Consider the following 56,557-nt stretch of genomic DNA (forward strand, 5'->3'; position numbering starts at 1 on the left):
CCACGTCGCGCTCGTCGATGTTGTTGATCTGGTCCTTGATCTGCCCCATGCCGGGGAGCATGCCGAGCAGCTTGGAGATGGAGCCCATCTTGCGGACCTGCTCCATCTGGGCCAGGAAGTCGTCGAGCGTGAACTCCTTCGGCCCCTTCTGGAGCTTGGCCGCCATCTTCTCGGCCTCGGCCTGGCTGAAGGTCTTCTCGGCCTGCTCGATGAGGGTGAGCATGTCACCCATGTCGAGGATCCGGCCCGCCATGCGGTCGGGGTGGAAGGCGTCGAACTCGTCCAGCTTCTCGCCGTTCGAGGCGAACATGATCTGCTTGCCGGTGACGTGCGCGATGGAGAGCGCGGCACCGCCCCGCGCGTCGCCGTCGAGCTTGGAGAGCACGACGCCGTCGAAGCCGACGCCGTCGCGGAAGGCCTCCGCGGTGTTGACCGCGTCCTGGCCGATCATGGCGTCGACGACGAAGAGGATCTCGTCGGGGCTGACGGCGTCGCGGATGTCCGCGGCCTGCTGCATCAGCTCGGCGTCGATGCCGAGGCGGCCGGCGGTGTCGACGATGACGATGTCGTACTGCTTGGTGCGGGCGTACTCGATGGAGTCCTTGGCCACCTGCACCGGGTCGCCGACACCGTTGCCGGGGGCGGGGGCGTAGACCGCGACGCCGGCCCGCTCGGCGACGACGCTGAGCTGGTTGACGGCGTTGGGGCGCTGGAGGTCGCAGGCGACGAGCAGCGGGGAGTGGCCCTGGCCCTTGAGCCAGAGGCCGAGCTTTCCGGCGAGGGTGGTCTTACCGGCACCCTGGAGGCCGGCGAGCATGATCACGGTGGGCGCGGTCTTGGCGAAGCGCAGCCGCCGGGTCTCGCCGCCGAGGATCGAGACGAGCTCGTCGTTGACGATCTTGAGGACCTGCTGGCCCGGGTTCAGGGCCTTGGAGACCTCTTCGCCGCGGGCGCGCTCCTTGACGTTCGCGATGAAGGAGCGGACGACGGGAAGGGCGACGTCGGCCTCAAGGAGGGCGATACGGATTTCCCGCGCCGCAGCGTCGATGTCCTGCTCGGAGAGGCGGCCCTTGCCCCGGAGGGACTTGAAGGTCGCGCTGAGGCGGTCGGAAAGCGTATCGAACACGGTGGTCGCGATTCCTCGGGTCGGGGGCGTGTGGTCGCCCCCCAGGGTATCGGGCCCTCCCCCTGTCCGGGGACCCGCCCGTTCCCGGTCTGCGGGGTTCCGCCTCAGGAGGCGCCGGAGGGGCTGGTTTCAGCCCCTCCGGCGGCGGGAGCGCCTGCTCCGCTCAGCGCAGGGCGGCCTCCAGAGCGGCGGCCAGGGCCGCTGCGGCGGCCGGCGGCAGCGGTTTGCCGTCGGGGTCGACCACGTACAAAGAGTCCACCGCGTTGGCGCCCAGCGTCGAGACGTGCGCGCTGCGCACCCGCACCCCGCAGGACTCCAGCGCGCGCCCGATCCGGTGCAGCAGGCCCACCGCGTCCGGGGCCCGTACCTCCAGGACCGTCGCCAGCGAGGAGACCTCCGGCACCACCGTGATCCTGGGCGGCGGCGGGACCACCCCGCGCCGCCGCGGGTACGCCGCCTCGCGGTCGGCCAGCTTCGCCGGGACGTCCAGCGAGCCGTCCAGCGCCCGGATCAGGTCCGTGCGCAGGCGCGCCGCCTCCGGCAGCGCCCCGTACTCGGCCGCCACCCGCCACCGCAGGACCAGTACCTCGCCGGGCAGCTCGGCCAGTTCCAGCGAGCGCAGGTCCGCGGCCCGCACGGTGAGCCGGTGCAGGGCCAGGACTCCGGCCACCGCCGGGAGGACCCCGGGCTGGTCCGGGACCGCCACCACCAGCTCGACGCCGACGGCGTCGTCCTCCTCCTGGCGCGCGTGCAGCGCGAGGACCGGCTCCCCGGTGCGCAGCGCCTCCACCGCGAGGCGTTCCTGCTCGGTGGTCGCGATGGCCTGCTCGGTCGCGACCGGCGGCGTCCCGCGCAGGACCGAGGCGACCCGTGCCACCAGGTCCGCCACCAGCGAGCCCCGCCAGGTGCTCCACGCCGCCGGCCCGGTGGCCAGCGCGTCCGCCTCGGTCAGCGCGTGCAGGATCTCCAGGGTGCCGGGCGATCCCACGGCCTCGGCGACCGCGCGGACGGTGGCCGGGTCGTCGAGGTCGCGCCGCGTCGCGGTGTCGATCAGCAGCAGGTGGTGCCGTACGAGCACCCCCAGCACGGCGGCGTCCCGCTCGTCGAAGCCCACGCGTACCGCCACGTCGTGGGCGATGGTCTCCCCCGCGACCGAGTGGTCCCCGGGCCAGCCCTTGCCGATGTCGTGCAGCAGCGCGGCCATCAGCAGCAGGTCGGGCCGGCCGACCCGGCGGGTCAGCGCGGAGGCCCGTACCGCCGTCTCGACCAGGTGCCGGTCCACGGTCCAGGTGTGCACGGGATTGCGCTGCGGCCGGCACCGGACCCGTTCCCAGTCGGGCAGCAGCCGCGTGATCAGCCCCTCGGCCTCCATGGCCTCCCAGACGGCGACCGTCGGCTCCCCCGCCCCCAGCAGGGTCAGCAGCTGCTCCCGCGCCTCGGCGGGCCAGGGCACCGGCAGGGGCTTGGCCTGCGCCGCGATCCGCCGTACGGCGTGCAGCGAGACGGGCAGCCCGGCCTGTGCGGCCGCGGCCCCGAACCGCAGCGCGAGGACCGGATCCCGGTCGGGCCGGGCGGCCAGCGCCAGGACGGCCTCGCCGTCGGACTCCACGACCCCTTCGGCGAGCGGCGCCCGCTCGGCCGCCGCGGCCCCCCGCGTGCCCAGCAGCCCGCGCAGCCTCGGCCGGGCGGCGCGGGCCCGCAGGACCCGGCCGACCTCGCGCCAGGTGACGTCCCCGGCGTACGCGATGACCCGCGCGGCCTCGTACACCTCGCGCAGCAGCGCGTCCGCGTCGAGCAGGCCCAGCCGGGCGGCGACCTGGTCCTGTTCCTGGAGCGCGAGCCGGTCGGTGGCGCGGCCGGTCACCAGGTGCAGGGCGTCGCGCGCGTCGAGCAGCCGCCGCCGGGCCTCCGCCAGCCCCTCGCGCGGGGCGTCGGCCAGCCAGGACGCGGCGACGGCCCGCAGTGCGGTGGCGTCGCGGAGCCCGCCGCGGGCCTCTTTGAGGTCGGGTTCCAGCAGGAAGCGCAGCTCCCCGGCCCGCTCGGCCCGCTCCCGGCACAGCGCGTGCAGTTGCGGGAGCCGTTTGGGGGCCTGGTTTCGCCAGTCGGCCAGCACCGAGGTGCGCAGGCCCGCGAGCAGTCCGGCATCGCCCGCGACCGGCCGCGCGTCCAGCAGCCCCAGGTGCACCTTGAGGTCTTCACCGGCGGTCTTGCGGGCCTCGGCCGGGGTCCGCACCGAGTGGTCGAGGGCCACGCCCAGGTCCCACACGGGGTACCAGACGCGGTCGGCCAGTGCGCTCAGCGCCCGCGGCTCCGCCTTGCCGTCGTGGAGGAGCAGCAGGTCGAGGTCGCTGCGCGGGGAGAGCTCGGCGCGCCCGTAGCCGCCGACGGCCACGAGGGCGGCCCCCCGTACCCCGCTCTCCCGCAGGGCCGTGGTGAACAGGGCGTTCAGCCAGTCGTCGGTCAGCCCGGCCAGCGCGGAACGCCGCGAGGGCCCGGACCGCGACTCCTCCTGGAGGAGTCGCAGCCGGGCCGCGGCGTAGCCGCCGGGTCCCGGGGCGGACGGTTCGTCAAAATCGCCTGTCATGGTCTCTTCGACGTTCGTCACCCAGGAGCTCCCGTCGCCTAGAGCGCTTCCGCGCCGCGCTCGCCGGTGCGGACGCGGATGACCGCGTCCACGGGGACGCTCCACACCTTGCCGTCGCCGATCTTTCCGGTGCGGGCGCCCTGTACGAGGACGTCCATCACCGATTCGGCGTCGTCGTCCTCGACGACCACCTCGATGCGGATCTTCGGTACGAGGTCCACGGTGTACTCGGCGCCGCGGTAGACCTCCGTGTGGCCGCGCTGGCGGCCGTATCCGCTGGCCTCGGAGACGGTGAGCCCCTGGACTCCGAACCGCTGGAGGGCGTCCTTGATCTCGTCGAGCCGGTGCGGCTTGACGATCGCGGTGATCAGCTTCATGCGTCAACCTTCTTGCTCGCGGCGGCAGCGTGGACGGGTACGGCGGTGCTCCGGGAGGAGGCTCCGCCGCCGGCTCCGCTGAAGTCGTAGGCGGTCTCGGCGTGCTCGACCTGGTCGATGCCGGAGACCTCGTCGTCCTCGGTGACCCTCATCCCGATCGTCTTGTCCAGGAGGAAGGCGAGGACCGCGGACACGACGAGAGAGTAGGCGAGGACGGAGAAGACTCCGACGGCCTGCTTGCCGAGCTGTTCCAGGCCGCCGCCGTAGAAGAGGCCGGCCGCGTCGGACTGGACCCCGCCGGTGGCGAAGAAGCCGACGAGGAGCGAGCCGATGACTCCGCCGACGAGGTGGACGCCGACGACGTCGAGGGAGTCGTCGAAGTTGAACTTGTACTTGAGGCCGACGGCCATGGCGCAGACGAGGCCGGCGATGGCGCCGATGGCGATCGCGCCGAGCGGGGAGCAGGAGCCGCCGGAGGGGGTGATCGCGACGAGGCCGGCGACCGCGCCGGAGGCGGCGCCGAGGGTGGTGAAGGAGCCGTGGCGCAGCTTCTCGTAGCCGAGCCAGGCGAGCATGGCGGCGGCGGTGGCGACCTGGGTGTTGACGAACATGACCGCGCCCACGCCGTCGTCGTTGCCGAGCCAGGAGCCGGCGTTGAAGCCGAACCAGCCGAACCAGAGCAGGCCGGCGCCGAGCATCACGAGCGGGAGGCTGTGCGGGCGCATGGGGTCGCGCTTGAAGCCGACGCGCTTGCCGATGACCAGGATGACGCCGAGGGCCGCGGCGCCGGCGTTGATGTGGACGGCGGTGCCGCCCGCGAAGTCGATGACGCCGAGCTCGAAGAGCCAGCCGCCGGCGCCCCACACCCAGTGGGCGACGGGGAAGTAGACGACGGTGACCCACAGGGCGGTGAACAGGGCCCAGGCGCTGAACTTCACGCGGTCGGCCAGGGCGCCGCTGATCAGGGCGGGGGTGATGACGGCGAACATCAGCTGGAAGACGGCGAAGACGTAGACCGGGATGGTGTAGCCGTCCCACAGCTCGGTGATGCCGATGCCGCTGAGGCCGACGTAGTCGGAGGACCAGCCGATGAGGCTGCCGGAGTCGGTGCCGAAGGCGAGGCTGAAGCCGTAGAGGACCCACAGGATCGTGACGATCCCGAGGCTGATGAAGCTCATCATGAGCATGTTGAGGCTGCTCTTGACGCGGACCATGCCTCCGTAGAAGAAGGCCAGTCCCGGGGTCATCAGCATGACCAGGGCGGAGCAGATGAGCATGAACCCGGTGTTCGCGGCAGAGAGCGTCGGGGCGTCTGCCGCGAGGGTCGTGATGGCTGATGCCATCGGCGTCTCCTCGTCGTCGGTACGTTCGCGTGCGGGCGAACGTGGAAACCTGAGCGGCGCAAGGCGTAAGGCCGGGGGGTGGGGGCCTGGGGGCTGGCCGGTTATTGGCCCTGAGATTCGCGCAGGCCGGTTTCCGGCGGCACCGCTGGGTGTTTCGCGGCCGTGACGAAGAGGTCGGCTGTGTTACGCGTCCATGAACAGCGTCGGGACGTGAGCCGGCCGCGGCAGCACCCGGGTGACCTGGCTGGGGGAGCCTGATCGGGCTTCACGGGGTGACTGCCGCGGCCGGGGCCTTCGGGGGCGGCCGCGCGGGCCGTCAGACGGCCTGCGCGGCCTCGGGGAGCCGGGAGGCGAGCTGGTCGGTCAGCTGGACCACGTCGGCGACGTCGCCGTACTCACGGGCGGCGCTGTCGACGGTCTTGCGGATCCGCGTATTGACCCGTTCGGAGCGCACCTTTTCCGCCACCTTCAGCGCGCGGTCGACGAGGACGACGGCCTGCTCGGGCTCGCGGCGGAGCAGGTGCACGGTGGCCATGCCGATCAGGTTGAGGCTGTACGAGCGCTGGTGCTCCTCGTCCTTCTCGAAGAGGTCCACGGCCCGCTGCATCACGGGTTCGGCGAGGGAGGCGTACATGGGGCTGCGCCCGGCCACGTAGGCCAGGTCGCGGTACGAGTGGGAGTTCTCGCCGTTGAGCTCGGCCTCGGAGAAGAACCGGATCCAGTCGGGCTCGGGCTCGCCGCCGAAGTCGACGTCGGAGAACGTGTCCTCGGCCATCCGCACGGCCCGCTTGCAGCGGCTGGGCTGGCCCATGTTGGCGTAGGCGCGCGCCTCCATCGCATACAGCATGGCCTGGGTGCGCGGGCCGGCGCAGTCGCGGCTGCCGTACTGCGCGAGGTGGATGAGTTCCAGGGCGTCCTCGGGGCGGCCGAGGTGGATCATCTGTCGGCTCATGCCGGAGAGGATGTACGAGCCGAGCGGCTTGTCACCGCCCTCCTTGGCGGCGTGCAGCGCGAGGACGAAGTACTTCTGCGCGGTGGGGTGCAGGCCGATGTCGTAGCTCATCCAGCCGGCCAGTTCGGCGAGTTCCGCGGCGACCTTGAACAGCCTGCGCATGACGGGGGCCGGGTGGTTCTCCTGGAGCAGGTCGGTGACCTCGTGCAGCTGGCCCACGACGGCCTTGCGGCGCAGTCCGCCGCCGCACTGGGCGTCCCACTGGCGGAACATGACGGTGGTGGCTTCGAGGAGGCCGAGTTCCGGTTCGGAGAGCCGGGGCGGGCGGTGGCCGCTGAGGGCTCCGGGTGCGCCGGCCTCGCGGGGGCCCGGGTCGGCAGCGGCGACCGGGACCAGCCAGCGCTGCATGGGCTCGATGAGGGCGGGGCCGGCGGAGAGGGCGAGGGAGGTCCCCAGGAAGCCCCGGCGGGCCAGCATCAGGTCGCTGCGGGAGAACTCCCCGAGCAGCTCGACGGTCTGCGGCCCGGCCCAAGGCAGGTCGACGCCGGATACGGAGGGCGTCTGGTGGGCGGTGCGCAGCCCGAGCTGCTCGATGGCGACGACGGAGCCGAAGCGCTCGGAGAACAGCTCGGACAGGATCCGCGGGACGGGCTCGCGGGGCTGCTCGCCGTCGAGCCAGCGGCGCACCCGGGAGGTGTCGGTGCTGATGTGGTGGGCGCCCATCTGCCGGGCGCGCCGGTTCACCTGGCGCGCCAGCTCGCCCTTCGACCAGCCGCTGCGGACGAACCAGGAGGTCAGTTGTTCGTTGCGGGCCGCGGAGCCCGGGACCTCCGGCTCCACGCTCGTTCCGCTTGCGCCGTTGCCGCTCACTGGAACGCCCCCATCCATTCAGCCTCTTCACACGAAACCCTGGCTGGAGCGGCGAGCGCCGCCACGGACCTTCACAGGTCCTCCACACGTTGCCTCCGGCATAACCACGGACGGCCCGCCTTCGGGGTTTGGTGCACTGAAAGTAATCCTACGATCACCCCCTCCGCGAGGTCGATTCCAGAATCGCCACCATTCGCCACCCCTTTGAATGAACTAGCCACCCGCCAGGCGCGATTCACTTGACACCGAGGCGAAAACGATCGGATGGACGGGAGTGCAGCGGGGGCGCGCGCGGCGAGGAGTGCGCCGGGCAGCCCCTCCGGGCACCGGGCTCGCCCCCGGCCCCGCATCCCGTCCCGCCGACGTCGTAACCACCTGCGCGTCCGACCCGTTGGAGGGGGCATGGGCATGGGCTTCACGATCGGCGGCAGCCGCAGCACCAAGGAGTTCCGTTCCGGTACGCGTCGCCGCGGCCGGACGTCGGAGTGCACGGCCGTCGCGGAGTACACCGGACTGTGGGGCTGGGACGTGGTCCCCGGCGCCCGCGCCGCGGCACCCGCCCGCGGCTGCTCCTGCGGTCATACGAATTGCAGCGCGCCGGGGGCGCATCCGCTGCCCCTCGCTCCGACCGTCCCGGCCGGCGCCACCCTCGACGAGGTCACCGAGACCTGGAGCGGATACCCGGGCGCGGCGGTCCTGCTCCCCGTCGGCCGCACCTTCGACGTCATCGAGGTCTCGCAGGAAGCGGGGCGCCGGGCGCTGGTCCGCCTGGAGCGGATGGGCCTGCCGCTCGGGCCGGTCACCGCGACCCCGGACGGCCGGGCGCAGTTCTTCGTGGCCCCCGGCGCGGCCGCCGAACTGCCGCAGCTGCTGTACCGGATGGGCTGGGACGATGCCGACCTCGACCTGCGCGCCCTGGGGTCCGGCGCCTTCCTGACCGCCCCGCCCTCCGACCTCGCGGGCCTCGGCCCCGTCTGCTGGCTGCGCCCGCCGGCGCTGGACTCCGCGGGCGGCCCCCCGCAGGCCCGGCTGCTGCTGGGCACCCTCGCGTACATCTGCCACCGGCTGCGGCGCTAGGGGGTGTCCGACAGTGCCCCGCGTTCCGGCCGGAACGCGGGGCACTGTCGTGCGCACGAGCTGCGCGCGGGCTGCGTACGCAGCCGCGCTCAGTCGCCGATCAGGGCGTCCACGAACGCCTCCGGCTCGAAGGGCGCCAGGTCGTCGGCGCCCTCGCCGAGACCGACGAGCTTGACGGGGACGCCGAGCTCGCGCTGGACGGCGACGACGATGCCGCCCTTGGCGGTGCCGTCGAGCTTGGTCAGCACGATGCCGGTGATGTCCACGACCTCGGCGAAGACGCGGGCCTGGGTCAGCCCGTTCTGCCCGGTGGTGGCGTCGAGGACGAGCAGGATCTCGTCCAGCGGGCCGTGCTTCTCCACGACGCGCTTGACCTTGCCGAGCTCGTCCATGAGGCCGGTCTTGGTGTGGAGGCGGCCGGCGGTGTCGATGAGCACCACGTCGGCGCCCTCGGCGATGCCCTCCTTGACCGCGTCGTAGGCGATCGAGGCCGGGTCCCCGCCCTCGGGGCCGCGTACCGTACGGGCGCCCACGCGGTCGCCCCAGGTCTGGAGCTGGTCGGCGGCGGCGGCGCGGAAGGTGTCGGCGGCGCCGAGCACCACGGAGCGGCCGTCGGCGACGAGCACGCGGGCCAGCTTGCCGGTGGTGGTGGTCTTGCCGGTGCCGTTGACGCCGACGACCATCACGACGCCCGGGGTGTCGGCGCCGCTCTCGGTCTTCACGGCGCGGTCGAAGTCGGTGCCGACCAGGGTCAGCAGCTCCTCCTTGAGCAGGGTGCGCAGGTCCGCGGGGGTTCGGGTGCCGAGCACCTTGACCCGTTCGCGGAGCCGGTCCACGAGCTCCTGCGTCGGTACGACACCGACGTCGGCGATCAGGAGGGTCTCCTCGATCTCCTCCCAGGTGTCCTCGTCGAGGTGCTCGCGCGAGAGCAGCGTGAGCAGCCCCTTGCCGAGCGAGTTCTGCGAGCGGGCGAGGCGGGCGCGCAGCCGGACCAGGCGGCCGGCGGTGGGCTCGGGCACCTCGATCTCGGGGGCGGCCGGCGCCTCGGGCTCGGCGACGACGGGGGGTGCCTCGGGAGCCGCGGCCTCCGCGTCGGGGAGGACGACCTCCTCGATCGTGCGGCGGGGTTCTTCCGCCGTCTCTACGGCGTCCTCCCCCACCTGCGGTTCGGCGGGCGGGGCAGTGATGGTCGGCGTGCTCGGCGGCGCCGAGGGCGGCAGCTGCTTCTTCTTGCGGCTGCTGACCACGAGCCCGCTGATCGCGCCGACCGCGACCAGGGCGATGACTACGGCAAGGATGAGGATTTCCATAACGCGTCCAGTATCGGCCACGGCGGCCCCGGACCCCGGACTCCGGCGGTTCCGGCTGGGCCGTAAGGCTCTATTTGTGGACTTCGCGGCACATCTACGATGATGGGCGACTTACCCGTACGCCCTGCCCCCGGAGTACCGCATGCCTGCCGAGCCCGCCGACGGCGCGATACAGACGCCGCCCGCGACGTCCGCCCGGACGCCCGCCGAGACGCCCGCCGAGACGTCCGCCGACACCTCGGTCGAGACCCGCGGCCTGGAGCCCGTCCCGGACGGCGAGCGCACGGGCCGGGTCCGCGAGCTCGTGCCCACGTGGGTCGCCGCCAACATCAGCGTGCTGCTGCTGACCATGGGCGCCGGTCTGGTGATCTTCAACAAGCTCAACATCTGGCAGGTGCTCGTCGTCGCGATCGCCGCGCCCGTCGTCTCGTACGGGCTCGTCGGGCTGATCTCGATCGCCGGGAAGCGCGGCGGCGCCCCCGGCATGGCGCTCTCGCGGGCCGTGTTCGGCCAGCGCGGCAACCTCTTCCCCGGGGCCCTGATCTGGGTCGCCCGCTGGGGCTGGGAGACCATCAACGCGGTCAGCGGCGCCTTCGCCATGCTCACCGTGCTGGACCTGGTGTTCGGGGTGAAGAAGAACACCGCCCTGATCGTGGTCACCCTGGTGCTCTTCGTCGGCTGCACCTTCCTGGTGTCCGGCCTCGGCATCAGCGCCCTGCGCGTGTGCTCGACCTGGTCGACGTACCTCTTCGGCGCCTTCAGCGTGCTCGTGCTCGGCTATCTAATCGTGGAGAGCGACTGGTCCGCCGTCTTCGACAAGCCGGCCGGTTCGACCGCGATGATGATCGCGGGCATCGGCACCATCGCCGCCGGCGGCATCAGCTGGGTTCCCTCGGGCCCGGACTTCACCCGCTACCTGCCGCGGACGGCCTCCGCCAAGGGCATGGTCGGCGCGACGATCGGCGGCGCGGCCGTCGTGGTGATCCCGATGGTGCTGATGGGCGCCGTCATGGCGGTGGGCACCCCGGACCTGGCCACGGCGCAGGACCCGGTCTCCTTCATCGGCAATCTGCTCCCCGCCTGGATCGCGGTGCCGTACCTGCTGATCGCGCTCGTCGGCATGCTGCTGATCAACTCGATGTCCATGTACTCGGCCGGCTTCACGGCGCAGACCCTCGGCATCAAGGTCCCGCGCGCGGCGGCCGTCAGCGTCAACGCCGTCATCAGCCTCGTCTTCGGCTTCCTGCTGATGGTGGTCGCGACCAGCTTCTTCGGCTCGTTCATCTCCTTCCTGACCCTGCTGGCCGTGGCGTTCTCCGCGTGGATCGGCGTCTTCGGCGTGGACATGCTGCGCCGGACCTCGTACGACGGCGCGGCGCTGCTGGACACCACCCGCACCAGCGCCTACTGGTACCGCGGCGGCTACGCCTGGCAGGCCATGACCGCGTGGGGCGTGGCCCTGGTCGTGGGACTGCTCTTCACGAAGGTGGACTGGTTCGGCGGGCCGCTCGCCGGCACCTGGATCGGGCGGAACGGCCTGGGCTGGGCGGCCGGGATCGTCACCTCGGGCCTGCTGTACGCCGTACTGCCGCGCACCGCGGCTCCGGCTGCCCCCGCGGCGGGGGCGGCGGAGCCCGAGCTCGCGGGCGCCGCCGGATCCCTGTCCAACTGACGCCACGTCAGCTAACGTCCCCCTTCGCCCGCGCACCCACATCCGGCGAAGGGGGACTTCTCCATGCCCATCACCGTGGCCCGGTTCAATCTCGTCGACCCGAACGGCACCCCCGAGAGCCTCTCCGCCCGCTACAAGGCCGCGCTGGAGATGGCGCAGTACGCGGACGACCGCGGCATCGACACGGTCCAGACCGAGGAGCACCACGGCACGGCCAACAACTGGCTGCCCTCGCCGTTCGCCTTCGCGGGCGCCGTCTTCGGCGCCACCCGCCGGATCGCGGTCACCGTCTCGGCGATCATCGGTCCGCTGTACGACCCGCTGAAGGTGGCGGAGGACATCGCGGTCCTCGACCTGCTGAGCGGCGGCCGCCTCGTCACGGTCGCGGGCATCGGCTACCGGCCGCAGGAGTACGAGCAGCACGGCGTCGAGTGGGGCCGGCGCGGCCGGCTCCAGGACGAGCTGCTGGAGACCCTGCTGCGGGCGTGGACCGGTGAGCCGTTCGAGTACCGGGGCCGTACGGTACGGGTCACCCCGCGGCCCTTCACGCAGCCGCACCCGCTGCTCCTGGTCGGCGGCAGCTCCAAGGCGGCGGCCCGGCGCGCGGCCCGGCTCGGGCTGCCGTTCTTCCCCAGCGCGCACCTGCCGGAGCTGGAGGCGTACTACCAGGCGCAGCTCTCGGAACACGGGACGGAGGGGTTCTGCATGATGCCGGCGGCCGAGACCCCGCTGCTGCACATCGCCGAGGACCCGGACCGGGTGTGGGCCGAGTACGGCGAGCGCTTCCTTCACGAGGCGGGCATGTACGCCTCGTGGCAGTCGAAGGACATCCTCAGCGCCGTGCGGTCGGGCGCGCGCTCGGTGGCCGGGCTGCGCGCGGAGGGCGTGTACCGGGTGCTGACCCCGGACGAGGCCGTCGCGTACGCCCGGGGCGCGGGCGAGGCGGGGAACCTGGTGCTGCACCCGCTGTGCGGCGGGATGCCGCTGGACGAGGGCTGGCGCAGCCTGCACCTGCTCTGCGAACAGGTACTGCCCCGGCTCAAGGACTGAGCCGGGGCAGTATCGAGGAGAAGGGGCGTTGGCGGGGGTGGTTACCCCATCTCCTCCAGCGCCTTGCCCTTGGTCTCCGGCACCCATTTGAGGATGAAGGGGATCGAGAGCAGGGCGAAGAACGTGTAGATCATGTAGGCGCCGGACAGGTTCCAGTCGGAGAGCGACGGGAACGAGACGGTGATGACCCAGTTGGCGATCCACTGGGCGGCCGCGGCCACGCCGAGGGCGGCGGCGCGGATGCGGCCCGGGAACATCTCGCCGAGCAGGACCCAGACCACGACGCCCCAGGACAGGGCGAAGAAGAGCACGAAGAAGTTGGCGGCGACCAGGGCCGTGATGCCCTGCGCGTGGGGCAGGGAGATGTCGTCGCCGGTCCCGGACTTGAACGAGAACGCCCAGGCCGCCGTGCCGAGCGAGAGGGCCATGCCGACCGAGCCGATGAGGGCGAGCGGCTTGCGGCCGAGCCGGTCCACGAAGATCATCGCGATGACCGTACCGATGATGTTCACGACCGAGGTCTCGAAGGAGTACAGGAACGAGGAGCTCGCGTCGATGCCGACCGACTGCCACAGCGAGGAGCTGTAGTAGAAGATCACGTTGATGCCGACCAGCTGCTGGAAGACCGAGAGGCCGATGCCGATCCAGACGATGGGCAGGAAGCCGAAGCGGCCCCCGAGCAGGTCCTTGAAGGTGGACTTCACCTCGGAGCGCATGGAGTGGTCGATCTCGCGGACGCGGGCGTCGGCGTCGATGCCCGAGCCCTCCACCTCGCGCAGGACCTCCTTCGCCTTGTCCGTGCGGCCGACCGAGACCAGGAAGCGCGGGGACTCGGGGATGGCGAAGGAGAGCAGTCCGTAGAGCACGGCCGGCACGACCATCACGCCGAGCATCCACTGCCAGGCTTCCAGGCCGCCGATCTCGCCGCGCTGGTCGCCGTCGGCGAGGTTGAGGATGCCCCAGTTGACGAGCTGGGAGACCGCGATGCCGATGACGATCGCCGCCTGCTGGAAGGAGGCGAGGCGGCCGCGGTAGGCGGGCGGGGAGACCTCGGCGATGTAGGCGGGGCCGATGACCGAGGCCATGCCGATGCCGAAGCCGCCGATGACGCGCCACACCGCGAGGTCCCAGAGGGCGAACGGCAGGGCCGAGCCGATGGCGCTCGCGGTGAACAGGACGGAGGCGATCTGCATGCAGCGGATTCGGCCGATCCGGTCGGCCAGGCGGCCCGCGGTGGCGGCGCCGATGGCGCAGCCGATCAGGGCGGCGGCGATCACCTGGGCGAGTGCGGCCGATCCGACGTCGAAGCGGTCGCGGATGGCCTCCACCGCGCCGTTGATGACGGAGCTGTCGTAGCCGAAGAGGAAGCCGCCCATGGCCGCGGCCGCGGTGATGAAGATGACGTGGCCGAGGTGGTCGGGCTGGGCCGCGTTTCCACCGCCCGGCGCGGGTGCGTTCGCTGTGCTGGTCAAGGTGCGCTCCTGGGCCCGGCGGCGACGGCGGGCTGTGTGGGGGTTCCGTTGTTGCTTGCTCGTGTTCCTCTAGTGGCGCACAGCAAACTGCTTGCCACCACCTGAACGTCAACACGGCACAGCAGAGCCTATGGCTTCACTTTCTGAAGTCAATAGGGGAGATGAACCCGATTGTTCACAGAGATGACCCATAGGCTTTCAGGGAATGTGTTCACTAAGTGAAGCTAAAGGTCAACGAAGGCGCTGGCTGATGACCTTGGAGACGCCGTCGCCCTGCATGGAGACGCCGTAGAGGGCGTCGGCGACCTCCATCGTCCGCTTCTGGTGCGTGATCACGATCAGCTGCGAGCTCTCCTGGAGCTCCTCCATGATCCGGATCAGCCGCTGCAGGTTGGTGTCGTCGAGCGCGGCCTCGACCTCGTCCATCACGTAGAAGGGACTGGGACGGGCCTTGAAGATCGAGACCAGCAGGGCGACGGCGGTCAGCGAACGCTCGCCGCCGGAGAGCAGGGAGAGCCGCTTGACCTTCTTGCCGGGCGGCCGGGCCTCCACGTCCACGCCGGTGGTCAGCATGTTGTCGGGGTCGGTGAGGATCAGCCGGCCCTCGCCACCGGGGAACAACCGCGAGAACACCCCCTCGAACTCCCGGGCCGTGTCCCGGTAGGCCTCGGTGAACACCTGCTCCACGCGCTCGTCGACCTCCTTCACTACCTGAAGGAGGTCGGCCCGGGTCTTGCGCAGGTCCTCCAACTGCTCGCTCAGGAAGCGGTGGCGCTCCTCCAGCGCCGCGAACTCCTCCAGGGCGAGCGGGTTGACCTTGCCGAGCTGCTGGTACGCGCGCTCGGCCGCCCTGAGCCGCTTCTCCTGGTGAGCCCGTACGAAGGGGCCCGGCTCGGCGGCCTCGTCCGGAGCCTCCCCCTCGGCGGGCGGGCTCGGGGGCACCGGCTGGTCCGGCCCGTACTCGGCGACGAGGGCCGCCGCCGCCATCCCGAACTCCTCCAGGGCGCGCGACTCCACCTGCTCGATGCGCAGCCGCTTCTCGGCGCCGAGCACCTCGCCGCGGTGGACGGAGTCGGTCAGCTTGTCGAGCTCGCCCTTGAGGTCGCGGCCGCGGCTGCGGGCCTCGCCGAGTTCCCGTTCGCGCAGGCCCTTGGCGTACTCGGCGGCGGTGCGCTCCTGCTCGGCCCGGCCGAGCGAGACCTCCAGGTGCGCCAGGAGCTGGCGGGCCCCGTCGGCGACGGCGCGGGCGACCTCGGCCTCGTGGCGCAGCCGGGCGCGGCGGCGCTCGGCGCGGGCGCGGGCCTCGCGCTCGGCTCGGGCGCCGCGGTCGAGGGAGTCGGCCCGGCCGGCCAGCCCCTTGACCCGCTCCTCGTGGGTCCTGAGCTGCAGCCGGGCTTCCATCTCGGTCTGGCGGGCGTTGGCCCCGTCGGCGGCGAGCCGGTCCCGCACGGCGGTGTCCGGCTCCTCCTCCACCGGCATCTCCTCGGCGGTGGCCAGGCGTTCGGCGCACTCCTCGACCTCGGCCAGCGCCTGCTCCAGCGCGCCCTGGGCCTTGTCCGCGGCGGCGGCGCTGCGCTCGGCCTCGCCCGCGGCGCCCTTCGCCTGCCCGGCGAGGCGCCCCAGCTGCTGCGCCACCCCGGCCCGGGCCTGCTCCCCGGCCCGGCGCCGCTCGCCGACCTCCTCGACCCGCGCCACGAGCTCGCCGCGCAGCGCCTGGGCGCGGTCCCGCGCCGCGGCGCCGTCCGCGCACTCACCGTCCAGGCGCACCAGTTCCGCTTCGGCCTCGTCGACGGCGGCCTGCACCTCGATCAGACTCGGCGCCCCGGCGGAGCCGCCGTGCGCGAGGTGCGCGCCGAGCACGTCGCCCTCAAGGGTCACGGCGACGAGCCCGGGCCGCGCCGCGACGAAGCGCTCGGCCTCGTCGAGGCTCCCGACGACGACGTACTCCCGCAGCACCCACCCCGCGGCCCGCACGATCCCGGCGTCCCCCTGCACCAGCCCCGCGGCCGGCAAGGCGGGCTGACCGGGGTCGGGGGCCGGGCCCCGGTCGCGGGAAGGGGCGGGGTGGGGGAAGGCCGCCTCCGGCCCGGGGCCGTCGGCCGCGCGCTCCCCCGGGACCGGGGGCTCGGCCGACGCGCCCACCGGGGCCGCAACGTCCGCGCCGGTGGCGGCCTGTCCGGGGAAGGGCGCCCCGGCAGGCGAACCCGCCCGGGGCGGGGCGTTCGTGGCGTCGCCCGTGCCCCCGGTCCGTCCCGGGCGCGGATCCGCGGCCGAACGGCCCGCCGGATCCGCGGCGTCCGCGCCGGCGGCGCCCTGGACCGGGAACGGCGTCCCGGACGGCGAACCCGCCCGGGGCCGGGACTCGCCCTGGTCCGGGATCGGGATCCCCGCCGGCGGCGCAGCGATCAGGAGCGTGGCCCGGCCGGAGTCCGTGGTCCGCAGGTGCCTGATGGCCTCGGCCGCCGCCCCCGGCGAGGACACCGCCAGCGCGTCCGCCGCGGCGCCCAGCGCCGCCGCCACCGCGACCTCGTACCCCGGGGCCACCGACAGCCGTTCCGCCGCAGGCCCCAGCAGCCCCGCCAGCCGCTCCCGCGCGGCGAGCAGCGCTCCCGTGCCGTCCTTCCTCCGCAGCCCGAGCGCCAGCGCGTCGCGCCGCGCCGACACCGCGGCCCGGGACTTCTCCGCGGCCGCCGCCGCGTCCCGCGCCTGCGCCAGCGCGGCCTCCGCCGCCGCGAGCTCCGCCCGCGCCGCCGCGTACTCCTCGTCCGCCGCCGGGTCTTCGAGCCCGCCGACCTCCTCGGCCAGCGCCTCGTACTCCGCCTGCGCGGCGGCCGCCCGGGACCGGGCCGCGTCCCGGGCCGCCACCAGCCGGTCGATCTCCGCCTGCGCCGCCCCGGCCCGGGAACGGGCCGCTCCCAGCCGCCCCGTCAGCCGCGCCAGCCCCTCGCGCCGGTCGGCGATGGCCCGTGCCGCGTCCCGCAGCCGCCGCTCCTCGGCCGCCAGCGAGCGCTCCAGCTCCGCCCGGTGCTCGACGGTGTCCTCCAGCGCCCGCGAAGCCGCCTCCAGCGCGGCCGTCAGCTCCGCCTCCTGCTCGCGGATCCGCGCGGCCTCCCGCTCCATGTCCTGCGGATCGCGGCCCGGCCGCTCCTCCTCCGGCGCCGCCGAGGCGGACTTGACCCGCGCGTCGGCCAGGGACGCGGTCCCCCGTACCCGCTCGGCCAGCTGCGACAGCTCGTACCAGGTCTGCTGGGCCCGCTGGAGTCGCGGCGTCAACCGTCGCACCGTCTCCTCAAGCTCCGCCTCGCGCCGCAGGGCCTGGCCGAGCTGTGCCTCGGCCGTGTCCTTGCGCTCCTTCAGCGCCGCCTCGTCCGCGATCTCCGCGTCCAGCGCGCCCCGCAGCGTCACCAGGTCGTCGGCGAGCAGCCGCAGCCGCGCGTCGCGCAGGTCGGCCTGGATGACGGCGGCGCGCCGGGCCACCGCGGCCTGGCGCCCCAGCGGCTTCAGCTGGCGCCGCAGTTCCTCGTTGAGGTCCTGTACGCGCGCGAGGTTGGCCTGCATCGCGTCCAGCTTCCGCAACGCCTTCTCTTTGCGCTTGCGGTGCTTGAGTACGCCGGCCGCCTCCTCGATGAAGGCGCGCCGGCCCATCGGATCGGCGTGCAGGACGGAGTCCAGCTGGCCCTGGCCGACGATGACGTGCATCTCGCGGCCGATGCCGGAGTCGGAGAGCAGTTCCTGGATGTCGAGCAGCCGGCAGGTGTCCCCGTTGATCTGGTACTCGCTGCTGCCGCCGCGGAACATGATCCGCGTGATCGTGACCTCGGCGTACTCGATCGGCAGGGCGCCGTCGGAGTTGTCGATGGTCAGTGACACCTCGGCCCGTCCGAGCGGCGGCCGCCCGGTGGTGCCGGCGAAGATGACGTCCTCCATCTTGCCGCCGCGCAGGGACTTGGCCCCCTGCTCCCCCATGACCCAGGACAGCGCGTCCACCACGTTGGACTTGCCCGAGCCGTTGGGCCCCACGACGCACGTGATGCCGGGCTCGAAGCGCAGGGTGGTTGCGGAGGCGAAGGACTTGAAGCCGCGCAGGGTCAGGGACTTGAGGTGCACGCCGCCGGACTCTACCTTTCGCGTTCGGTTTCACCCATGAAGGTGCAGGGCACGACCGACGCCGAGGGAATCGTCCCCCACCCGGCCCAACAAGAAAGAAGGGACGCCGAAGCGTCCCTTGCAGATCTTGCGGGGCTGTAGTCGAGCGACGAATAGAGCGCGGATCAGGTGAGCGCAGGCTCCGCCTGGGGTACGTCGATGTCGATGCGGTCCAGCAGCGAGTCTCCGTGCTGAGCGGCGGCCGCGTTCAGCGCGTCGTTTTCGGACTGAATCCGTACGAGCTCGGACTCAAGGTCCTGGACGCGCTGCTGAAGCCGTCGCATCTCGGCGAGGAGTCGCGGGTCGGAACCGCCGACGTAACCGAGAAGCGCCTTTGCCATGATGGATGGTCCTCCACACTGAGTGACCGACCGAAGCGGTGTGGGTCGTGAGGGAATCGCACCCGCGGATGTCCGGCAGCGACTGTCAGTCACTGCGCTTACTGGTACCAGCACTGCCAAACAGCTCAGGTGCGCGGGGCTTCCAGCGTCTCACCAAAAAGTTTGACGGTCAACACGATCACGCCCCGTATCGGCGGGCAGCCCGGTTCCCCCAAGGGACGTGGAGATCGTCCGCTGCTTCGAGCCTTCCACGGAACGCCGCGTCCGGCAACGTACCGACAGCGGAACGTGCAGATCCGGCCGGGTGCGGACCGTCCCGAGGTGTGATCAGTACATGATCAGCCGATCGGTCAACGGATCGCGAAGCCGTCGTAGCCACCGCGCGGTGTGCCCCAGATCTCTGTCACTCCGTCGACCCTCCCGGGCGTGTCGGCGGAGCGCAGCCAGTCGAGCAGCCGGTGGCAATTCTCACGTTGACCTTCGGCCACCACCTGTACTCGCCCGTCGTCGAGGTTGAGGGCGAACCCGAGGACACCCCCGATCTCCAGCGCATTGGCCCTGGTGAACCAGCGGAAGCCCACTCCCTGTACACGACCGCGCACCCACGCGGTCATGCGGACATCTTCATTCATGCGTGCACGCTAACGGGGCGAGGAGTTTCGCCCCACATCGCCCCGGCGCCCCATCGCGTACAGTCCCGCACCAGTGAACTCACCCATTTGGGTGCGTAAGGGATGATCTTGAGCCGCAAGGAAGGCACGTCGCCGATGGGACGCCACCGACTCCACGCCGCGCCGGACCGCGACGGCAACCGCCGCACCCTCGTGCGCTCCGCCCTGCTGGGCGGCGCCGTGGCCGTGGCCCTCGGCACGGCGGCCGTGACCACCGGCATGGTGCCGGTCGGCAGCTCCTTCCCCTACGTGGGTGTCGACGCCGCCGACTCCACCGGGAAGACGCAGGCCGAGGCCTCGCCGAGCCCGAAGCCGGCGGCCCAGGAGCAGGGCGGCCTCGCCAACCTCTCGGGCCGCGCCTCCGCCGTCCCCGACGCGGGCACCCCCACGCCCTCGGCCTCTCCTTCCCCCTCGGCCTCCTCTTCCCCGCCGGCTTCACCGAGCCCCTCCGCCTCACCCGCGCCCGCCGCCTCCGCCACCGCCACCGCGTCCGCCTCCCCCGAGGTGCAGGCGAAGCCGCAGAAGAGCCTGGTGCCGGTGCCGGTCCCGGCGGCGCCCAAGACGGTCGCACCCAAGCCCAAGACGGTCGCCCCCAAGCCGAAGACGGCCGCCCCCACGACCGCCGCCCCCGAGCCGCCCGCCCCGCCGGCCCCGACGCCCGCCGACGGCCACTCCGCCGAGGAGGCCGCCGTGCTCACCCTGGTCAACCAGGAGCGCGCCCAGGCCGGCTGCGGTCCGGTCCGCGCGAACCCGCCGCTCGCGACGCTGGCCGCCGCCTTCAGCAAGGACATGGCCACCCGCGGCTTCTTCGACCACACCGACCCCGACGGGAACTCGCCCTGGGACCGCGCCACCAAGGCCGGCCTGTCCGGTCTCGGCGGCGAGAACATCGCCCGCGGCCAGGGGGATGCCCAGGCGGTCATGAACGCGTGGATGAACAGCCCCGGCCACAAGGCGAACATCCTCAACTGCGAGTTCCGCACCCTCGGCGTCGGCGTGTACGTCGCCGACGGCGGCCCCTGGTGGACCCAGGACTTCGGCTTCTAGCCACGGTCGCACCGGCTCGCGGAGCACTTACCAACCGAAAGCGCCCACTTCTGGTCAGCGCTGTACGGAGTTAAGCTGGTCGGCATGGAGACAGAGCTGCCCTTCGACGCCTTCGCGCGCGCGTGCCCGTCCCGGGAGACCCTGGAGCACGTCACGGGCCGCTGGGGCAGCCTCACCGTGGGCGCCCTGCGCGACGGCTCGTGCCGCTTCAACGAGCTGCGCCGCAAGGTCGACGGCGTGAGCGAGAAGATGCTCTCCCAGACGCTGCAGGCCCTGGAGCGCGACGGCATCGTCCACCGCGAGGCGCAGCCGACGAACCCGCCGCGCGTCGACTACGAGCTGACCCCGCTCGGCATCGAGATCGCCGACCGGCTGCTCGCGCTCATCCACTTCCTCGAAGGCAGCATGCCCCGGGTGATCGTCGCCCGGGAGTCCTACGACGCCACGCGCGGCGGCCGCTGACAGCGCGGGCAGAAGTAGCTGGACCGGTTCATCCACGGGCGGCGCCGCATCGGGGTGCCGCACCGCCGGCAGGGCTCGTCCTCGCGCCCGTAGGCGTCGAGCGAGCGGTCGAAGTAGCCGGACTCGCCGTTCACGTTGACGTACAGGCTGTCGAAACTGGTGCCGCCGACGTCGAGCGCCGCGTTCATCACGTCCCGCACGTGGCCGAGGAGTTCCGTGCTCCGGGGGCGCGTGAGCGTGGCAGTGGGGCGCTCGTAGTGCAGCCGCGCCCGCCACAGCGCCTCGTCGGCGTAGATGTTGCCGACCCCGCTGATCAGGGACTGGTCCAGCAGGGCCCGCTTGACGGTGGACCGCTTGGCGCGCAGCGCCGCGTGGTAGGCGGCCTCGTCGAAGTGGGGGTCCAGGGGGTCCCGCGCGATGTGCGCGATGACGTCGGGCAGCCCGTCGGGCGTGTTCTCGTGGAGCGAGAGTCCGCCGAAGGTGCGCTGGTCGACGAAGCGGAGCTCGGTCCCCGTGGCGTCCGCGAAGCGCACGCGGATGCGCAGGTGTTTCTCGTCGGCGGCGTCCTCGGGCTGCACGAGGAGCTGTCCGCTCATGCCGAGGTGCCCGAGCACCGAGAGGTCCCGCCCCTCCAGGGGCAGCCAGAGGTACTTGCCGCGCCGCTGCGGGACGCCGATCGTCTCGCCCGTCAGCCGGGCGGCGAAATCGGCCCCACCGGCCGGGTGGCGGCGTACCGCGCGCGGATGCAGGACCTCGACGGCCTCGATGGTCCGGCCGGCCACCCAGCGCTCCAAGCCCCGCCGTACGACTTCGACTTCGGGCAGCTCGGGCACGGCGGTCCTCCGGGGGCGATGCGGTTCTGGTGCGTCGTGGTCGCTCCCGCCGAGCGTACCGGCCTCCCCCGCCGGGTCCGGAAACGGGTCCGCCCGCCCCTGCACGGAGGCAGGGGCGGGCGGGAGATCCCGAAGGAAGGGCTCAGCCGTTCGGTGTCGGGCCGGCGGGCGTCGGCGACCCGCCGTCCTCGGCCGATGCCGGGACCACGGCATCGACAGCGGTGCCGGCCGGAGCCGTCACCGCCACCTTGGCGGCGGCGGATGCCGCGGCTTCCGCCGCGATCCGCTCGTCCGCCTTGGCCCGGATCCCGCGCCATGCGGACTCCGCGGCCTGCTGCTCCGCTTCCTTCTTGCTGCGGCCGGTGCCGGTGCCGTACGAGACACCACCGACGCGGGCGGCAGCGGTGAAGGTCTTCTCGTGGTCCGGACCGGTCTCGGTGACCAGGTACTCGGGCACGCCGAGCCCTTCGGCCGCCGTGAGCTCCTGGAGACTGGTCTTCCAGTCCAGGCCGGCCCCGAGGTTCGAGGACTTCTCGATGAGCGGGTCGAAGAGCCGGTGGACCAGCTCCGAGGCCGCGTCGAGGCCCTGGTCGAGGTAGACCGCGCCGATCACCGCTTCAAGGGTGTCGGCGAGGATGGAGGCCTTGTCCCGGCCACCCGTGCCCTCTTCACCGCGGCCGAGCCGGATGAAGGAGCCGAGGTCGAGGCCGCGCCCGACCTCCGCCAGTGCGCGAGAGTTGACCACCGCGGCCCGCAGTTTGGCCAGCTGGCCTTCGGGCAGGTCGGGGTGGGTCGTGTACAGCGTGTCCGTGACCACCAGGCCGAGCACGGAGTCCCCGAGGAACTCCAGGCGCTCGTTGGTGGGCAGACCGCCGTTCTCGTACGCGTACGAGCGGTGGGTCAGTGCACGCACCAGAAGGGCGGACTCGAGTCGATACCCGAGCCGCCCTTCCAGAAGCGTGTGGGACGAGGCCGCGTTGTTACTGTCTGCCTGCTTCTCAGCGTTGGACAGCTCAGACATTGCGCCTCTCACCAGCCGCTCAGACCTCGAGGACCTGGCGCTTGTTGTAGGTGCCGCAGCTCGGGCACGCGATGTGCTGGAGCTTCGGCTCCTGGCAACGCTCACACGAAACCAGGGTGGGGACCGCAGCCTTCCACTGCGACCGGCGGTGGCGCGTGTTGCTGCGCGACATCTTCCGCTTCGGAACAGCCACGGCTACTTCTCCTGCTTCTCGGCGGCGCCCTGAACTCCGTCAGAGGCAGTGCCGCTCATGTTGTCCTTCTCGTCGTCCTGATCGGTCACGACGAGTCCTTGCAATGCCGCCCAACGGATGTCGACGGCATCATGGTGGTGGTCCGGGTCGTCGTTCAGGCTGAGCCCGCAATCGGGGCACAGTCCGAGACAGTCCTCCCGGCACACCGGCTGCATGGGCAGTGCGAGCACCACCACATCACGCAGCACGGGTTCGAGGTCGAACAAGCCGTCCTCAAGGAAGAGCGCGTCCTCGTCATCCTCGGCGTCGTCGGCCGGCTCCGCTTTGGGGCGGATCCGGTCGTCGGCGTCAGGGTACGAGAACATCTCCTGGAAGTCCGCCTTGAGCTCGCGCTCGACGGACTCCAGACACCTTACGCACTCCCCTGTGGCCGATGCACGGGCGGTGCCTGTGACAAGCACCCCTTCCATGACCGACTCCAGGCGGAGGCTGAGCTTCACCGGGGCGCCTTCGGGCACTCCGATGACCCCGACGAGACCGAAGTCCGCCGGCGCCGCGATCTCACGGGACAGCCGCTGCATGGCACCAGGACGCCGACCCAGCTCGTGCGTGTCGAACACGAGGGGGTTGCGGTGGTCGAGGCGGGTATTCAGGGCCGTTCCTGCTTTCACAGATCGCTGAAGATCAAAGATTCCGCCACATACGGGCAGCATGGATCGCGGTGCATACGCGCGACCGAAGAGCCAGGATACCCGGCGCTTCGCTCTGAGCCCAATCCGGGTTCAGCGACCCTGCTCGTACTGGCGCAGCTGGTCCAGGTTGATCATGCTCGTGTCGAAGAAGCTGGTCTCGTCGAGCGCGGGCTGCTGCTGCCCGGCCTGCGGCTGCTGCTGCTGGTAGGCCGCGTACGGATCCGGCTGCTGCTCGTAGCCCAGCGCGGCGTACGGGTCCGGCTGCTGGACCTGCTGCTGGTAGGCGTAGGGGTCCTGGTAGCCGTAGGCGTCCTGCTGCCGGGTCTGCTGGTAGCCGTACGCGTCGTAGGCGGGCTCCTGGGCCTGCGCCGGGATCACGGGGGCCGCCGGGGCCATCGGAGCCGCCGGCTCCGCCAGGCCCGCCAGGAAGTCCGCGTCGCTCGCCGAGCGGGACTGCTGCGCCCCCGCGGCGTCCTGGGCGGCGATGTGCGCGCCGAGGTCGTCCGTGGGCACCCGGCCCAGCAGCTTCTGCCGGCCCCGGCCGACCGCCTCCAGGGTCTTGGAGAGCACTGCCTCGAAGGTCGCCAGCTTGGTGTCCACGTACGCGTCCGCCTGCTCGCGCTGCGTCTGCGGATCGTGGCTGCGCTCGGGCGCCTCGGCGTCCGGGTAGCCCTGCTCGTCGAGGCCGGGGCCGCGGCCCAGCAGCTTCTCGCGGCCGCGGTCGACCGAGCCGATGGTCTTGGTGAGCACGACCTCGAAGTTCGCGAGCTTGCTGTCGACGTAGTCGTCGGCCTCGGCCCGGATCTCCTCGGCCTCCCTGCGGGCGTCCGACAGGATCCGGTCCGCCTCGGCCTGCGAGCGGCGCGCGACCTCGGTGTCGGAGATCAGCGAACCGCGCTGGGCGTGCGCCGACTCGATGATCCGCTCCGCCTCCCGGCGGGCGTCCTCGACCATCTGCTCGCGGCCGCCGATGAGCTCCTGCGCCTGGGCGAGCGAGCCGGGCAGCGCCTGGCGCACCTCTTCGAGCTGTGCGAGCAGTTCTGCGCGGTTGATCACGCAGGAGGCCGACATGGGCATGGACCGGGCGCCGCCGACGGCCGCGACGATCTCGTCGAGCTTCTTCTGCACGTCCATGGGGGCTCGCACTCTCTCGGCCTCGGGCGGTTCCTGAGACGGACGGGACGACTGTACGGCCACCGGGCGGACGCCCGACAGCGGACTGACGGCCCGTCAGTCCGTCAGCGGTTGGCGAGCCGCTCGGTCAGCGCCGCGTGCACGTGCGGCGGCAGCAGGTGGGCGACGTCGCCGCCCCAGGTCGCGACCTCCTTGACCAGGGAGGACGACAGGAAGCTGTAGGTGGGGTTGGTCGGCACGAACAGCGTCTCGACGCCCGAGAGCCCTATGTTCATCTGGGCCATCTGGAGCTCGTAGTCGAAGTCGCTGACGGCGCGCAGGCCCTTGACGATGGCCGGGATGTCGCGCTGCTTGCAGAAGTCGACGAGCAGTCCGTGGAAGGACTCGACCTCGATGTTCCCGTAGTCGGCGGTCGCCTCGCGGATCAGCTCGATCCGCTCCTCGACGGTGAACAGCCCCTGCTTGGATTGGTTGATCATCACGGCGACGTGCACGACGTCGTAGAGCCGGGAGGCCCGGCCGATGATGTCGAGGTGTCCGTTGGTGATGGGGTCGAATGACCCGGGACAGACGGCTCGGCGCAACTTGGGTCCCTCGCTCTCCGATGCGGGCATCATGAGTCTTCGCAGGTGTTGGCGGCGCGGCCGTACCAAAGGGTGCCTTCGCCGTACTTGCGGGAGCGCAGCGGCTCGAAGCCCTCGGGCCAGGGGAAGGCTCCGCTCCTCGTGCTGCGCTCCACGGTGACGAGCGCATCGTCCGTGAGCCAGCCATTGGCGCGGAGTGTGAGCAGGATCTCGCCAAGATCGTCGTGGCCGACGGCGTACGGCGGGTCGAGGAAGACGGCGTCGTACGGGTCCGGACCGGCCGGGACCGCCACGATCTGCTCCGCCTTGCCCGCCCGGAACTCGGCGCCGGGCAGGCCCAGCGCCTTGATGTTGTCCCGGATCGCCTTGGCGGCCTTGGCTTCGGGCTCGACCAGCAGGGCGTGGGCCGCGCCGCGGGAGAGGGCCTCCAGGCCGACGGCGCCGGAGCCGGCGTACAGGTCGAGCACCCGGGCCCCCTCGATGCCGTGCAGCGACTCCCAGGTCGAGAACAGGCCTTCGCGCATCCGGTCCGAGGTCGGCCGGGTGCCGGTGCCCGGGGGCACGGTCAGCCGTCGCCCGCCGGCGCTGCCGGCGATCACGCGGGTCATCTGGGGTCCTTCGGTACGACGGTGAGGGCTACTGCGGAGTTCCACGATAGGTCGTGGCGCCCGGGACGGCCCCGGGCGGTACCGGGCGAGGGCGGCTCAGCCCTTCTCCAGGTACTGCTCCCGCTCGGTGTCGAGCAGGGCCTCCAGCGCGCTGCGCAGCCCCGGCAGCCCCTTCAGCTCGGGGTCTTCGGCGACCACGCGGGTGGCTTCCTCCCGCGCCTGGGCGATGACCTCCTCGTCCTCGATGACCGCGAGCATGCGCAGCGAGGAGCGCACGCCCGACTGGGCCTGGCCCAGCACGTCGCCCTCCCGGCGCTGTTCCAGGTCGATGCGGGAGAGCTCGAAGCCGTCCAGGGTGGCGGCGACGGCCGCGAGCCGGGCCCGGGCGGGGCTCGCCTCGTGCATCTCGCTGACCAGCAGGCACAGGCCGGGCGCGGAGCCCCGGCCGACGCGGCCGCGCAGCTGGTGGAGCTGGGAGACGCCGAACCGGTCCGCGTCCATGATCACCATGACGGTGGAGTTCGGGACGTTCACGCCGACCTCGATGACCGTGGTGGCGACCAGCACCTTGACCTCGCCCGCGGCGAAGCGGCGCATGACGTCGTCCTTGTCGGCCGGGTCCATCCGGCCGTGCAGCACCTCGACCGACAGCCCGGCGAGCGGCCCGCGCCGCAGCTGCTCGGCGATCTCCAGCACGGCCAGCGGCGGCCGCTTCTCGGCGTCGTCCTCGGCGGGGGCCTTCTTCTTCGGGTCGTCGTCCCCGTCGCCGATGCGGGGGCACACCACGTACGCCTGGTGCCCGTTCTCCACCTCCTCGCGCACCCGCTCCCAGGCCCGGCTCAGGAAGTGCGGTTTGTCCTTCGCCGGTACGACGTGGGTGGCGATCGGGGAGCGGCCGGCGGGCAGCTGGTCGAGGACCGAGGTCTCCAGGTCCCCGAAGACGGTCATCGCGACGGTGCGCGGGATCGGGGTCGCGGTCATGACCAGCAGGTGCGGGGGCTGCTTGCCCTTGGACCGCAGCGCGTCGCGCTGCTCGACGCCGAAGCGGTGCTGCTCGTCGACGACGACGAGGCCGAGGTCGTGGAACTGCACCTTGTCCTCGATGAGCGCGTGCGTGCCGATGACGATGCCGGCCTCCCCGGTGACCAGGTCGAGCAGGGCCTGGCGGCGCGCGGGCATTCCCATGGAGCCGGTGAGCAGGACGACCTTGGTGCCCCGGTCGGAGCCGCCGAGCATCCCCCCTTCGGCGAGTTCGCCCATCATCTCGGTGATGGAGCGGTGGTGCTGCTGGGCGAGCACCTCGGTGGGCGCGAGCATGGCGGCCTGCCCGCCGCAGTCCACGACGCCGAGCATGGCCCGCAGCGCGACCATCGTCTTCCCGCTGCCCACCTCTCCCTGGAGGAGGCGGTGCATGGGGTGGTCCGTGGCGAGGTCTTCGAAGATCTCGCGGGAGACGGTCTGCTGGCCGTCGGTGAGGGTGAAGGGGAGCTTGGCGTCGAAGGCGTCGAGCAGCCCGTCCGGGGCGGGGCGGCGGGGGACGGCCGGGAGCTGGGAGTCGGCGTGCCGGCGGCGGGCCAGGGCGACCTGGAGGACGAACGCCTCGTCCCACTTGAGACGCCCGCGGGCGTCCTCGATGTCGGCCTTGGCTGCGGGCCGGTGGATCTTCAGCAGGGCCTCGGTGAGCGGGACCAGTCCGCGGGCCTCGCGCAGGGCGTCCGGCAGCGGGTCCACGGCCTCCTGGGCGCTGGGCAGCACGGCGTCCACGCACTTGGCGATCTTCCAGGACTCCAGCTTGGCGCAGGCCGGGTAGATGGGGATGAGCCGGCCCGCGAAGGCGGTGGCCGCGTCCCGGTCGGAGGCGTCCGCGCCGAGCGGCTCGTACGCGGGGTGGGAGAGCTGGAGCTTGCGGTTGAACATGCCGACCTTGCCCGCGAACATGGCGCGGGTGCCCGGCAGCAGGTCCTTGTGCGGCTTGTGGACGCCCGCGCCGAAGAAGACCAGCTGGAGGCGGCCGCTGCCGTCGGTGATGGTCACCTCCAGGCGTTTGCCGCGGCCCCCGTTGAAGGTCAGGATCCGGGCGTCGGCGACCTGGGCGACGACCGTCACGTGCTCGTCGATCTGGTCGGCCAGCTCGGTCAGTGAGGTCAGCTCGCCGCGCTCGGCGTACCGCCGCGGATAGTGGTGCAGCAGGTCCAGGGCCGTGTGCAGGCCGAGCTGCTCGGCCAGCACCTTGGCGGTGGCGGGGCCGAGCGTCTTCTTGAGGTCTTCGTCGAGCGCGGGCACGCCTTCATTGCACACCATGGCGCCGACAACCCGGCTATTCGACCCCGATGAGGAGCGGTGCGCAGTACCGCCCGCCGCGGTAGGTGACCGTGTCCACCGCCAGGTGCCCGTGCTGCACGTACGCCTCCAGGCGCTCGGCGAGGGCGTCGGGCACTTCCGGCCCCAGGACCAGGGTGACGAGTTCGCCGCCGGAGCCGAGCATCCGCTCCAGGACCGCCTGGGCGGTCTCGTCGAGGCCGGAGCCGATGACGGCGACGTCCCCGTCGATGAGTCCGAGCACGTCCCCGGCCTGGCAGATGCCGGCGGAGGTGAACGACTGCCGTTCGGCGACGGCGAGTTCCCCGTAGCGGGTGGCGCCGGCGGCCGCGGTCATGGCGACCACGTCCTCGTCGAAGCTGCCCTCCGGGTCGTGGACGGCGAGGGCGGCCAGGCCCTGGACCGCGGAGCGGGTCGGGATCACGGCCACCCGTACGCCGTCGGCGCGGGCCTGCTCGGCGGCGGCGGCCGCGACCGCGCGCTGGTCGGCCCCGCCGGGCAGCAGCACCACCTCGCGGGCGTGGGCGCGCCGGATGGCGTCGACGAGCGCGGCGGCGTCCGGGGTCTCTCCGGGGCGGGCGAGCACCGTGGTCGCGCCCGCCTCGCCGCACAGGCCGGCCAGTCCCTCGCCCGGGACCACGGCGACGACGGCCCGCTGGACGCGCTCCCCCCGCGCCCGGCGGCGCTCGTCGCCGAAGTGGGTGATGCGGATCCGGTACGGCCGCCCGGCGACCACTCCTGCCTCCACGGCGGCGCCGGGGTCGTCGACGTGGACGTGCACGTTCCACAGTCCGTCGCCGCCGACCACGACCAGGGAGTCCCCGAGTCCGTCGAGGCGTTCGCGCAGCTCGGCCACGTCCGGCTCGGCGGCCTCCAGCAGGTAGATCACCTCGTACGCGGGTCCGCCCCCTTCCTCGGCGTCGCAGGGCCGCGGCGGCTGCGGTACGGGCACGGCCCGCCCGCGTACGGCCTCGGGGGCGGGCTGCCGGCCCGACAGCGCCTGCCACAGGGCCCCGAGTACGGCGACCAGCCCGCAGCCCCCGGCGTCGACCACCCCGGCCCGGCCCAGCTCGGGCAGCTGCCCAGGGGTGTCGGCGAGGGCCGCGCGGGCTCCGTCGTAGGCGGCCAGGGCCACGTCGGCGGCGCTCGCGGCGGCCGCCCCGGCCGCTTCCCCGGCGCGTGCCGCAGCGGCCGCGACGGTGAGCATCGTGCCCTCCACCGGGTGCGCGACGGCGCGGTACGCCTCCTCGGCGGCCCGGGTCAGCGCCTCGGCCAGCAGCCGGCCGGGCCCGCGCCCACCGGGCTCGTCTCCGAGCACCTCGGCCACGCCGCGCAGCAGCTGCGCCAGGATCGTCCCGGAGTTCCCGCGGGCGCCTATGAGGGCGCCGTGCGCGTAGGCCCGTACGGCCTCCGCCAACGAGGCGTCCGCTGTGGTCTCGCTCACGCCGGCGGGGGGCGTGCCGAGCACCTCGGCCAGGGCGCGGTCCGCCGATTCGGCGGTCAGGTAGAGGTTGGTTCCGGTGTCCGCGTCCGCGACCGGGTAGACGTTGATCGCGTCGATGTCCTCGCGGGCCCGGCCCAGTGCGGCCACGGCCAGCGAGCTCCAGGTGCGCACCGCCCGGGCGTCGAGCTCGTCGGCGGGCTGCGGCTGCGGCTCGTGCTGCACCGGGCGTTCCTCCTCGTGCGGGCCGGGGTTCACCGCAGGGTAACCAAGGACTGCCGGCTGTCAGGGGCCTCGGGCGGGATCGGCGGCGGTCATGGTAGTTTTCTTGGACGGACGCAGTCGTTGTATGCTGCTCCGGTTGCCCGATGAGAGTCGGGCCAATTCCCCCGGCAAACCACTCAGACTTCCTCAGACTTCTGATCCGGTGCGCCGGATTTCACTGTAAGTGCATCTGAAGTCTTTGGAGTGACCTGTGGCTGCCAACTGCGACGTTTGCGCCAAGGGGCCGAGCTTCGGCAACAACATCTCCCACTCGCACCGCCGCACCTCGCGTCGCTGGAACCCGAACATCCAGCGCGTTCGTGCCATGGTCAGTGGGACGCCGAAGCGCCTCAACGTCTGCACCTCGTGCATCAAGGCCGGCAAGGTCTCGCGCTGACGCCAACCGTCGTAGCGCAGCCCTTTCCGGTTGCCCAGAAGGCCGGTCCACCTGGTGGACCGGCCTTTTGCCTGCCTGGACCGACCGGGCGTGAAGAGGACCACCGCATCATGTGATGCGGTGGTCCTCTGCCGTTCCGGGGCCGTCAGCGGTTCCACTGCCAGGCGTGGTCCACGGGGCCGATGCCGCCGCCGAGCGCGAAGCCGGCCGCGAGGGCGCCGCTCACGTACTCCTTGGCCTCCATGGCGGCCTGCGGCACGTCCTGCCCCTTGGCGAGCCCCGCGGCCAGCGCGGAGGCGAGGGTGCAGCCGGTGCCGTGGGTGTGCCGGTTGCCGTGGCGCGGCGCCCGCAGCCACAGCAGCGTGTCCCCGTCGGTGAGCAGGTCGGCGGCCTGGTCCCCGTGGGCGGCCAGGTGCCCGCCCTTGATGAGCGCCCACTGGGAGCCGTACGCGAGCACGGCGTCGGCGGCCCGCCGCATGTCGTCCTCGCTCTCCACCACCACTCCCGTGAGCTGGGCCACTTCGTCGAGGTTCGGGGTGGCCACGGTGGCCCGCGGCAGCAGCTCCTTGCGTACGGCGTCCAGCGCCGAGGCGGCGAGCAGCGCGTCCCCGTGCTTGGAGACGCCGACCGGGTCCACGACGGCCGGGGCGGAGGTGGCGGCCAGCAGTTCGGCCACCGTTTCCACCAACGCGGTGGAGGCCAGCATCCCGGTCTTGACGGCGTGGACGCCGATGTCGTCCACGACGGCCCGGTACTGGGCCTTCACGGCCTCGGCGGGCAGCTCCCAGACCCCCTGCACCCCGAGGGAGTTCTGCGCGGTCACGGCCGTCACCACGCTCATCCCGTGCACGCCGAGTGCCAGCATCGTCTTGAGGTCGGCCTGGATCCCGGCGCCACCGCCGGAGTCGGATCCGGCGACGGTCAGGCACAGCGGTGGCGCGTCGGTCATCTGGTGGTCTCCTCGGTGGACGGGTCGGAGCCGAAGTGGTCCCAGCCGCCGGTGCTCGTCCAGGGGGCGCCGTCCACGGTCACCTGGGGCAGCGCGGACCGGTTCAGCACCTCCCCGATGACCTTCCACCGGGCCGGCAGTTTCACGTCGGGCGGGAAGGTCGCCACGATGGCGTGATCTTCCCCTCCGGTGAGCACCCACTGCAAGGGGTCGACCCCGACGGCCTGCCCGATGTCGTGCATCTGCGTCGGGATGTCGACGGCCGCCGAGCGCAGGTCGATGCGCACCTTGCTGGCCTCGGCGATGTGCCCGAGGTCGGCGATCAGGCCGTCGCTGACGTCGGTCATGGCGGTGGCGCCGAGTCCGGCGGCCGCGGGGCCGGCGTGGTACGGGGGTTCGGGGCGCCGGTGCGCCTCGACGAAGGCCCGCGGGGAGCGGAACCCGCGCGAGAGCACGGCGAATCCGGCCGCGGACCAGCCCAGCCAGCCCGTGACGGCCACGACGTCGCCGGGCTGGGCGCCGGAGCGCAGCACGGGCTCGTGGTTGCGCAGGTCGCCGAGGGCGGTGATGGCCACGGTGATGGTGTCCCCGCGGACGACGTCGCCGCCGACCACGGCCGCGCCGGCGACTTGGCACTCGTCTCGGATGCCGTCCATCAGCTCGGTCGGCCAGGTGACCGGCAGCTCGGCCGGGACGACGAGGCCGAGCAGCAGCGCCGTCGGCACGGCGCCCATGGCCGCGATGTCGGCGAGGTTCTGCGCGGCGGCCTTGCGGCCGACGTCGTACGCGGTGGACCAGTCGCGCCGGAAGTGCCTGCCTTCCAGCAGGATGTCGGTGCTCGCCACGACCCGCCGGTCGGGGGCCGACACGACCGCGGCGTCGTCGCCCGGTCCGAGCCGGACCGCCGGGGTGGTGGTGAGCCGTGAGGTGAGCTCTCGAATGAGCCCGAACTCCCCCAGCTCGCCCACAGTGCCCTTCATCGCTGTGCCCCTTCTTGCCCAGTCCGCTTGCGGTCGCGAGCCGTCACAGCTCTGGGTACCGTCAACAGATACGTCAACTTCTGCTCTCCGTACGCCCCGCCGTGCGTGGCGCCGGGCCCCCGGGTCTCCCCGTGGTGCTCGGCGACGCGGTACCGTGGCGTCCCTTTCCCCGGGCCCACTCGCATCCCCGGGCCCATCCGAAGGTTAGGGGAATCGATCCTCGTGGCCGCCCTGGAGGTTCCGTGGTACAGGCGTACATCCTTATCCAGACCGAGGTGGGCAAGGCGTCGTTCGTCGCCGAGTCCATCAGCCAGATCGCGGGGGTGATCCAGGCCGAGGACGTGACGGGGCCGTACGACGTGATCGTGCGCGCCCAGGCCGACACCGTCGACGAGCTCGGCCGCATGGTCGTCGCCAAGGTGCAGCAGGTGGAGGGCATCACCCGCACTCTGACCTGCCCGGTGGTCCATCTGTAGCCCCCGTCTACTCTTGGCCGGTGATGACCCTCCACCGCCGGCCCCTGCGTCTGCCCGCCCTGCCCGTACTGGTCGCGGTACTGGCCCTCGCGGGCTGTACCCCGGGTGATTCCGAGGCCCGGGTGGATCCGCCGCCCACGCCGCCCGCCGACGTCGCGGGGTTCTGTGCAGCGCTGCACGACGAACTCCCGGAGAAGGTGGCCGGCCTGGCGCGGGCGGAGACGGCGCCGGAGTCGGATCTGACCGCCGCGTGGGGCGGCTCGGCGATCGTACTGCGGTGCGGTGTCCCCAAGCCCCCCGAGATGGCTGATCCGAAGCAGGAGGGCGTCGAGGTCAACGGCGTCCGTTGGCTGCTGGAGAAGGTCCCCGACAGTGCCGGCGGGGGGTTCCGGTTCATCACCGGGATGCGCCTCGCGTACACCGAGGTCCGGGTCGACAAGGAGCATGCCACGGATGCGGGGATGCTCGTCGGGCTGTCCACGGCCGTGGCCAAGACCGTCCCGGAGGGCATCTCCTCCTACTGACGAGGGCCCTTCGCCCCTTCGCACACCGACCGCCCGCCGGGAATCCCGGCGGGCGGTCGGCGTGTACGGCGCTTCGGGCCGCGCGCTGTGCCGGCTAGCGCAGCCCGGTGGAGCGGTTCAGGGCCGCCTGGATCAGGCGGTCCACCAGCTCCGGGTACTCGACGCCCGACTCCTGCCACATCCGCGGGTACATGGAGATCGGGGTGAAGCCCGGCATCGTGTTGATCTCGTTGATGACGAACGTGCCGTCCTCGGTGAGGAAGAAGTCGGCGCGCACCAGGCCCTCGCAGGACGCGGCGTCGAACGCCTCGATCGCGAGCCGCTGCACCTCGGCGGTCTGCTCCGGGGTGAGCGGGGCGGGCACGATCCCGGAGGCGGAGTCGATGTACTTCGCCTCGAAGTCGTAGAAGTCGTGGCTGGAGACCGGGGGGATCTCGGCGGGCACGCTCGCGCGCGGACCGTCCTCGAACTCCAGCACCCCGCACTCGATCTCGCGGCCGCGCAGCAGCGCCTCGACGATGATCTTCGGGTCGTGGCGCTGGGCCTCGCGGATCGCGGCGTCCAGACCGGAGACGTCGTCGACCTTGGTGATGCCGATGGAGGAGCCGGCCCGGGCGGGCTTGATGAAGAGCGGCCAGCCGTGCTCGCCGGCGAAGTCCAGGATGCGCGCCTTGGCGGCGTCCCGGTCGGCGTCCCACTCGCGGGGCCGGATGGTCACGTACGGGCCGACGGGGAGGCCGAAGGAGGTGAAGACCCGCTTCATGTACTCCTTGTCCTGGCCGACGGCCGAGGCGAGGACGCCCGAGCCGACGTACGGGATGCCGGAGAGCTCCAGCAGGCCTTGCAGGGTGCCGTCCTCGCCGTACGGGCCGTGCAGCATCGGGAAGACCACGTCGACCTCGCCCAGGGCCTTGGGGACGGCTCCCGGCTCGGTGTAGACGACCTCGCGGTTGGCGGGGTCGACGGAGAGCACGACGGCGCCCTCCTCGGAGTCCGCCAGCTCCTCGACGCTCGGGAGCTTGCGGTCGGCGATGGCCATCCGCGCGGGCTCGTCGGCGGTCAGCGCCCACCGGCCGTCCGTGGTGATGCCGATGGGCAGCACCTCGTACTTGGAGCGGTCGATGGAGCGCAGCACGGCGCCCGCGGTGACGACCGAGATGGCGTGTTCCGAGCTGCGGCCGCCGAACACGACGGCCACGCGGGGCTTGCGGCCCTGCTGCTCAGGGGTCTGGGGGAGGTTCTCGCTGCTCATATCGCCACGACGATACCCGGTCGGGCGTCCGGAAAGGAGTCAGCGGCGTTCCGGTTTGGCGCTGCGTCCCATCAGTTCCTTCAGTGCGACCAGCGGCGGCTTGCCGTGGTGGACGATGTCGACGACGGTGTCGGTGATCGGCATGTCCACCCCGTGGCGGCGGGCCAGATCGGCCACCGACTGGCAGGACTTGACGCCCTCGGCGGTCTGCTTGGTGACCGCGATGGTCTCCTCCAGGGTCATGCCGCGGCCGAGGTTGGTGCCGAAGGTGTGGTTGCGGGAGAGCGGCGAGGAGCACGTGGCGACGAGGTCGCCGAGGCCGGCGAGGCCGGAGAAGGTGAGCGGGTCGGCGCCCATGGCCAGGCCCAGCCGGGTCGCTTCGGCGAGGCCCCGGGTGATGAGGGAGCCCTTGGTGTTGTCGCCCAGGCCCATGCCGTCCGCGATGCCGACGGCGAGGCCGATGACGTTCTTGACGGCGCCGCCCAGCTCGCAGCCGATGACGTCGGTGCTCGTGTACGGGCGGAAGTACGGGGTGTGGCAGGCGGCCTGGAGGCGCCGGGCCACGGCCTCGTCGGAGCAGGCGACGACGGCGGCGGCGGGCTGGCGGGCCGCGATCTCGCGGGCCAGGTTGGGGCCGGTGACGACGGCGACGCGCTCGGCGGGGACCTTGGCCACCTCTTCGATGACCTCGCTCATCCGCTTGGCGCTGCCGAGTTCGATGCCCTTCATCAGGGAGACGAGGACGGCGTCGGCGGGCAGCAGCGGGGCCCATTCGGCGAGGTTGCCGCGCAGGGTCTGGGAGGGGATGGCGAGGACCGCGAAGTCGGCGCCGGCCGCGGCCTCGGCCGGGTCGGTGGTGGCGCGCATGTTCGCGGGGAGTTCGACGTCCGGGAAGTAGTCCGGGTTGGTCCGGCCGGTGTTGATGGCGTCGACGACCTCGCCGCGGCGGCCCCACAGGGTCACCTCGCAGCCGGCGTCGGCGAGCACCATGCCGAAGGCCGTGCCCCAGGAGCCGGTTCCGAAGACGGCCGCCTTCACGGGACGTGTCACTTCTGGTCCTCCCCCGCGGCCCTGCGCCGCTGTTCCAGCCTGGCCTTGCGATGGTCGTACGGCTGCTCCGGCGCCTTCGCGCCGCGCAGCTCCTCCAGCAGCTCCGTGATGGCCGCCATGATGGTCTCGGTGACCTCCTTGAGCACGTCCGGGGTGGGTTCCCGGTCGTAGAACTCGGAGAGGTCCACGGGGGGTCCGGCCAGCACCTGGAGGGTCTTGCGCGGGAACAGGCGGACCTTGTTCTCCTTGGCGTACGGCGGCATGGCGAGGTTCGCGCCCCACTGGGCCACCGGAATGACGGGCGCCTTGGTCATCAGCGCGACGCGCGCCGCGCCGGTCTTGCCGGCCATCGGCCACATGTCCGGATCGCGGGTGAGGGTGCCTTCGGGATAAAAGGCCACGCATTCGCCGCGCTCGATCGCGTCCACGGCGGCCCGGAATGCGTCCAGGGCGTTGGTGGTCTCGCGGTAGACGGGGATCTGGCCGGAGCCGCGCAGGATCGCGCCGACAATCGGGACCTTGAAGAGGGCCGCCTTCGCGAGCAATCGGGGCACCCGGCCGGTGTTGTACTGGAAGTGCGCGTAGGAGAGCGGGTCCAGATACGAGTTGTGATTGACGGCCGTGATAAACCCGCCGTCGGCCGGAATGTGATCCATTCCCCGCCAGTCCCGCTTGAAGAGCACCACCAGCGGCGGTTTTGCGATGACCGCCGCCAGGCGGTACCAGAAGCCGATTCTGCGGCGGGACACTCGGACACCTTCCTCTAGGACCGGTGCGCGGCTGGGGCACCCCGTCGGCCGGACAAGTGTGGCCTCGGGTCCGGTCTCTGTCGAGAACACCGTACGCCCCGCCCGGAGCACCGGACCTCCGGGTCGTCCCGGCAGAGGCGACAATGGGCCGATGCATGACCAGGCCATGACCCGGCCATGGTCCACACGTGGACGGGTGCGCGCCGGAGGAAGGGGGGTCCGTCACGGACGCGGTCTGGAGTCTGGTGGTCCCGCTGAAGCCGCTGTCGGTGGCCAAGAGCCGTCTCGCCGCGGCCGTGGGGGCGTCCCGCCCCGGGCTCGCGCTCGCGTTCGCGCTGGACACGGTGGCGGCTGCGCTGGCCTGCGCGGCGGTCGCGGATGTGGTGGTCGTCACGGATGACGCCGAGGCCGGAAGGGAACTGTCGCGGCTGGGGGCGCGGATCGTGGCGGACGCCCCGGCCGCCGGGCTCAACGCGGCGCTCGTCCACGGGGCGCGGGAGGTGCGCGGGGCCCGGCCGGGGGCGGCGGTGGCCGCGATGAACGCGGATCTGCCCGCGCTGCGGCCGCCGGAATTGCAACGCGTGCTCGAAGCCGCGTCCGAATTTCCGCGGGCATTTCTCGCGGACGCGGCGGGAATCGGCACGACCTTGCTTTCCGCTGCTCCGGACGTGGAATTGGCACCCTCGTTCGGGGGCCCGTCACGCGCCCGGCATTCGGCCGCGGGAGCTGCGGAAATTACCCTCGTGGACGTCGAGAGCGTACGGCGGGACGTGGACACGGGAGCGGATCTGCGCACCGCCCTCGCCCTCGGTGTGGGCCGTCACACGGCCCGATACAGTGCCCGTATGCAGGCGACCGCGTACACGTACGACTCCCAGACCCGCAGCGGCAGCGTGCTGCTGGACGACGGCACCCCGGTGCCCTTCGGGGCCCCGGCCTTCGACGCGGGCGGCCTGCGGCTGCTGAGGCCCGGACAGCGGGTCCGGATCGAGACGGACGGCGAGGGGCCGGCGCTGCGGATCACGCTGGTCACCCTGCAGACCTTCTGACCCTCCCCACTGCGACGCCTCTGACCTGCAACGACAGTTCACACAGCACCGCGGGCCGGCTTCCCCAGGAGGGGGAAGCCGGCCCGGCGTGTGTGACTCGTGGCCCTACTTCTTGCGGGCCGTGGTCTTCTTCGCGGTGGTCTTGCGCGCCGTCGTCTTCTTGGCGGGCGCCGTCGTCTTCGCGGTGGCCTTCTTGGCCGCCGGAGCCGTCTTCTTCGCGGTGGCGGTGGTCTTCTTCGCCGTCGTCGCGGCCTTCTTGGCCGTGGCGGTGGCCTTCTTCGCCGTCGCGGTGGTCTTCTTCGCGGCGGTCTTGGCGACCACCTTCTTGGCGACGACCTTCTTGGCGGTGGTCTTCTTGGCGACCGCGGTCTTCGCCGCCGCCTTCTTGGCGGTGGTGGCCTTCTTGGCCGCGGCCTTCTTGACCGTCGCGGAAGCGCCGCCGGAGAGGCTGCCCTTGGGCGCCTTCTTCACCGACACCTCGCCGCCCTTGGGCAGCTTCTTGGTGCCCGCGACCAGGTCCTTGAAGCCCTGGCCCGCGCGGAAGCGGGGAACAGAGGTCTTCTTGACCCGGACGCGCTCACCCGTCTGCGGGTTGCGGGCGTAGCGGGCCGGGCGGTCGACCTTCTCGAACGAGCCGAAGCCCGTGACCGAGACCCGGTCGCCCGCGACCACAGCGCGGACCATCGCGTCCAGTACCGCGTCGACAGCGTCCGCGGCCTGCTGGCGGCCGCCCAGCTTGTCGGCAATCGCTTCTACGAGCTGCGCCTTGTTCACGTCTTCCCCTTCGGAGACTTCGCCAGAACGAATGTGTTCAAGCTTATTTCGCACGTTAGGCGGATATATACCGCAAATCAAACACGAAACGGGCTAATCACCCTAGTGCCGCAACGGTGTAGGTCGTTACGGAGTTCCTTCGCATCAGTCGCCTTCAGGGAATCGACCCTCGTCGAGGTCCTTCATCAACCTGTCCAGGCGCCTTGCCGCATCGGCGAGATCATGCTTCGCCGCGGCCGTGACGACCAACAGCTTCCGGGACAGCGCCATCCTTACGCCCTCCGGGACTTGCAGTGTGCGCACCCTTGTGTGTGCTTCTTTCAGCCGGTCCGCGACGAGTTCGTAGAGCTCAAGTTGACTGTCGCGTTCCATGCACAGATTGTGCCATCTGGGGCGAGTTGTCGCCTCACGGGGCCTCAACACACGGCTGTGCCCCCCGCCGGAGGGCGGGGGGCACAGTGTTGTCGATGTGATCACCCGGAGGTGAATAAGCGCTGATCAGGCTGGAATCAGACCCTAATCGTGCGCGGCTTGAAGCTCGGCCGGGCGCTTTCGTAGGTGTCGATGTCCGCTTCGTTCTGAAGGGTGAGGGAGATGTCGTCCAGACCCTCCAGCAGACGCCAGCGGGCGTTGTCGTCGAGTTCGAACTCCGCCTCGATTCCGGCCGCGCGGACCTGGCGCGCGACCAGGTCGACGGTCACCTCGGCGGTCGGGTCGGCCTCGGTCAGCGCCCACAGCCGGTCGACGGTCTCCTGCGGCAGGACCACCGTCAGCAGACCGTTCTTCAGCGAGTTGCCGCGGAAGATGTCGGCGAAGCGGGAGGAGATGACCGTCTTGAACCCGAAGTTCTGCAGGGCCCAGACGGCGTGCTCGCGGGAGGAGCCCGTGCCGAAGTCGGGACCGGCGATCAGCACGGTCGCGCCCTGGCGCTCGGGGCGGTTCGTGACGAACTCGGGGTCCTTGCGCCAGGCCTCGAAGAGCCCGTCCTCGAACCCGTCGCGGGTGATCTTCTTCAGCCAGTGGGCCGGGATGATCTGGTCGGTGTCGACGTTGGAACGGCGCAGCGGGACGGCCCGGCCGGTGTGGGTGGTGAAGGCTTCCATGGTTCAGACTCCGGCGGTCGCGTCGGCGGCGGACAGGTCGGCGGGCGAGGCCAGATGGCCCAGCACCGCGGTGGCGGCGGCCACCTGCGGGGAGACCAGGTGGGTGCGTCCGCCCTTGCCCTGCCGGCCCTCGAAGTTGCGGTTGGACGTGGACGCGGAGCGCTCACCGGGGGCCAGTTGGTCGGGGTTCATGCCCAGGCACATCGAGCAGCCCGCGTGCCGCCATTCGGCGCCGGCCTCCTTGAAGACCGTGTCCAGGCCCTCTTCCATGGCCTGCAGGGCGACCCGGACGGAGCCCGGGACGACCAGCATCCGTACGCCGTCGGCGACTTTGCGGCCCTCGATGATGGAGGCGACGGCACGCAGGTCCTCGATGCGGCCGTTGGTGCACGAACCTACGAAGACGGTGTCGACCTTGATGTCGCGCAGCGGCTGCCCGGCCGTCAACCCCATGTACTCCAGGGCCTTTTCGGCGGCGTACCGCTCCGAAGCGTCCTCGTACGAAGCAGGGTCGGGGACGTGGGACGACAGCGGCGCGCCCTGGCCCGGGTTGGTGCCCCAGGTGACGAACGGGGAGAGCGAGGCGCCGTCGATGACGACCTCGGCGTCGAAGACCGCGTCATCGTCGGTGCGCAGGGTCCGCCAGTAGGCGACCGCCGCGTCCCAGTCCTCGCCCTCGGGGGCGTGGTCGCGGCCCTTCAGGTAGTCGAAGGTGGTCGCGTCGGGGGCGATCATGCCCGCGCGGGCGCCGGCCTCGATCGACATGTTGCAGATGGTCATGCGGGCTTCCATCGAGAGCTTCTCGACGGCCTCGCCGCGGTATTCCAGGATGTAGCCTTGGCCGCCGCCGGTGCCGATCTTCGCGATGATCGCCAGGATCAGGTCCTTGGCGGTGACGCCCTCGGCCAGCTCGCCGGTGACGGTGATGGCCATCGTCTTGGGGCGGGCCAGCGGCAGCGTCTGGGTGGCCAGCACGTGCTCGACCTGGCTGGTGCCGATGCCGAAGGCCAGCGCGCCGAAGGCGCCGTGCGTGGAGGTGTGGGAGTCGCCGCAGACCACGGTGGTGCCCGGCTGGGTCAGGCCCAGCTGCGGTCCCACCACGTGGACGACGCCCTGCTCGACATCGCCCAGGGAGTGCAGGCGTACGCCGAACTCGGCGCAGTTCGCCCGCAGCGTCTCCAGCTGGGCCCGGGAGACCGGGTCGGCGATCGGCTTGTCGATGTCCAGGGTGGGGGTGTTGTGGTCCTCGGTGGCGATGGTGAGGTCCAGCCGCCGGACCTTGCGGCCGGCCTGGCGCAGGCCCTCGAAGGCCTGGGGGCTGGTCACCTCGTGCAGCAGGTGCAGATCAATGAAGAGGAGGTCGGGCTCGCCCTCGGCGCGCCGGACGACGTGGTCGTCCCAGACCTTCTCCGCGAGTGTCCTACCCATCGCTTTCCCTCCGGCTCACCGTCCCGGATCCAGTGGTTCGTGGACCCGTACATACAGACTCGCTGGTTCTTGGAAAAATTGAACTTGCGTTTCACAGTGTGAGACGCGAATATCGTTTCATGGACAACTCTAGCGGCGTCGGCGTTCTCGACAAGGCAGCTCTGGTATTGAGCGCACTGGAGTCCGGTCCGGCCACCCTCGCCGGGCTGGTCGCGGCGACAGGGCTCGCACGACCCACGGCACATCGCCTGGCCGTGGCACTGGAACACCACCGGATGGTGGCGAGGGACATGCAGGGCCGGTTCATCCTCGGACCGCGGCTGGCGGAGCTCGCCGCCGCGGCCGGCGAGGACCGCCTGCTGGCCACGGCGGGACCGGTACTCACCCACCTCCGTGACGTGACGGGCGAGAGCGCGCAGCTCTACCGCCGTCAGGGAGACATGCGCATCTGCGTGGCGGCCGCCGAGCGGCTGTCGGGCCTCCGGGACACCGTCCCGGTGGGCTCGACGCTCCCGATGAAGGCGGGCTCGGCAGCACAGATCCTGATGGCCTGGGAGGAGCCCGAGCGGCTCCACCGCGGGCTCCAGGGCGCGCGTTTCACGGCGACGGCCCTGTCGGGCGTACGTCGGCGCGGCTGGGCGCAGTCGATCGGCGAGCGGGAGCCCGGCGTGGCCTCCGTCTCGGCGCCGGTGCGCGGGCCGTCGAACCGCGTGGTGGCCGCCGTGTCGGTCTCCGGGCCGATCGAGCGCCTGACCCGCCACCCGGGCCGGATGCACGCCCAGGCCGTGATCGACGCGGCCGCCCGCCTGTCGGAGGCCCTGCGCCGCACCGGCTGATCCCCGCTTTCCCCCACCCCCGGGCCCGGGGGCGCGTACGACGCCGCACACGTCCGAACACGCGCCTCCGGGCCCGCACTTGTACGTGGGCACGCGGGGGCGGGCGGATGCGGGAACAGCGAAGAGGCCCTCCGCGATGAACGCGGAGGGCCTCTTCCGTGCGTACCCCCGACCGGATTCGAACCGGCGCTACCGCCTTGAGAGGGCGGCGTGCTAGGCCGCTACACAACGGGGGCTTGCTCTGTACTGCGCTGGGCTACCAGGACTCGAACCTAGAACAAAGGAACCAGAAACCTTCGTGTTGCCAATTACACCATAGCCCAATGTGGTCTATACCAGACCAGTACCCCCGACCGGATTCGAACCGGCGCTACCGCCTTGAGAGGGCGGCGTGCTAGGCCGCTACACAACGGGGGCCCTAGCGATCCTGCATCAAGACGTCCGGGAGCTACCCAATGGAGACCTTGCGGGAAGGATCTGTACCCCCGACCGGATTCGAACCGGCGCTACCGCCTTGAGAGGGCGGCGTGCTAGGCCGCTACACAACGGGGGCAAAGCACTGCGTCACTACTGCACTGCGCTGGGGTACCAGGACTCGAACCTAGAATAAGGGAACCAGAAACCCTCGTGTTGCCAATTACACTATACCCCACCGAAAGTCAACCCCTTGGGGGCTTTTCTTTCGAGTGGCGTCTCCGTCCGGCCTTTCGGCCCGCTCCGGCGGCGCAGAAAGAACATTACCGGATGCCTGACCGTGCTCCAAAACGGGTATCGGAGGCCAGCAGCTCCGGGAGCAGGGCGAGACCGGCGATCCGGTGCACTCCCCCGGGGCCCGGACCGCGCGCGCCGTCCCGGTCGAGCCAGACCGCGACCAGCCCGGCGTCGCGTGCCCCGCGTGCGTCGATCTCCGGCTGGTCGCCCACGTACGCGACCTCGCCCGGCGGCAGCCCGAGGGCCTCGCAGGCGGCGAGGAAGGCCTCGGCCTCCGGCTTGCTGACGCCCAGTTCCGCGGCGCAGAGCAGCACCTCGAAGCGATCGCGCAGCCCGAGGTGGCGCAGCTTGGGGTCCTGGTTGACCGTGGAGGAGTTGGAGAGCACCCCGTGCCGGTAACCGGCCGCGAGGGCGTCCAGTGCGGGCACGGCGTCGGGGAACAGCGTCCAGGCGGCCTTGTAGTGCACCACGTACCGGTCGAACCAGCCGTCGGCCTCGGCGGCGCTCATCCCGGGCTCCCCGAGGAAGTCCCGTACGCGGTCGCGGCGCTGCTCCTGGAAGGCCACTTCCCCGGCGGCGAAGCGGTCCCAGTGGCGGGTGGTGATCTCCCGCCACAGCGCGAGCGCCTCCGCGGGGGATCCGTACCGCTCCGCGATGCCCTCCTCGGCGAGCCGGCGCGCGAGGCCGGCGGTGTCCGCGCCCGTGTAGTCGAACAGGGTGTCGTCGATGTCCCACAGCACGGCGCGGATCGGCATGCCTGCGACGCTACGACATCGCGGGGCGCCGTCGGGAGGGTTTGCGGATCCCGGCGGCCCGAAATCCCCCCGCGCGGACGCGCGCACGCGCCCGGACGACGCCTCGGGGGGCGGCCGCCGGGGTTTCCCGGCCGCCGCCCCCCGAGAGGACGTACGGGTGGTGCCTACGCGGCGAGCTTCGCCAGCGCCGCGTCGATGCGGGACAGCGAGCGCTCCTTGCCCAGGATCTGGAGGGACTCGAAGAGGGGCAGCCCGACCGTACGGCCGGTGACGGCCACGCGGACCGGGGCCTGCGCCTTGCCGAGCTTGAGGCCGTGGGCCTCGCCGGCGGTCAGGACGGCCTGCTTGAGGGCCTCGGGGTCGCTCCAGTCGGCGGTGTCCAGGTGGGCGCGGGCGCTGGTCAGGAGGGCCGCGGGCTCGCCCTTCATCGCCTTGTCCCACGACGGCTGGTCCCAGACCGGCTCCTTCAGGAACAGGAAGTCGACGTTGGCCGTGATGTCGGACAGGACGGTGACGCGGGTCTGGGCGTACGGCGCGATGGCCGCCCAGGCCTCGGCGTCGAAGTCCTCGGGCGCCCAGTTGGCGTGCGGGGCCTGCAGCCAGGGGGTGCAGGCGTCCGCGAAGGCCTTCGGGTCGAGCAGGCGGATGTGGTCGCCGTTGATCGACTCGGCCTTCTTGAGGTCGAAGCGCGCCGGGTTGGCGTTCACGCCGTCGATGTCGAACTTCGCCACCATCTCCTCGATCGAGAAGACGTCCTGGTCCTTGGAGAAGGACCAGCCGAGGAGCGAGAGGTAGTTCAGCAGGCCCTCGGGGAGGAAGCCGCGCTCGCGGTAGAGGTTGAGCGAGCTCTCCGGGTCGCGCTTGGAAAGCTTCTTGTTGCCCTCGCCCATGACGTACGGCAGGTGGCCGAACTGCGGGACGCCGGTGGCGACGCCGATCTCCATCAGCGCCTTGTACAGCGCGATCTGGCGCGGGGTGGAGGAGAGCAGGTCCTCGCCGCGGAGCACGTGGGTGATCTGCATCAGTGCGTCGTCGACCGGGTTGACGAGCGTGTACAGCGGCGCGCCGTTGGCCCGCAGGATGCCGAAGTCCGGCACGTTCTCCGGGGTGAAGGTCAGCTCGCCGCGGACCAGGTCGGTGAAGGTGATCGGCTCGTCGGGCATCCGGAAGCGCACGATCGAGGGGCGGTGCTCCCCCTGGTACGCCTCCAGCTGCACCTGGGTGAGCTCGCGGCAGTGGCCGTCGTAGCCGGAGGGCTTGCCGGCGGCGCGGGCGGCGGCGCGGCGCGCGTCCAGCTCCTCGGTGGTGCAGTAGCAGTCGTACGCGTACCCGCCCTCACGCAGGCGCCGGGCCACGTCCGCGTAGATGTCCATGCGCTCGGACTGGCGGTACGGGGCGTGCGGGCCGCCGACCTCGGGGCCCTCGTCCCAGGTGAAGCCGAGCCAGCGCAGCGAGTCGAGCAGCTGCTCGTACGACTCCTCGGAGTCACGCGCCGCGTCGGTGTCCTCGATGCGGAAGACGAACGTACCGCCGTGGTGCCGGGCGAACGCCCAGTTGAAGAGGGCGGTCCGGACCAGGCCCACGTGGGGGTTGCCGGTCGGGGAGGGACAGAAACGGACGCGGTAGTTCGCGTTAGCCACGCTTGATCACCTTGTTGGTGAGAGTGCCGATGCCTTCGATGGTGACGGCGACCTCGTCGCCGACGTTGAGGGGGCCGACTCCGGCCGGGGTCCCCGTGAGGATGACGTCGCCGGGGAGCAGCGTCATGGCCTCGGTGATGTGGACGATCAGGTCCTCGATGGAGCGGACCATGTCGCTGGTGCGGCCGAGCTGGCGCTGTTCGCCGTTGACGGTGCACTGGATGGTCAGGTCGCCCGGGTCGAGGTCGGTCTCGATCCAGGGGCCGAGGGGGCAGGCGCTGTCGAAGCCCTTGGCCCGGGCCCACTGCTTCTCGCGCTGCTGGACGTCGCGCGCGGTGACGTCGTTCGCGCAGGTGTAGCCGAGGATCACGTCCTTGACGCGCTCCTTCGGGACCTCGCGGCACATGCGGCCGATGACCACGGCGAGCTCCGCCTCGTGGTGGAGGTCCTGGGAGAAGGAGGGGTACGTGATCGGGTCGCCCGGGCCGACCACCGAGGTGGAGGGCTTGAAGAAGGTGATCGGCGCGTCCGGGACCTCGTTGCCCAGCTCCGCCGCGTGCTCCGCGTAGTTGCGGCCGATGGCCACGACCTTGTTCGGGAGCACGGGCGGCAGCAGCCGGACCTTGCTCAGCGGGACCTTCGTACCCGAGAGCTCGAAGTCCGCGAACGGGATGCCCTTGATGATGTCGAGGACGAGCTCACCCTCGGCGCCGGGGGCAGTGCTGCCCTCGACCGCGCCGAACGCGACATTGCCGTCGATGGAGAACCTGGCGATGCGCACGTGTTGCGTCTGCCCCTCTGTATTTCCGCTGGCTGGAGTCTGCGTGTCCAGGCTAACGCGGCGGGCAGCGGCGCTTCGCGCTCCTTTTGCCGAGTGGGTTACTGCGCGGCGGCGACCGGCGCGTCCATCAGGATCGTGCGGCGCGGGTTCGCGGTCTGGGCGGGCAGCTCGACGGCGTGCTCCGGAGCCTCGATCGCCTGCAGCTCTTCGGCGTCCTTGAGGTGCGCGAGGGTGGTGCGGCGGGGGTTGGCTATGTTGCGGAACATCATCGTCGTCTTCACGGTGCTTCGGGCCCTCGGTTCGGTTGTCGGGTGGCGGGTTGTCGGATCCTTCAACCCTGTAAAGGGCAAGGCTAAACATCCGATTCCCCGGCCCAACCGGGAAGTAATGGCCACGGCTATGTGAGTTTGCTCACCCATGACCCGTCAATCCGGGCATAACGGGCGGTCAATTTCGGTGGGCGAAACGGGCATTACGCCACTGAATCAGCCATTCCGCTCCTGATCATCTCGACTGGGACACCTTGCCAGCCACCGCGTTTGGTCGACGTAAGTCCGGTTCGTCCCGAAAGGCGGCCCACATCGCGTAACGCGGCAATCGCATTCCGTCACCGATGCCCCAGGCCGACACGCGCACCTTGTTGGAGATCCGCCACTGTGCTGGAATTCGCGGGACCGCCGCGGGAAACAGCCGGCGCGCAGGTGGCGCGACACAGCGCCGCGCGCGGCGGCAAGGAGAGGGAGACGCGCCGGTCACCGACGACCACCATGGGGCGGGAACGCCCCACGACTCGACACCGTCCCACCGGTCGCCCGGCGGGACGCCTGGTCCAGAGGTTGCGACGCTAGTGCAGGGACGATTCAAGAGGGATGGCAGCGCTGCGGCGGAGCAGGAGCCGCGCGGCGGGACCGACCGTGGCTCCTCGCCCCAGCACGCCCAGAACCGCGGGCCGGCTGTCGAAGGCGCAGGCCCCGACTCCTCCACCACGGTGAACGCGGTGAAGGGGAAGGCTCGCCTCAAGCCCCGGGGCAAGACGAAGAGCGAAGAGCCGGCCGACAAGGACGTGGCGATACCGAAGGCCCCCAGCGGGCCCGGTTCGCGCTTCGCCATGCAGAACTGGCGCATCAGCACGCGACTCGTGTCGCTGCTGACCCTGCCGGTCGTCGCCGCCACCACGCTCGGTGGTTTCCGCATCAACGACTCGCTCAACGACATCGACCAGCTGGAGCACATGCAGCTGCTCACGACGATGACCCGGCAGGCCACCAACCTGGCCGCCATGCTCCAGGAGGAGCGGGACAAGTCGGCGGGTCCGCTGTCGGCCGACAAGTCGGGCAAGCCCAACAGCCTCGTCGTGGGTGTACGCGACCAGACCGACGCCGCCGCGAAGGCCTTCGAGGCCGCGACCGACAAGGTCGACAGCGCGGAGGACAAGGACGAGACCCTCAAGTCGATCCGCAACAACATCCTGCAGATCGGCCGCCAGCTCACCGGCATCGAGGAAATCCGCAAGAAGGCCTACCAGAACGGCGCCCAGCAGACCGTCACCGAGTACAACGCGCTGATCGTCTCGCTCCTCTCGCTCTCCCAGGACATGGCGCAGGCCACCTCCAACCCGGAGATGATCAAGCGCACGCGCGCCCTGGCGGCCTTCTCCTCCGCCAAGGAGTACGCCTCGATCCAGCGCGCCGTCATCGCCGCCTCGCTCCCCGACAGCGGCCAGGCGGGGACCACGCTCACCGAGAACGACCGCCTGTACGCCCTCTCCGCGCTCCGCGGCGAGAGCCAGTCCAAGAAGACCTTCGAACTCGTCTACCAGGGCAAGCCCGAGGAACTCCTCGCGGCGCTCGGCGACGGCAACGCGGAGATCGGCAAGGCCGACCACTACGCGCGCCGCGTCCTGTCGACCCAGGGGCAGTTCGCCAAGGAGACGCAGTACCGGTCCTGGCTGGACTGGTACGACGCGGACGACAACAAGGTCCAGGCCATGAAGGTCATCGAGCTGACCCTGCTCGAAGACATGGAGCAGAAGGCCCGCGAGCTCAAGAACGAGTCGCAGCAGGACGCCATCATCAACGGTGCCCTGATCCTCCTCGTCCTCGGTGTCTCGCTCGTCGGCGCCTTCGTCATGGCCCGGTCCATGATCCGCTCGCTGCGCCGCCTGCAGGACACGGCCACCCGCGTCGCCCAGGACCGCCTGCCCGAGCTCGTCAAGCAGCTCTCCGAGTCGGACCCGCAGGACGTGGACACCTCCGTGGAGTCCGTCGGCCTGCACACCCGCGACGAGATCGGCCAGGTGGCCGCGGCCTTCGACGACGTGCACCGCGAGGCCGTCCGCCTCGCCGCCGAGCAGGCCCTCCTTCGGGGCAACGTCAACGCGATGTTCACCAACCTCTCGCGCCGTTCGCAGGGCCTCATCCAGCGCCAGCTCTCGCTCATCTCCGAGCTGGAGTCGCGCGAGGCCGACCCGGACCAGCTGTCCTCGCTCTTCAAGCTCGACCACCTCGCGACCCGCATGCGCCGTAACGGCGAAAACCTCCTCGTCCTCGCGGGCGAGGAGCCGGGTCGCCGGTGGACCCGCCCCGTCCCGCTCGTCGACGTGCTCCGCGCCGCGGCGTCCGAGGTGGAGCAGTACGAGCGCATCGAACTCGCGTCGGTGCCCGGCACCGACGTGGCCGGCCGCGTCGTCAACGACCTCGTGCACCTCCTCGCCGAGCTGCTGGAGAACGCCACCTCGTTCTCCTCCCCGCAGACCAAGGTCAAGGTCACCGGTCACGCGCTGCCCGACGGGCGCGTGCTCGTCGAGATCCACGACACCGGCATCGGCCTCTCCCCCGAGGACCTCGCCGCGATCAACGAGCGGCTCGCGTCGCCGCCGACCGTGGACGTCTCCGTCTCCCGCCGCATGGGCCTGTTCGTGGTCGGCCGCCTGTCCTTGCGACACGGCATCCGCATCCAGCTGCGCCCCTCCGACTCGGGCGGTACGACGGCCCTCGTCATGCTGCCGGTGGACGTCGCCCAGGGCGGCAAGAAGCCGGGTCCGATGCCGGGCCAGGGCGGCCCCGGCGCTCCGGGCTCCGGTGCCCCGCAGGGCATGCCGGGCGCTTCCGCGCAGGGTTCGGTCCCGGGCGGCGGCGCACGCCAGCCCGTCGGCGCCGGCCAGCAGCGCGGCCAGGTCTCCGGCGGCGGCCAGCGTGCCGCGCTGCCGGGTCGCGACGGCTCCGCCGGTCCGCAGGGCCCGCAGGGCGGTCCCGGTGCGCGTCCGCAGCAGGGCGGCCCGAACGCGCGTCCGCAGGGCGGTACGGGGATGACCGGCATGCCGGGCGCCCCGACCTCGCAGGGCCAGGGCGGCTTCGCCGACGGCGCCTTCGGCGGCGGCGCACCGCTGCCGGGCCGCGGTCCGGCCGGCGGCCCCGGCTCCCGTCCGATGCCCGCGCCCACGGGCTCCGGCCAGGGCGGATTCCCGCAGGGCAACGGCTTCGAGCGCCCGCAGAACCCGCAGCAGCAGCCCGGCCCGACGGGCCCGGTTCCCTCGGTGCAGGCACCCGCCGCCCCGGCTCCGCGCGGCGCCCGGCCGCAGCTGCCGCCGCGCGGTGGCGCCCCGCGTCCGGAACTTCCGGGTACGGGCGGCGGTCCCGCCGGGATCCCGCAGACCACCAGCTGGGGCGCCGACCAGGCGCGCCACGGCGGCCACGAGGTCCCGCGCGGCCACGACGAGCTCTCGGGCCCCGGCTCGACGGCCGAGTTCGCCCGTCCGGACTTCAATGCCCCGCGCCCGCCGGCCGGCAACAGCACCACCGGCCAGTTCGAGCGCCCCGACGTACGGGCCCCGCTCCCCCCGGCAGGCCAGGACATGTCCACGACCGGGCAGTTCGAGCGCCCGGAGCCGCGCGGCACGGTGGACCCGTCCACCACGGGTCAGTTCGCCCGTCCGGACTTCCAGGCCCCGCGGCCCGGCGGTCCCGGTGTCGGCGGATTCGCCCCCCAGCAGCCGCAGGCTCCGCAGTTGCCGCAGGCCCACCAGCCGGAGGCACTGCCGCCGGCCCCGAGCTCCGGCAACGAGCGCAGCCCGATCTTCGACACGCTGGAGTCGAACTGGTTCCACCAGGAGGGCCCGCAGGCCCCCGGTCAGGCGCCGGTTCCCCAGCAGCCGCAGCAGCCTCAGCAGGCCGCCCCGGCTCCGGCTCCCCAGCAGCGCTTGCAGCAGCCTCTGCCGCAGCGCGGCCAGGAGCCCGCGGCGGAGCCCGCCCAGACCGCGAACGGCAGCTCGCCGACCGTCAGCTGGCGGTCCTCGCCCAACGACGAGCTGATGCGGCAGGCCGAGCGCGTGCGCCAGCCCGCCGCCGGCGGCATCACCACCTCGGGGCTGCCCCGCCGGGTACCGCGGGCGAACCTCGTGGCCGGCACCGCGCAGCAGCAGTCCGACGCGCAGTCGGGCCCGCAGGTCTCGCGAGCGCCGGACGACGTCCGCGGCCGTCTGACCAACCTCCGACGGGGTATTCAGCAGGGCCGTCAGGCCGGCAACAACGGCCCGGCGACCGGCAGTTACCACATCGACCCCACTTACCAGCAGGAGCGTTAGTTGAGTTCGATGAGCCAGGCGGCACAGAATCTGAACTGGTTGATCACCAACTTCGTGGACAACACCCCCGGGGTGTCCCACACGGTGGTGGTCTCCGCCGACGGCCTCCTTCTGGCGATGTCCGAGGGCTTCCCCCGGGACCGCGCCGATCAGCTGGCGGCCGTGGCCTCCGGTCTGACGTCGCTGACCGCAGGAGCCTCCCGCATCTTCGAGGGTGGCGCCGTCAACCAGACCGTCGTCGAGATGGACCGGGGATTCCTCTTCCTCATGTCCGTCTCGGACGGATCCTCCCTGGCCGTGCTCGCGCACCCCGAGTGCGACATCGGCCTCGTCGGCTACGAGATGGCCCTCCTCGTGGACCGCGCCGGCAGCGTCCTCACCCCGGACCTGCGCGCGGAACTGCAGGGAAGCCTGCTCATCTGACGCCACATCTCCCGGCCGGACGGTACTTCCGGCCGGGGGACCGGGGGCCCGCCCCGGAACCCAGTACCACCGCCAGGCCGTCATACCGTCCCCCCACCGGCCGCCCCGTCAGACGGCACGCTGACCACTGCTGTCCAGCCCGGAGGATCAATGACCCCGCCCCCCGCCTACTCCGACTCGTACGGTGATTCGTACTCGGAAGGCGATCAGCCGCTCGTTCGCCCGTACGCGATGACCGGCGGCCGGACCCGGCCCCGCTACCAGCTCGCCATAGAGGCGCTGGTCAGCACCACGGCCGATCCGATGCACCTGTCCGGCCTGCTTCCCGAGCACCAGCGCATCTGCACGCTGTGCCGCGAGGTCAAGTCGGTCGCGGAGGTCTCCGCACTGCTGTCGATGCCGCTCGGTGTCGCCCGGATCCTCGTCGCCGACCTGGCCGAGGCCGGAATGGTGGCCATCCACCAGCCGGGCAATGGAGAGGCCGGCGGCACGCCGGATGTAACGCTGCTCGAAAGGGTGCTCAGTGGACTTCGCAAGCTCTAATGGCGGAACCGCCCGCTCCACCACCTCCGCGAAGATCGTGGTGGCGGGCGGGTTCGGCGTGGGCAAGACCACGTTCGTCGGGGCCGTCTCGGAGATCAATCCGCTGCGCACCGAAGCCGTCATGACCTCCGCGTCCGCCGGCATCGACGATCTGACCCACACCGGGGACAAGACGACCACCACGGTCGCCATGGACTTCGGCCGCATCACCTTGGACCAGGACCTCATCCTGTACCTGTTCGGCACCCCCGGACAGGACCGCTTCTGGTTCATGTGGGACGACCTCGTCCGCGGTGCCATCGGTGCCATCGTGCTCGTCGACACCCGCCGGCTCGCCGACTGCTTCCCCGCGGTCGACTACTTCGAGAACAGCGGGCTGCCGTTCGTCGTGGCCCTCAACGGCTTCGAGGGACACCAGCCCTACACCCCCGAAGAAGTGCGCGAGGCCCTGCAGATCGGACCGGACGCTCCGATCATCACCACGGACGCCCGCCACCGGGCGGATGCCAAGAGCGCGCTCATCACTCTCGTCGAGCACGCCCTCATGGCCCGACTCAAGTAACACGACTCGGGGAACGGCGCTCAAGGGGCACCACTCAAGTACCACGGGTTCTTCACAACGTGAGAGGGCGGGCTGTGTCATAGGACACGGCCCGCCTTCTCTGTTCATAACGTTTCGACAGTGAATTGCCGCCACTTGGACACAGGGCGCGGTCGGGCGGTGCCGCTGCGCTCACAACTGGCTCCATTTTTGCCGCAGCTCGCTCTTTATGTCCGTTTTATGCGTGACATAAGGCTCTTGGAATGGCTGATTCCAACTGTTTGGAACACGGCCGTTAACCGTGCTGGAATTCAACTAACTAGCTAGTAGCACCGCCGGAAGGTTGTTGGTCGAGTGAGGCGAAGCAACTCAAGCCCCGCGGATGAACCCGCGCGCGGCAACTTCACCCCGCCGCAGCGTGCGGGTACGTCGCCGGTCGACGTACCCGTCGACCCGCCGGCGAAGAGCGGCAGCACCAGCAGGTTCTCCCCCCGCAACTGGCGCGTGCCGACCAAGCTGAACGCGATCCTGCTCGTCCCCGTCCTCGTCGGACTGGTGATGGGCGGCTTCCAGGTCAAGGGATCCGTCGACCGCTGGAACGAGGCCAAGGACGCCGAGAAGACGGCCCGCATCGTCCAGGCGGCAGCCGAATACGGCCAGGCGCTCCTCAACGAGCGCGACCTCACGGCCGAGCCGCTCCTCAAGGGCGACCGGAACAACCAGGCCGTCACGAAGGCGTACGCGGCCACCGACGCGGCCAAGGAGAAGTTCGCCCAGGCCGCGAAGGACCTCCCCTCGAACTCCGGACTGGAGCGCCGTCTGGAGCTCTTCCACCAGGAGGAGCCCAAGCTCGCCGCCGTCCGCCAGTCGGCGTACGCCGTACCGGAGACGGCGAAGAAGAACCCGCCGAGCGCGAACGGCCCGATCCCGACCGAAGAGGGGTACGTGCTGGTCCAGCACTACCTCATGACGTTCTCCAACGAACTCGGTCTGGGCACCGGCAACGTCACCAGCTACGGCCGCATGGTCTACGCGGTGGAGCTGGCCAAGGCCGCGAACTCGCTCCAGCGCGCGGTCGGCACCCACCTCCTGGTGCGCCCGAACGAGAACGAGGACATCCGCAAGGCCCAGCTCGTCGCCTTCTCCTCGTACGCCTACCTCGAAGACATCGCGATCGGCGAGTACGTCGCGGCCGGCACCGAGGAGGACGTCAAGCGCCTCCAGGACGTCATGGGCAAGAAGTCCCAGGAGGGCGCCGAGAAGCTCGCGCTGGCCAAGCGGGCGGCCGAGCAGGCCGGCACCCCCTTCAAGGCGCCGCCGATCGTCAACAACTCCGCCCTCACCGGCATGACCGAAGCGATAGCCAGCGGCGAGGGCAAGAACAAGGTCATCGCGAACGGCACCACGCCCCAGGCCTGGCAGGCCGGGGCCACCGCCAAGTTCGAGGGCTACGCCGAGATCGAGAAGGAGCTCCTCGGCAAGGCCGTGACCGACTCGGTCGCCGTCTCCGACGAGGCCCGCAACGACGCCATCTGGACCGGCGCCATCGTGGTCGTGGCCCTGCTCGCCGCGTTCATCCTGGCGGCCATGATGGCCCGCCAGATGAGCAACTCGATGCGCCGGCTGCGCAGCGCCGCCTTCGACGTCGCCGAGCAGCGCCTGCCGATGCTCGTCGACCAGCTCTCGCGCACCGACCCGGGCAAGGTCGACACCCGTGTCGCGCCGATCCCGATCAACTCCCAGGACGAGATCGGCGAGGTCGCCCGCGCCTTCGACCAGGTCCACCGGGAAGCGGTCCGGCTCGCCGCCGAGCAGGCGCTCCTGCGAGGGAACGTCAACGCGATCTTCACGAACCTCTCCATACGCAACCAGTCGCTGATCGAGGGCCAGCTGACCCTCATCACCGACCTGGAGAACAACGAGGCCGACCCGGACCAGCTGGAGAACCTCTTCCGCCTGGACCACCTGGCCACCCGTATGCGTCGCAACGGCGAGAACCTCCTCATCCTCGCGGGTGAGGAACCGGGCCGCCGCTGGGACCAGCCGGTCCCCCTGGTCGACGTCCTGCGCGCCGCCTCCTCCGAGGTGGAGCAGTACGAGCGCATCGAGCTCTCGGGCGTCTCCGAGGCCGAGATCCACGGCCAGGCCGTGACCGACCTCGTGCACCTGCTCGCCGAGCTCCTGGAGAACGCCACGACGTTCTCCTCCCCGCAGACCAAGGTCCGTGTCAACGCCACGCGTCTGCCCGACGGCCGCGTGATGGTGGAGATCCACGACAAGGGCATCGGCCTCACCGCCGAGGACTTCGCGGACATCAACCACAAGCTGGCCAACCCGCCGACCGTGGACGCCGCGATCTCCCAGCGCATGGGTCTGTTCGTGGTCGGCCGGCTGGCGGACCGCCACAGCATCCGGGTCCAGCTGCGCCCCTCGGGCGAGGCCGCCGGAACCACGTCGCTGGTCATGCTCCCGGACGCGATCACCCATGGTGGTGGTGGCGAGGGGATCCCGGACGACGACTTCACGGTCTCCTCGATGATCCCGCAGCAGCAGATCCAGCAGGCCATCCCGATGCGCACGGCCGCCGAGCTGGGCTTCGACGACTCCCGCTACGAGGCGGGCGGCGCCGGCCAGCAGGGCGGCGAGGGCGGCGGGCTGAACCCGCTCGGCCGCTCCCTGGCCCAGCAGGAGCGCCGGGCCGCGCTCGAAGCCCAGGTGGGCTACGGGCAGGAGCAGGGCGAGTTCGCCGGCCAGGAGTATGCGGAACCCCAGCCCGAACACGGGTACCAGCCGTACCAGGAGTACGAGCAGCAGCCCGAACAGGGTTACGACGGCTCGTACGACTCCCGGCAGGCCCAGGCGGCCCAGCAGGGTTACGAGGCGTACCCGCAGCAGGACTACGGTTATCCGGAAGCCGGATACCAGGATGGCCGGCAGGACGCCCCGGCGTACGACGCCGGCTACGCATCCCAGTCCCCGCAGGCGGAGTGGCCCGAACAGAACAGCTATTCCGGCGGCTACCAGCAGGGCTACGGGACCGAATCGGAACCCCAGTCCGCTCCCGAACCCGCCCCGGACCGCGTAGGCTTCGACCGTCCGGGCGCCGCTGCCGACACCGGCCACGAAGTGACCGGAGCGGGCCTGCCGCGCCGCGGCAGCCAGCAGCAGTGGCAGCCGGCACAGAAGGAAGCGGAGTCCTCCGGATCCCTCTTCGAGCAGCGGCCGCAGCGACAGCAGCGGCCCGCTGAGACGGAGCAGGCCCCGGAGGGTGCTGGCGGCGGCGACGACTGGCGCTCGAACAACGACGAGCGCTGGCAGCAGGCAGCCAAACTCCGTGAGCCGAAGGCGGGCGGGGTCACCCCGTCCGGTCTCCCTCGGCGCGTGCCCAAGGCCAACCTGGTCGAGGGCGCGGCGGAGACGACCCCGCAGGGCGGCCCCCAGGTCTCCCGCGCACCGGAGGACGTCCGCGGCAGGTTGAGCAACCTGCGGCGCGGTGTCCAGCAGGGACGCAACGCGGGTTCTGAGCAGTCAAGTAACAGCTATGACCAGGAGCGTTAGTGTGAGCCCGATGAGCCAGGCGGCACAGAACCTGAACTGGTTGATCACCAACTTCGTGGACAACACCCCCGGGGTGTCCCACACGGTGGTGGTCTCCGCCGACGGCCTTCTTCTGGCGATGTCCGACGGATTCCCGCGCGACCGCGCCGATCAGCTGGCGGCCGTGGCCTCCGGTCTGACGTCGCTGACCGCAGGAGCCTCCCGCATCTTCGAGGGTGGCGCCGTCAACCAGACTGTCGTCGAGATGGACCGCGGGTTCCTTTTCCTCATGTCCGTTTCCGATGGATCGTCCCTCGCGGTGCTCGCGCACCCCGAGTGCGACATCGGCCTCGTGGGCTATGAGATGGCCCTCCTCGTGGACCGAGCAGGCAGTGTCCTCACCCCGGAACTGCGTTCGGAGCTGCAGGGAAGTCTTCTCAACTAGCAAACAGGCAGTGCGTTTCGCGTCATCGCACCATAGGGTGCGGTGGCGCGGTTCCACAGGGAGTACTGCGTTCTTGGAGTCGGAGGAGGAAACGTGACAACACCCGGAGGACATCCTTATGGCGGCGCGCAGCAGCCGCAGGGTGGGCAGCACGACCAGAACCGCTTCAACTTCCCCTCCGCTCCCAGCCGGCAGGTTCCGGAGCACAATCCCTACCAGCAGCAGCCGTACGGCCAGCCCCAGCAGGTCCAGCCGCCCCACCGGCCCTCGCAGCAGCCCCTCCGGGCTCCGCAGCAGCAGGCCCCCAAGGCGCACAACCCGCTGGTGCGTCCGTACGCGATGACCGGCGGCCGTACCCGGCCGCGCTACCAGCTCGCCATCGAGGCGCTGGTCAGTACCACGGCGGATCCGGCGCGCCTGCAAGGGCAGTTGCCCGAGCACCAGCGCATCTGCCGCCTGTGCCAGGAGATCAAATCCGTCGCGGAGATCTCGGCACTTCTCTCCATTCCTCTTGGTGTCGCCCGCATCCTCGTCGCCGACCTGGCGGAGGCGGGCCTTGTCGCCATTCACCAGCCCGGCGGCGACGAGTCTGCCGGCGGCCAGCCAGATGTGACACTGCTCGAAAGGGTGCTCAGTGGACTTCGCAAGCTCTAACGGCGGAGCGGCTCGCTCCACCACCTCCGCGAAGATCGTGGTGGCGGGCGGCTTCGGCGTGGGCAAGACCACGTTCGTCGGCGCGGTCTCCGAGATCAACCCGCTGCGCACCGAAGCCGTGATGACGTCCGCGTCGGCCGGCATCGACGATCTGACCCACACCGGGGACAAGACGACCACCACGGTCGCGATGGACTTCGGCCGCATCACCCTGGACCAGGACCTGATCCTGTACCTCTTCGGTACGCCGGGCCAGGACCGCTTCTGGTTCATGTGGGACGACCTCGTCCGCGGTGCCATCGGTGCCGTCGTGCTCGTCGACACGCGGCGCCTGGCGGACTGCTTCCCGGCCGTGGACTACTTCGAGAACAGCGGCCTGCCGTTCGTCATCGCCCTCAACGGCTTCGACGGCCACCAGCCGTACACGCCGGAGGAGGTCCGCGAGGCCCTGCAGATCGGCCCGGACGCCCCGATCATCACCACCGACGCGCGCCACCGCGCGGACGCCAAGAGCGCGCTCATCACCCTGGTCGAGCACGCCCTCATGGCCCGCCTGCGGTAGGCACCGCGGCCCGCATGCGAAAGGCCCCCGCACTCCGAGGAGTGCGGGGGCCTTTCGGTCTGTTCCGGGAAGATCCGGTGGGACCGGCCTCGCGGGCTAGCCCTGCCAGCTGTGCGGGGCGCGGAAGCCGGGGGTGCGCTCCAGGCGGCGCCAGCGGGCCTGGGAGCCGATGCGGTGCACCACGGGACCCTCGGGGGCGGACGCGGCGCGGGCCAGCAGGATCGCGG

Annotated in this window: 50 protein-coding genes, 5 tRNA genes and 1 pseudogene (2 of these 56 running past the window's edge); 18 read left to right on the forward strand and 38 right to left on the reverse strand. The window is 71.5% G+C overall.

The genetic code is table 11. The features are described 5' to 3' along the window. From ffh to AB0M92_RS06110, 5 genes are all read right to left on the reverse strand, one after another. A protein-coding gene (gene ffh, locus AB0M92_RS06090; protein WP_366100902.1) for a signal recognition particle protein crosses the window boundary here: on the reverse strand, positions 1-1,126 show its 5' portion. It extends 446 nt beyond the left edge of the window; only the first 1,126 of its 1,572 coding nucleotides appear in the window; the start codon lies at positions 1,124-1,126; its stop codon lies beyond the left edge, outside the window. Positions 1,127-1,289: 163 nt separating this feature from the next. Beyond that, positions 1,290-3,710 carry a [protein-PII] uridylyltransferase gene (locus AB0M92_RS06095; RefSeq protein ID WP_366101153.1) on the reverse strand — a complete coding sequence of 807 codons (2,421 nt, stop codon included), beginning with the start codon at positions 3,708-3,710 and terminating at the stop codon, positions 1,290-1,292. Between the two features lie 38 nt (positions 3,711-3,748). Beyond that, a complete protein-coding gene (locus AB0M92_RS06100; protein WP_030162445.1) occupies positions 3,749-4,087 on the reverse strand; it encodes a P-II family nitrogen regulator in 339 nt (112 codons plus the stop codon). Further along, positions 4,084-5,430 carry an ammonium transporter gene (locus AB0M92_RS06105; protein WP_366100903.1) on the reverse strand — a complete coding sequence of 449 codons (1,347 nt, stop codon included), beginning with the start codon at positions 5,428-5,430 and terminating at the stop codon, positions 4,084-4,086. The genes AB0M92_RS06100 and AB0M92_RS06105 overlap by 4 nt, the downstream gene beginning before the upstream one ends. Positions 5,431-5,746: 316 nt before the next feature. Beyond that, a complete protein-coding gene (locus tag AB0M92_RS06110) occupies positions 5,747-7,270 on the reverse strand; it encodes a hypothetical protein (RefSeq protein WP_366100904.1) in 1,524 nt (507 codons plus the stop codon). A 390-nt stretch (positions 7,271-7,660) separates the two neighbouring features. Between AB0M92_RS06110 and AB0M92_RS06115 the strand changes: the two genes are divergently transcribed. Continuing rightward, on the forward strand, positions 7,661-8,329 hold the full coding sequence (locus tag AB0M92_RS06115; RefSeq protein WP_366100905.1) for a bifunctional DNA primase/polymerase: 669 nt from the start codon (positions 7,661-7,663) through the stop codon (positions 8,327-8,329). Between the two features lie 89 nt (positions 8,330-8,418). Here AB0M92_RS06115 and ftsY read toward each other — a convergent pair whose 3' ends face one another. Then, entirely contained in the window at positions 8,419-9,639 is a 1,221-nt protein-coding gene (ftsY, locus tag AB0M92_RS06120; RefSeq protein WP_366100906.1) for a signal recognition particle-docking protein FtsY, read from the reverse strand. 142 nt (positions 9,640-9,781) lie between these two features. Here ftsY and AB0M92_RS06125 point away from each other — a divergent pair, with 142 nt between their 5' ends. After that, complete coding sequence (locus tag AB0M92_RS06125) at positions 9,782-11,311, forward strand: cytosine permease (RefSeq protein ID WP_366100907.1); 1,530 nt, start codon at positions 9,782-9,784, stop codon at positions 11,309-11,311. Between the two features lie 63 nt (positions 11,312-11,374). Then, the gene (locus AB0M92_RS06130; RefSeq protein ID WP_366100908.1) at positions 11,375-12,361 is read left to right on the forward strand and encodes an LLM class flavin-dependent oxidoreductase; all 987 of its coding nucleotides are present in this window, start codon (positions 11,375-11,377) and stop codon (positions 12,359-12,361) included. A gap of 41 nt (positions 12,362-12,402) precedes the next feature. Here the strand turns inward: AB0M92_RS06130 and AB0M92_RS06135 are convergent, their stop codons facing one another. The 4 genes from AB0M92_RS06135 to AB0M92_RS06150 all read right to left on the reverse strand — a co-directional run bounded on the left by AB0M92_RS06135 (position 12,403) and on the right by AB0M92_RS06150 (position 18,952). Further along, positions 12,403-13,833: a sugar porter family MFS transporter gene (locus tag AB0M92_RS06135; protein ID WP_366100909.1), complete on the reverse strand. Its 1,431-nt coding sequence runs from the start codon at positions 13,831-13,833 to the stop codon at positions 12,403-12,405. 231 nt (positions 13,834-14,064) lie between these two features. Beyond that, the gene (locus AB0M92_RS06140; protein WP_366100910.1) at positions 14,065-17,940 is read right to left on the reverse strand and encodes an AAA family ATPase; all 3,876 of its coding nucleotides are present in this window, start codon (positions 17,938-17,940) and stop codon (positions 14,065-14,067) included. A 164-nt stretch (positions 17,941-18,104) separates the two neighbouring features. After that, positions 18,105-18,320, reverse strand: a complete 216-nt coding sequence (locus AB0M92_RS06145) for a hypothetical protein (RefSeq protein WP_030162422.1) — start codon at positions 18,318-18,320, stop codon at positions 18,105-18,107. Between the two features lie 350 nt (positions 18,321-18,670). Then, positions 18,671-18,952, reverse strand: a complete 282-nt coding sequence (locus AB0M92_RS06150) for an acylphosphatase (RefSeq protein WP_030859890.1) — start codon at positions 18,950-18,952, stop codon at positions 18,671-18,673. 135 nt (positions 18,953-19,087) lie between these two features. On the opposite strand from AB0M92_RS06150, the gene AB0M92_RS06155 reads away from it, so the two are divergent. Continuing rightward, positions 19,088-20,038, forward strand: coding sequence for a CAP domain-containing protein (locus AB0M92_RS06155; RefSeq protein WP_366100911.1), 951 nt, complete (start codon positions 19,088-19,090; stop codon positions 20,036-20,038). An 84-nt stretch (positions 20,039-20,122) separates the two neighbouring features. After that, the gene (locus tag AB0M92_RS06160; protein WP_366100912.1) at positions 20,123-20,500 is read left to right on the forward strand and encodes a helix-turn-helix domain-containing protein; all 378 of its coding nucleotides are present in this window, start codon (positions 20,123-20,125) and stop codon (positions 20,498-20,500) included. On the opposite strand, the gene mutM is transcribed toward AB0M92_RS06160, so the two are convergent. The 9 genes from mutM to AB0M92_RS06205 all read right to left on the reverse strand — a co-directional run bounded on the left by mutM (position 20,473) and on the right by AB0M92_RS06205 (position 29,550). Then, positions 20,473-21,333, reverse strand: coding sequence for a bifunctional DNA-formamidopyrimidine glycosylase/DNA-(apurinic or apyrimidinic site) lyase (mutM, locus tag AB0M92_RS06165; protein ID WP_366100913.1), 861 nt, complete (start codon positions 21,331-21,333; stop codon positions 20,473-20,475). The genes AB0M92_RS06160 and mutM overlap by 28 nt on opposite strands. A gap of 142 nt (positions 21,334-21,475) precedes the next feature. Continuing rightward, positions 21,476-22,354, reverse strand: coding sequence for a ribonuclease III (gene rnc / locus AB0M92_RS06170; protein WP_366100914.1), 879 nt, complete (start codon positions 22,352-22,354; stop codon positions 21,476-21,478). A gap of 19 nt (positions 22,355-22,373) precedes the next feature. Beyond that, complete coding sequence (rpmF, locus tag AB0M92_RS06175; protein ID WP_003965982.1) at positions 22,374-22,547, reverse strand: 50S ribosomal protein L32; 174 nt, start codon at positions 22,545-22,547, stop codon at positions 22,374-22,376. A 2-nt stretch (positions 22,548-22,549) separates the two neighbouring features. After that, a complete protein-coding gene (locus AB0M92_RS06180; RefSeq protein ID WP_366100915.1) occupies positions 22,550-23,218 on the reverse strand; it encodes a DUF177 domain-containing protein in 669 nt (222 codons plus the stop codon). Positions 23,219-23,329: 111 nt separating this feature from the next. Continuing rightward, positions 23,330-24,373, reverse strand: a complete 1,044-nt coding sequence (locus tag AB0M92_RS06185; protein WP_366100916.1) for a cell division initiation protein — start codon at positions 24,371-24,373, stop codon at positions 23,330-23,332. 104 nt (positions 24,374-24,477) lie between these two features. Continuing rightward, on the reverse strand, positions 24,478-24,957 hold the full coding sequence (gene coaD, locus AB0M92_RS06190; protein ID WP_366100917.1) for a pantetheine-phosphate adenylyltransferase: 480 nt from the start codon (positions 24,955-24,957) through the stop codon (positions 24,478-24,480). A gap of 29 nt (positions 24,958-24,986) precedes the next feature. After that, positions 24,987-25,565 (reverse strand): 16S rRNA (guanine(966)-N(2))-methyltransferase RsmD, encoded by a 579-nt coding sequence (gene rsmD, locus AB0M92_RS06195; protein WP_366100918.1) that lies wholly within the window; start codon positions 25,563-25,565, stop codon positions 24,987-24,989. A gap of 96 nt (positions 25,566-25,661) precedes the next feature. Continuing rightward, on the reverse strand, positions 25,662-27,866 hold the full coding sequence (recG, locus tag AB0M92_RS06200; protein WP_366100919.1) for an ATP-dependent DNA helicase RecG: 2,205 nt from the start codon (positions 27,864-27,866) through the stop codon (positions 25,662-25,664). Positions 27,867-27,882: 16 nt separating this feature from the next. Further along, positions 27,883-29,550, reverse strand: coding sequence for a DAK2 domain-containing protein (locus AB0M92_RS06205; protein ID WP_366100920.1), 1,668 nt, complete (start codon positions 29,548-29,550; stop codon positions 27,883-27,885). Between the two features lie 250 nt (positions 29,551-29,800). Between AB0M92_RS06205 and rpmB the strand changes: the two genes are divergently transcribed. Beyond that, positions 29,801-29,986, forward strand: a complete 186-nt coding sequence (gene rpmB, locus AB0M92_RS06210) for a 50S ribosomal protein L28 (protein WP_030298506.1) — start codon at positions 29,801-29,803, stop codon at positions 29,984-29,986. 145 nt (positions 29,987-30,131) lie between these two features. Here rpmB and thiD read toward each other — a convergent pair whose 3' ends face one another. Then, the gene (thiD, locus tag AB0M92_RS06215; RefSeq protein ID WP_366100921.1) at positions 30,132-30,935 is read right to left on the reverse strand and encodes a bifunctional hydroxymethylpyrimidine kinase/phosphomethylpyrimidine kinase; all 804 of its coding nucleotides are present in this window, start codon (positions 30,933-30,935) and stop codon (positions 30,132-30,134) included. Beyond that, positions 30,932-31,915 carry a thiamine-phosphate kinase gene (locus AB0M92_RS06220; protein WP_366100922.1) on the reverse strand — a complete coding sequence of 328 codons (984 nt, stop codon included), beginning with the start codon at positions 31,913-31,915 and terminating at the stop codon, positions 30,932-30,934. Before AB0M92_RS06220 ends, thiD begins: the two co-directional genes overlap by 4 nt. Positions 31,916-32,157: 242 nt before the next feature. Here AB0M92_RS06220 and AB0M92_RS06225 point away from each other — a divergent pair, with 242 nt between their 5' ends. Then, positions 32,158-32,391 carry an Lrp/AsnC ligand binding domain-containing protein gene (locus AB0M92_RS06225; protein WP_030298511.1) on the forward strand — a complete coding sequence of 78 codons (234 nt, stop codon included), beginning with the start codon at positions 32,158-32,160 and terminating at the stop codon, positions 32,389-32,391. Between the two features lie 23 nt (positions 32,392-32,414). After that, complete coding sequence (locus AB0M92_RS06230; RefSeq protein WP_366100923.1) at positions 32,415-32,915, forward strand: DUF3515 domain-containing protein; 501 nt, start codon at positions 32,415-32,417, stop codon at positions 32,913-32,915. A 94-nt stretch (positions 32,916-33,009) separates the two neighbouring features. Here the strand turns inward: AB0M92_RS06230 and AB0M92_RS06235 are convergent, their stop codons facing one another. The 3 genes from AB0M92_RS06235 to AB0M92_RS06245 are packed head-to-tail and all read right to left on the reverse strand — an operon-like array spanning position 33,010 to position 35,966. Further along, positions 33,010-34,167 (reverse strand): D-alanine--D-alanine ligase family protein, encoded by a 1,158-nt coding sequence (locus tag AB0M92_RS06235; RefSeq protein WP_366100924.1) that lies wholly within the window; start codon positions 34,165-34,167, stop codon positions 33,010-33,012. Between the two features lie 39 nt (positions 34,168-34,206). After that, positions 34,207-35,217 carry an NAD(P)H-dependent glycerol-3-phosphate dehydrogenase gene (locus AB0M92_RS06240; protein ID WP_366100925.1) on the reverse strand — a complete coding sequence of 337 codons (1,011 nt, stop codon included), beginning with the start codon at positions 35,215-35,217 and terminating at the stop codon, positions 34,207-34,209. Next, positions 35,214-35,966: a lysophospholipid acyltransferase family protein gene (locus AB0M92_RS06245; protein ID WP_366100926.1), complete on the reverse strand. Its 753-nt coding sequence runs from the start codon at positions 35,964-35,966 to the stop codon at positions 35,214-35,216. Before AB0M92_RS06245 ends, AB0M92_RS06240 begins: the two co-directional genes overlap by 4 nt. A gap of 188 nt (positions 35,967-36,154) precedes the next feature. Here AB0M92_RS06245 and cofC point away from each other — a divergent pair. Then, a pseudogene (gene cofC / locus AB0M92_RS06250) lies at positions 36,155-36,808 on the forward strand (2-phospho-L-lactate guanylyltransferase); the annotation flags it as partial. A 312-nt stretch (positions 36,809-37,120) separates the two neighbouring features. Here the strand turns inward: cofC and AB0M92_RS06255 are convergent. The 4 genes from AB0M92_RS06255 to leuC form a co-directional block, all read right to left on the reverse strand. Then, positions 37,121-37,789, reverse strand: a complete 669-nt coding sequence (locus AB0M92_RS06255) for an HU family DNA-binding protein (RefSeq protein WP_327133737.1) — start codon at positions 37,787-37,789, stop codon at positions 37,121-37,123. A gap of 144 nt (positions 37,790-37,933) precedes the next feature. Next, positions 37,934-38,161, reverse strand: a complete 228-nt coding sequence (locus AB0M92_RS06260; RefSeq protein WP_008739877.1) for a hypothetical protein — start codon at positions 38,159-38,161, stop codon at positions 37,934-37,936. A gap of 137 nt (positions 38,162-38,298) precedes the next feature. Beyond that, positions 38,299-38,892 carry a 3-isopropylmalate dehydratase small subunit gene (leuD, locus tag AB0M92_RS06265; protein WP_366100927.1) on the reverse strand — a complete coding sequence of 198 codons (594 nt, stop codon included), beginning with the start codon at positions 38,890-38,892 and terminating at the stop codon, positions 38,299-38,301. A 3-nt stretch (positions 38,893-38,895) separates the two neighbouring features. Next, positions 38,896-40,320 carry a 3-isopropylmalate dehydratase large subunit gene (gene leuC / locus AB0M92_RS06270; RefSeq protein ID WP_366100928.1) on the reverse strand — a complete coding sequence of 475 codons (1,425 nt, stop codon included), beginning with the start codon at positions 40,318-40,320 and terminating at the stop codon, positions 38,896-38,898. A 119-nt stretch (positions 40,321-40,439) separates the two neighbouring features. Between leuC and ndgR the strand changes: the two genes are divergently transcribed. Continuing rightward, positions 40,440-41,156 carry an IclR family transcriptional regulator NdgR gene (gene ndgR, locus AB0M92_RS06275; RefSeq protein ID WP_366100929.1) on the forward strand — a complete coding sequence of 239 codons (717 nt, stop codon included), beginning with the start codon at positions 40,440-40,442 and terminating at the stop codon, positions 41,154-41,156. A 163-nt stretch (positions 41,157-41,319) separates the two neighbouring features. Here ndgR and AB0M92_RS06280 read toward each other — a convergent pair. The 9 genes from AB0M92_RS06280 to AB0M92_RS06320 form a co-directional block, all read right to left on the reverse strand. Beyond that, a tRNA-Glu gene (locus tag AB0M92_RS06280) sits at positions 41,320-41,392 on the reverse strand. A gap of 15 nt (positions 41,393-41,407) precedes the next feature. Further along, positions 41,408-41,479: transfer RNA gene (locus AB0M92_RS06285), tRNA-Gln, on the reverse strand. A gap of 21 nt (positions 41,480-41,500) precedes the next feature. Next, positions 41,501-41,573: transfer RNA gene (locus AB0M92_RS06290), tRNA-Glu, on the reverse strand. A 63-nt stretch (positions 41,574-41,636) separates the two neighbouring features. Beyond that, positions 41,637-41,709 (reverse strand) — tRNA-Glu (locus AB0M92_RS06295). A 27-nt stretch (positions 41,710-41,736) separates the two neighbouring features. After that, positions 41,737-41,808 (reverse strand) — tRNA-Gln (locus AB0M92_RS06300). 85 nt (positions 41,809-41,893) lie between these two features. Continuing rightward, the gene (locus AB0M92_RS06305; protein WP_366100930.1) at positions 41,894-42,622 is read right to left on the reverse strand and encodes an HAD family hydrolase; all 729 of its coding nucleotides are present in this window, start codon (positions 42,620-42,622) and stop codon (positions 41,894-41,896) included. 164 nt (positions 42,623-42,786) lie between these two features. Continuing rightward, positions 42,787-44,262 carry a glutamate--tRNA ligase gene (gene gltX / locus AB0M92_RS06310; protein WP_366100931.1) on the reverse strand — a complete coding sequence of 492 codons (1,476 nt, stop codon included), beginning with the start codon at positions 44,260-44,262 and terminating at the stop codon, positions 42,787-42,789. Further along, the gene (locus AB0M92_RS06315) at positions 44,255-45,043 is read right to left on the reverse strand and encodes a fumarylacetoacetate hydrolase family protein (protein ID WP_366100932.1); all 789 of its coding nucleotides are present in this window, start codon (positions 45,041-45,043) and stop codon (positions 44,255-44,257) included. Before AB0M92_RS06315 ends, gltX begins: the two co-directional genes overlap by 8 nt. A gap of 98 nt (positions 45,044-45,141) precedes the next feature. After that, entirely contained in the window at positions 45,142-45,324 is a 183-nt protein-coding gene (locus AB0M92_RS06320; protein WP_030162856.1) for a hypothetical protein, read from the reverse strand. 566 nt (positions 45,325-45,890) lie between these two features. Here AB0M92_RS06320 and AB0M92_RS06325 point away from each other — a divergent pair. From AB0M92_RS06325 to AB0M92_RS06360, 8 genes are all read left to right on the forward strand, one after another. Then, positions 45,891-49,625 (forward strand): nitrate- and nitrite sensing domain-containing protein, encoded by a 3,735-nt coding sequence (locus tag AB0M92_RS06325; protein ID WP_366100933.1) that lies wholly within the window; start codon positions 45,891-45,893, stop codon positions 49,623-49,625. A 9-nt stretch (positions 49,626-49,634) separates the two neighbouring features. After that, positions 49,635-50,048, forward strand: a complete 414-nt coding sequence (locus AB0M92_RS06330) for a roadblock/LC7 domain-containing protein (protein WP_008739864.1) — start codon at positions 49,635-49,637, stop codon at positions 50,046-50,048. A 150-nt stretch (positions 50,049-50,198) separates the two neighbouring features. Beyond that, complete coding sequence (locus AB0M92_RS06335; protein WP_030859942.1) at positions 50,199-50,591, forward strand: DUF742 domain-containing protein; 393 nt, start codon at positions 50,199-50,201, stop codon at positions 50,589-50,591. Continuing rightward, positions 50,572-51,153: an ATP/GTP-binding protein gene (locus tag AB0M92_RS06340; protein WP_048475966.1), complete on the forward strand. Its 582-nt coding sequence runs from the start codon at positions 50,572-50,574 to the stop codon at positions 51,151-51,153. Before AB0M92_RS06335 ends, AB0M92_RS06340 begins: the two co-directional genes overlap by 20 nt. A gap of 333 nt (positions 51,154-51,486) precedes the next feature. Continuing rightward, positions 51,487-54,690: a nitrate- and nitrite sensing domain-containing protein gene (locus AB0M92_RS06345; protein WP_366100934.1), complete on the forward strand. Its 3,204-nt coding sequence runs from the start codon at positions 51,487-51,489 to the stop codon at positions 54,688-54,690. Between the two features lie 10 nt (positions 54,691-54,700). After that, positions 54,701-55,114 carry a roadblock/LC7 domain-containing protein gene (locus AB0M92_RS06350; protein ID WP_008739857.1) on the forward strand — a complete coding sequence of 138 codons (414 nt, stop codon included), beginning with the start codon at positions 54,701-54,703 and terminating at the stop codon, positions 55,112-55,114. Positions 55,115-55,207: 93 nt separating this feature from the next. Beyond that, a complete protein-coding gene (locus AB0M92_RS06355) occupies positions 55,208-55,768 on the forward strand; it encodes a DUF742 domain-containing protein (RefSeq protein WP_366100935.1) in 561 nt (186 codons plus the stop codon). Beyond that, positions 55,749-56,330 (forward strand): ATP/GTP-binding protein, encoded by a 582-nt coding sequence (locus AB0M92_RS06360; protein ID WP_037792108.1) that lies wholly within the window; start codon positions 55,749-55,751, stop codon positions 56,328-56,330. The genes AB0M92_RS06355 and AB0M92_RS06360 overlap by 20 nt, the downstream gene beginning before the upstream one ends. A gap of 96 nt (positions 56,331-56,426) precedes the next feature. Here the strand turns inward: AB0M92_RS06360 and AB0M92_RS06365 are convergent, their stop codons facing one another. Continuing rightward, positions 56,427-56,557 carry the 3' portion of an acyl-CoA carboxylase subunit epsilon gene (locus AB0M92_RS06365; RefSeq protein ID WP_366100936.1) on the reverse strand. 73 nt of this gene lie beyond the right edge of the window, so 131 of the gene's 204 nt are visible here — the last part of the coding sequence; its start codon lies beyond the right edge, outside the window; its stop codon occupies positions 56,427-56,429.

Source organism: Streptomyces sp. NPDC051582 (genome assembly GCF_040681715.1).
Lineage (GTDB): Bacteria > Actinomycetota > Actinomycetes > Streptomycetales > Streptomycetaceae > Streptomyces.

Coding starts and splice junctions, on each gene's coding strand:
- AB0M92_RS06095 (WP_366101153.1), bottom strand. CDS start 3,710: ATGACAGGCGATTTTGACGAACCGTCCGCCCCGGGACCCGGCGGCTAC.
- AB0M92_RS06100 (WP_030162445.1), bottom strand. CDS start 4,087: ATGAAGCTGATCACCGCGATCGTCAAGCCGCACCGGCTCGACGAGATC.
- AB0M92_RS06105 (WP_366100903.1), bottom strand. CDS start 5,430: ATGGCATCAGCCATCACGACCCTCGCGGCAGACGCCCCGACGCTCTCT.
- AB0M92_RS06110 (WP_366100904.1), bottom strand. CDS start 7,270: ATGGATGGGGGCGTTCCAGTGAGCGGCAACGGCGCAAGCGGAACGAGC.
- AB0M92_RS06115 (WP_366100905.1), top strand. CDS start 7,661: ATGGGCTTCACGATCGGCGGCAGCCGCAGCACCAAGGAGTTCCGTTCC.
- ftsY (WP_366100906.1), bottom strand. CDS start 9,639: ATGGAAATCCTCATCCTTGCCGTAGTCATCGCCCTGGTCGCGGTCGGC.
- AB0M92_RS06125 (WP_366100907.1), top strand. CDS start 9,782: ATGCCTGCCGAGCCCGCCGACGGCGCGATACAGACGCCGCCCGCGACG.
- AB0M92_RS06130 (WP_366100908.1), top strand. CDS start 11,375: ATGCCCATCACCGTGGCCCGGTTCAATCTCGTCGACCCGAACGGCACC.
- AB0M92_RS06145 (WP_030162422.1), bottom strand. CDS start 18,320: ATGGCAAAGGCGCTTCTCGGTTACGTCGGCGGTTCCGACCCGCGACTC.
- AB0M92_RS06150 (WP_030859890.1), bottom strand. CDS start 18,952: ATGAATGAAGATGTCCGCATGACCGCGTGGGTGCGCGGTCGTGTACAG.
- AB0M92_RS06155 (WP_366100911.1), top strand. CDS start 19,088: ATGGGACGCCACCGACTCCACGCCGCGCCGGACCGCGACGGCAACCGC.
- AB0M92_RS06160 (WP_366100912.1), top strand. CDS start 20,123: ATGGAGACAGAGCTGCCCTTCGACGCCTTCGCGCGCGCGTGCCCGTCC.
- rnc (WP_366100914.1), bottom strand. CDS start 22,354: ATGTCTGAGCTGTCCAACGCTGAGAAGCAGGCAGACAGTAACAACGCG.
- AB0M92_RS06185 (WP_366100916.1), bottom strand. CDS start 24,373: ATGGACGTGCAGAAGAAGCTCGACGAGATCGTCGCGGCCGTCGGCGGC.
- rsmD (WP_366100918.1), bottom strand. CDS start 25,565: ATGACCCGCGTGATCGCCGGCAGCGCCGGCGGGCGACGGCTGACCGTG.
- recG (WP_366100919.1), bottom strand. CDS start 27,866: ATGGTGTGCAATGAAGGCGTGCCCGCGCTCGACGAAGACCTCAAGAAG.
- thiD (WP_366100921.1), bottom strand. CDS start 30,935: ATGACCGACGCGCCACCGCTGTGCCTGACCGTCGCCGGATCCGACTCC.
- AB0M92_RS06220 (WP_366100922.1), bottom strand. CDS start 31,915: ATGAAGGGCACTGTGGGCGAGCTGGGGGAGTTCGGGCTCATTCGAGAG.
- AB0M92_RS06230 (WP_366100923.1), top strand. CDS start 32,415: ATGACCCTCCACCGCCGGCCCCTGCGTCTGCCCGCCCTGCCCGTACTG.
- AB0M92_RS06235 (WP_366100924.1), bottom strand. CDS start 34,167: ATGAGCAGCGAGAACCTCCCCCAGACCCCTGAGCAGCAGGGCCGCAAG.
- AB0M92_RS06260 (WP_008739877.1), bottom strand. CDS start 38,161: ATGGAACGCGACAGTCAACTTGAGCTCTACGAACTCGTCGCGGACCGG.
- leuD (WP_366100927.1), bottom strand. CDS start 38,892: ATGGAAGCCTTCACCACCCACACCGGCCGGGCCGTCCCGCTGCGCCGT.
- leuC (WP_366100928.1), bottom strand. CDS start 40,320: ATGGGTAGGACACTCGCGGAGAAGGTCTGGGACGACCACGTCGTCCGG.
- ndgR (WP_366100929.1), top strand. CDS start 40,440: ATGGACAACTCTAGCGGCGTCGGCGTTCTCGACAAGGCAGCTCTGGTA.
- AB0M92_RS06305 (WP_366100930.1), bottom strand. CDS start 42,622: ATGCCGATCCGCGCCGTGCTGTGGGACATCGACGACACCCTGTTCGAC.
- AB0M92_RS06330 (WP_008739864.1), top strand. CDS start 49,635: ATGAGCCAGGCGGCACAGAATCTGAACTGGTTGATCACCAACTTCGTG.
- AB0M92_RS06335 (WP_030859942.1), top strand. CDS start 50,199: ATGACCCCGCCCCCCGCCTACTCCGACTCGTACGGTGATTCGTACTCG.
- AB0M92_RS06350 (WP_008739857.1), top strand. CDS start 54,701: ATGAGCCAGGCGGCACAGAACCTGAACTGGTTGATCACCAACTTCGTG.